Genomic DNA, 55,477 nt, shown 5'->3' with positions numbered 1-55,477 from the left:
GCCTGTTCCGGAGTCAGGGTCACGTCAAACGCGTCACCCACAGCACGCCCCTCCAGCGCAGCTTCCAGACCGGAAACCAGATAGCGGGTACCGTGCAAATAGACCAGCGGCTCTTTGCCGACGGTACTGTCGATCACCTCACCGTGCTCGTCGGTGACGGTGTATTCCAGCGTAACAACGCTCAGAGGAGCTACTTTCATGTCAGGGATCCTGCAAAGAGAAAAAACGGCACAAGCATAACCGAAATCGGCGCCCCCGCCTATGCCGTGATCATGGCCGGAAGACGCCAATCACCTCTTCGCTGTCACGGGTCGCTTTATCAACCTCATCACCGGGTCTGACCCGGGTGTCGCCACACTTGATGCAGGTCACCTTCTCGACTCCATGCTCCAGATACAGCATCATGGTGTCCATTTTGCCGCAGGCGGGGCAGACCGCGCCGGCAACGAACCGTTTTTTACGCCTGGTTTCCATTTTTGTTACCTCCCGGCAGCATCATATCAAGGTTTGCTCATGCATCACGCCATCGAATTTCACTCTCACCATGCCACGACGCTCTGCTTTGGCAAGCGCCAGCGCCAACCACAGGGACAATTGCTGCGCATTGCCGCCGGCATGGCCCTGCTGCGACTCGGTGAGCAGGAGTTGTTGCTGACCGAAGGCGATGGCTGCTGGCTGCCGGCCGACTGTCTGGCGGCCTTTACGCCGCTGCGCGACTGTCGCTGGCAGCAGGTGCTGATCTCTCGCCGTCTGATGCAGCCGGCCGTTTCCGGCTGGCTTGAGAGCACGCCACTGCTCGATGCCCTGCTCGAACAGCTCGCCAGCTGGCAGGAAGAGAAAAGCTGGCAAGGCCCGTATGGCGATCGCCTGCGGGTGCTGGCCGATGAGCTGATGCGTCAGCCCTTGCAGATGCAAGGCCGTCTGCATCCGCTGCAGCAGGAGTGGCAACAACTGCTGCGCGGTGAGGCTCCGCTGGAGGCGAGCGAGCAACTGGCACAACTGGCGCTGCAGTGGCGCTTGCTGCGTGCCGATCGCCTGCTCAAAGGGGGGCAAAAGATGGATGGAGTGCTGCGCCAGCTCGGTTATCGCGATGAGCTACAGTGGCAACAGGATCTGCAGTGGTGGCAGCGCGAATGACCCTAAATGGTGACAACAGCTGATTCTGTCATCAACTTTTCCCCATTGCTGCCGCTTAAACAGGATGATGCCTGAACCGCAGAAACTGTGCAGAGACCGGCAGTGCCGGCCGGCGAACTCGGCTATGCTGGCGATGGACCTGATATTCACATTGAACTCAACGGGATTTTGCCTATGAAAAGCAAGGCTAACCAGTCACAAGGGATGCTGCTTTTCCGACTCACCCAACAACAGCTATTTGCCATCGGAACCCTCAAGGTAAAAGAGATCGTCCCCTTTACCCCGCTGACGGCCATTCCCCACTCTCATCCGACCGTGCTCGGCGCGGTCAGCCTGCGTGGCCACACCCTGCCGGTCATCGACATGGCGCGCGCTGTGGGTTATCGCCCAATCCCGGCCGAGGAGCGCAGCCGCTGCTTTATTATCATCACTGACTGCCGCCGTACTCTGGTCGGTTTTCTGGTGCGGGGGATCGAGCGGATCAGCGAGTGTAACTGGCGTGACATCCTGCCGCCGCCGGCCAGCCTCGGTCATAACGTCTTCGTGACCGGCGTGACCCGGGTCAACGAGCAGCTGATCCAACTACTGGACGTTGAGCTGATTCTGTCGCGCATCTTCCCCGACGATCCGGAGCACCTCTATCCGCTACTCACCGACGTGCAGCGGGAAGTGCTCAAACCGATGCGGATCCTGCTGGTCGATGACTCATCGGTGGCGCGCAAGCAGCTGATGAACGCCCTCGATTACATCAACATTCCCTATCAGGTCAGTGGCAACGGTAACGACGCCTTCACCCTGCTCAAGGAAGCAGCCGAGCGCGGCCAGCCGATCGATATTCTGGTCAGCGATATCGAGATGCCGGGGCTCGATGGCTATGAGCTGGCATTCGAAGTGCAAAGCGATGCCAGGCTGGCCAAGGCCTACATCATTTTGCACACCTCGCTGTCGAGCGAGATCAGCGTGGAGCGGGCCCATCAGGTCGGTGCCCACGAGGCGCTCACCAAGTTTGAAGCCAATGAGCTGGTGCAGGCGATGCTGCGCGGTGCCGAGCACCACAAGGCACTGCAAAGCTGAGCATGATTGTCGAAAGTACCTTCCGTGCCCCTTGGTGGGCACGGCATCCCCATTTGCAGACCATCCTGCCCAAGTGGTTACACCGCCAACCGGCGCAGTTTCGGGCCGAGCGCCTCGAGCTGCCCGATGGGGATTTTGTCGATCTGGCCTGGAATCTCTCGCCCGAGCCCACCACAGCTCAACCATTGCTGGTGCTGTTTCACGGGCTGGAGGGGAGTGTGCATTCCCACTATGCCAAGGGAATGCTGACCCATCTGGCCAAGCAGGGCCAGCAAGCCGTCTTGATGCACTTTCGCGGCTGCAGCGGGGAACCCAATCGTCGGCTGGAGGCCTATCACTCCGGCGCCATTAGCGACGCGCGCTACCTGATTGCCACCTTGCAGCAGCGTTATCCCAACCGGCCCCTGCTTGCCATCGGCTGGTCGCTGGGCGGTAACATGCTGGTCAACCTGCTGGCCCGCACCCCCGACTTGCCGCTGCAGGCAGCCATGGTGATCTCGGCGCCTCTGCTGTTGGCCTCGTGCTCGGATCGGGTCAATCGCGGTTTCTCCCGCGTCTATCAGACCTATCTGCTAAAGAGCCTGCGCGGCAATCTGGAGCGCAAACGGCAACAGGTTCCCGGCGCTGACAAGCGCTGGTCGGCCGACCAGATCGCCGCCATTGGCACCCTGCGTCAGTTTGATGAGCTGGTGACCGCCCCGCTGCACGGCTTTGCCAGTGCCGATGACTACTATCAGCGCTGCTCGGGGTTGCCACTGCTTGGCGCAATTGGCATCCCGACCCTGATTATCCATGCCGCCGACGACCCCTTTATGAGTGAGGCGGTGATCCCGGCCGCGCATGCACTCTCGCCTACCGTCCGCTATGAGCTGAGCCGGTGCGGCGGCCATGTTGGTTTTATGTATGGCACCCCGTGGCGGCCCCGTTACTGGCTTGAGGAGCGGGTAAGCGCCTGGCTGAGTGACTGGCAACGCCAGGCCAGCGGCCAATGACCCTTGTTGCGGAGTTATCATGATCATCCCCTGGCAGGATCTCGAGGGCACCACCCTCGACAATCTGGTTGAATCGTTCGTACTGCGTGAAGGCACCGACTATGGCGAGCAGGAGATGTCGCTCGCCGACAAGGTCGAGCAGGTCAAAGCGCAGCTTCGTACTGGCATCGCGGTGATCGTTTATAGCGAACTGCATGAAACGGTGGACATCGTGCCCGCCGATCGCTTTCACGACGACGCTTGACCCCATCGGTCGCTCCCCCCTATAACGGTATTTCCATGGACGAGGACCCCTGAATGTCGGCCAAACATCCCATTATCGCAGTGACTGGCTCCTCCGGAGCAGGCACCTCTACCACCACGCTGGCGTTTCGCTCCATTTTCCACCAGCTGGGTTATCGCGCCGCCGTGGTCGAAGGGGACAGCTTTCACCGCTATACCCGCCCCGAGATGGACGTGGCCATTCGCCGCGCTCGTGAGCTCGGCCGCCACATCAGCTATTTTGGTCCCGAGGCCAATGACTTCGGCCAGCTCGAGCAATTTTTCCAAAACTACGGTCAGACCGGCTGCGGTCAATACCGCCGTTATCTGCACACCTTTGACGAGGCGGTGCCGTTTAATCAGATGCCGGGCACCTTTACCCCCTGGCAACCGCTGCCGGACGACACCGATCTACTGTTTTACGAAGGGCTGCATGGCGGTGTGGTCACCGATGAGCACAATGTGGCCCGCCATGTGGACTTCCTGATTGGCGTAGTGCCCATCGTCAACCTGGAGTGGATTCAAAAGCTGATCCGCGACACCGCCGAGCGCGGCCACTCCCGTGAAGCGGTCACCGACTCCATCATCCGGTCGATGGATGACTACATCCACTTCATCACACCGCAGTTCTCCCGCACTCATATCAACTTCCAGCGCGTGCCCACGGTCGATACCTCGAACCCCTTCAGCGCCAAGGTGATCCCGAGCCTTGATGAGAGCATGCTGGTGATCCGCTTTCGCGGCATCAAAAACGTCGATTTCCCCTACCTGCTCTCGATGATCGATGGCTCGTTCATGTCACGCCTCAACACCATAGTGGTGCCGGGCGGCAAGATGGGGTTTGCCATGGAGCTGATCTTGCGTCCGCTGATCCAGCAACTGCTGGAGACCGGCAAGATCACCTGATTCGGAGGTGTTATGGTCAAAGCGTTGCTCTGTGCTCTGCTGCCCCTGTGGCTGGGTGGCTGCTCTTTTTCGTCCACCCCTAAGGCGGGTGACCTAAGCGTTAGTGCCAGCGCGAGCTGGCCTTACGCCGCGCCAGTGCACTATGCCCTCGACGAGCAGTACCAGTTTGCCAGCGACGAGGTTGAAGCCTGGTTTGAGCCGGTGCTGAGCGCGGTCGGCAGTGAGTTACAGCGCAAAGGGTGGCAACCGGCGACAGTTCATGATGCCAATCTGGTGGTCGCGGTCGGGATGCTGGGCCCCAAGGATCAAGATGACGCATTGATGGCCGAGCGCCTGCATATCTCAGTGCCAAAGCGCGCAGAGGATGACGGCGTGCTGGCGTTGGTGCTGCTCGACCCGCATCTTAATCGGGTCGTGTGGCGTGCCACATTGGCGCTACAGCCGGAAGGGGAAGTAGACGATGCGACCCGCCAGCAATTAAGCCAAACCTGGATCGCCCGCATGCTGGCCACGCTGCCGCGCTAAAGCCTGAAACAACAGTGGCCTGCATCCAGCAGGCCACTGATTGCGGGCAGGCAGGCTGCCTGACGCGCTCACACGACAAAAGCCATCATTTCTGCTGACAGGTAAGCAAGGTAGCCTCTTTTTGTGCCACCTTGGCCTGCTTGTCTTGTCGCCAGAAGCTGGTGTCACCAAAGGCGTACTTGGCACCATCGCTAGCATCCACACGCAGCAACTTGTACCAGATGCCGCCCAGTTCAAATTGCACCGTATCGGCTTGCGGGTCTGACGTCACATCGAGGACCTTGTCACCACACTGGTACTGGCTGTACTCATAGTGAGTCGGCTGTGGACTGCTGCAGGCAGCCAGCAGCAACAGAGGCAAAACAACAGAAAACAGGTTTTTCATTGGCATTTCCTTCTTGTCGTGGGAATGACGACCTCAGGCGGCTACCACCTCATGGCTGTAACTGATCTCAACCGCCTTCTCCAGCATCAGGGATACCGAGCAGTATTTCTCCATCGACAGCTCTACTGCTCGCGCCACCTGCTTGTCAGCCAGATCACTGCCGGTCACGACATAGTGCAGGTGGATCTTCTTGAACACCCGTGGCGCCGTTTCAGCTCGCTCGGTCTGGATATCGACCTTGCAACCGGTCACTGCCTGGCGCCCCTTTTCGAGAATCGAAACCACGTCGATGGAGCTGCAGCCGCCAATGGCCATCAACACCATCTCCATCGGACTCGGCCCCTCACCCGGGTTGGCGCCGTCCATCACGATCTGATGACCGGAGTCACTCTGGCCCACAAACTTCATGCCATCTACCCAGGCTACTTCTGCTCTCATCGGTTTTCTCCATTCATTCATACAAGATGCCCGACCTAGGATATCACTGCTCAACACAAAGGGCTTTTGCGACAAGGAAATAGATCAAAATCAACACAGCTGGCAAGTGAAGTCCCTAGAATGGGTTTTCCAGTTAAAGCAGATGCAGCCGACTCCGGTTATGGCCTTGTCAGCACCGGCAAAGGCTCTTATGCTACTGCGACTGAATAATGACAAGGAAATGGCAGGGCTGGCAGCCTGCCCGGACCACGATGTCCTTTTAATCAACAGAGGAAGACTCATGGCTATTGGCAAACCGCAAAGCGACCCCACTCTCGAATGGTTCCTGTCGCATTGCCATATTCACAAGTATCCGGCCAAAAGCACCCTGATCCATGCAGGCGAAAAGGCTGAAACCCTCTACTATATCGTCAAAGGCACTGTCGCCGTGCTGATCAAGGATGACGAGGGCAAGGAGATGATCCTCTCCTATCTCAACCAGGGCGATTTCATCGGTGAAATGGGCCTGTTTGAGGAGAACGAGAATCCGGAGCGGACCGCTTGGGTTCGTGCCAAGGGCTCCTGTGAAGTGGCTGAAATCTCTTACAAGAAGTTCCGCCAGCTGATCCAGGTTAACCCGGAAATCCTGATGCGCCTCTCTGGCCAGATGGCCACTCGCCTGCAGCACACCAGTCAGAAGGTCGGTAACCTCGCGTTCCTCGACGTGACCGGTCGTATCGCTCAGACCCTGCTGAACCTGGCTCGTCAACCCGACGCCATGACCCACCCGGACGGCATGCAGATCAAGATCACCCGTCAGGAAATTGGTCAGATCGTCGGCTGCTCGCGGGAAACCGTAGGCCGTATCCTGAAGATGCTGGAAGAGCAGAACCTGATCTCTGCCCACGGCAAAACCATCGTGGTATTCGGCACTCGCTGATCCCGCCCGATGTCTGCAAGGCTGCCTTCCTCGGGCAGCCTTTTTGTTTATGGCTGCCAGCCAGATTATCCGGAGTACTCATGCACCTCAGTTGCCCGTTTTGCCGTCTTCCCCTGCACCGCCACGAGGCCTCCGGCGGCGCCTATTGCGATAAGAAACATCACTTTGATCGGGCGCCGGAAGGATATCTGGATCTGATCCCCGGCAAGCATCCGCCGAGCGAAGGGGAGAGCCGCGCCCTGATGCGGTCACGCCGCCACTGGCTAGAGCAAGGTGCGCTCAATCCGCTGGCCGATGCACTGGCGGCCCTGCTGCCAGCAGAACGTGGCGAATTGATTGTGCTCGGTGCCGGTGAGGGATATCTCTGCCGCGCACTGGCCGCGCGGCGCAGTGACTGGCACTACGCCGGTATCGAGCGAGCGCGCAATGCGGTGTTTGCCGCCGCCAAGGCGCAGCCCGAGGCGATGTTTGTGCTGGCTGACCCCAAGCAGGCGCCGCTGCAGGCGGGCTCTGCGATGGCGCTGCTGCGCGAAGTCGACAACAAGACCAAGTTAACAGAGCTGCCCACCCTGCTGGCGCCCGGCGGTCTGCTGATCCTGATTTCACAGGGGCCACGCCACCACTGGCAACTACGCAGCCATATCAATCCGGATGCCAAAGAGCATCCCCCGCTCTGGCCCAAGCTGGACGAGCTGGAAAATCGGGTGCAGCAGCGCTGTCACTTTGAGGTAACGCTTGATCGCAGCGAGCGCGAGTTGATGCTAGCCATCAGTCCGCTGGCCTGGCGCGCCAGCAACCAGAGCCGGCACGACTATCTGCAAGAGGGCGAGCCTCGTCTCGAGCACGACTACCTGATCTCGCTCTGGCAACGCGCCAAGGATTGAAAACAGCAGCGCCTCCCGAAGGAGGCGCTGACACATATCATGCAGTGAGCCTTAGAAGCTCATCTCACCGCCGACAAACCAGCCATCGATGTTCTGGTTGGCATCCACGCCAGCGTGGTTCAGATCCAGATTCACCTCACGCCAGCCGGCATGCACCTTGAGCGGCATGGTCGGCAGCTTGTAAGCGGCGCCGAAGCGGTAATCGTTGGTCTTGTCGCTACCCCAGCTGCTGGCATGAGCATCACCAAACACGCTCAGGCTGGTGCTCGGAATGCGCAGTTCGGCAGCGGCATAGGCCAGGACGGAGTCCTTGGTGTAGCTGCGATCGGTACCGTGATAACGGAATTCACCATCGTAACGACGACCGGCAGCACCAAGATCGATGTTGAACAGGTCGTTGTTGAAGACGCGATAGTAGAAATCCATGTTGTAGGTGAGCAGATCATTGTTGAACGAGCCACCGGAGGTATCCAGGTTAGCCAGCTCGAACTTGATGTTCGGCAGCACCAGAATGCCATGCTCCAACAGGGCGTAACCGCTCCAGTTGTAGTTGTTGTCGTAGCTCGGGTTCACACTGTTGATGTCGCCACTTCCCTGGGCATGCCACAGGTCGGAGCCAGCGGCAAAATGCCAGTCATTGGCAGCCATGGCAGCAGAGCTGCACAGAGCCAGTACGCAACCGGCCAACAGGGTCTTCTTCATCGGGTGTCACTCCATTTAATGCACTGGAAAGACCGGTATTGTACTCACCTGCAACAAATTCCTCATCGCAAAAACTCAGCGCACGACAAGAAATGTCATTTCATCTGACCCTGCATCGGCATGATCTCTTTGACCGGTAAGGTCAGCGTCAGGTTTTCCCCATCATCAAAATGCAGTGTCAGCGGCACCTGCTGCCCGGCGCTCAAACTGGCCTTAAGCCCAATAAACATCAGATGCAACCCGCCCGGTTGCAATACGACCGAGCCCTTGGCCGGCACCTCGATGGACTCCACCTGCCGCATGCGCATCACGCCGTTGTCATTGATATGGGTGTGCAGCTCGACCGTCGGCGTCAGCGCCGAGCTGGCCGCCACCAGCTTAACCGCTGTGTCGGCATTGTTATGCAGGGTCATAAAGGCCGCCGTGTTGGGTGCCCCCGGCGGCATCAGCCGCACTTGTCCCATCTCGGCAGACACCTGGGCCATGGCCGGTGCCGTGCATGCCAACAACAATACGGAGCAAAACGATCGTTTGAACATGGTTGGGATCCTTTTATGATATTGTTAACAAAAAAGGTTACCCCAAGGGGAAGCTCGGTTCAGCCAGCGGATACTAGGAGTGAGAGATGGAGCAAGTTATCGGCGCGAGTGTGAGTGAGTCGGTATTAACCCTGCGTTTTAACCGGCCGGACAAGCGTAACGCCCTCAATACTGCCATGTATCAGGCATTAACCGAGGCGCTGCAACAGGCGAAGCATGACGACGCCATTCATGTCGTGCTGCTGCAAGGGGATGAGCAATGCTTCACGGCTGGCAACGATCTGGCCGATTTTATCGGTAAAACCGCGCTTGAGCCCGATGACCCTATCTTGCTGTTCTTGCACGAGCTGGCTTCGTTTCCCAAACCGGTGATCGCCGCGGTTGCCGGCGCGGCCGTCGGCATTGGCACCACCATCCTGCTGCACTGCGATCTGGTCTGTCTGGCTGACAACGCCCGCCTCTGCCTGCCGTTTGTGGCGCTGGGACTGGTGCCGGAATTTGCCTCCAGCCTACTGCTGCCTCGTGCCATCGGCCATCTGCGCGCCAGTGAACTGTTGCTGCTATCGCGCCCCTTTAGCGCCGAGGAAGCCAAACAGATGGGCCTCGCCAACCGGGTGGTAGCAAGTGACGATCTGCTTGCAACCGCAGCCACACTGGCCGCCGAGCTAGCCGCCCAACCGCCACGCGCCGTACAGCAGAGCAAGGCCCTGCTCAAACAGGAGCTGGCGCAGGCGGTGCACTACACCATCAATCTGGAAGCGCGGGCATTTTCAGTCGCCCTGCAGGGCGAAGAGGCCCAGAGCCGCATTGCCGGCAAACTCGGCCGCCTCAGTTAAGGCGAAATCGTCCGATCAGCTCGCAGCCCTGTACCCGGTCCTGAGTCTGGATCAGACGGGCAATCTCGGGATTGGGGTGGCGCTTGAGAAAAGCGAGCAGCGCCGAGCGGCAGCACCCCAGCTCATCAATCAGCGCCTCGCAATCGCGGTGCGGGCACTGGGGTACCAGTGCCGTGACCAGCTCCGAAGCCAGCTTGAGATAGCGCAACTCGAAGTTCGGCTCCTCCATATGCCGCCAAAACCCCGCCAAGCGGTGACAGGTCACCACCTGCATGGTGGCCAGCTCGGTCACATCCAGCTCGACTTCGGCTGGCGGCACCTCCAGCAGTAATTCGAGCGCCTGCTGATAGAGGCACACGGCGCTACCAAACGCGCCCTTATCCAGCGCCTGCTCGGCGCCCAGCATATACTCCTGCCAATGACCCACATTCATCGCCTTCCCCTCCTCCTCTCGCTGCCTCCATTGATCAACAAATGAGAATTAATATCAACAACTGGATTTGTAGGGACTCTTATTTACGGCACGATTTTCCGGGGTAACCGGGCAGGGCGGATGCCTCATGACTGCAAGCCAACCGGCGTGCCCGCGATAGCATCTGCGCCAGATTGTCCCGCTGCACCGGTGCCCACGCCATCTTCTGCCCCAGCCAGTTTGCCCAGGTGAACTCGAAGAAGTAGCCAGGAGAGGGCTTATCGATATAACCCGCATCCTCCAGCATGCCGGCCAGGGAACGATAAGGATAATCCGGCAGCGCCGAGACCTCTGCAGGAAGCGCGGCAGGATCGAGCGGACGGCCCTGCTGATCCTGCAACCAGGCCCAGTGGTTGTCCTGCATCTGACGCCAGAAGCAGTGGCGATCCTTGATGCGCCCCACCAGCCGTACCCGCACCTCGGTCACCCCCAGTTGCCACAGGGCGCGGCTCAAATGATGGCGATCCACCAGCCAATACTGCTGATCCGGTGAGATCACCACGGGGATCTCCTTTTTCTTGATGATCTTGGCCAGCTGCTTGGGCGTTGCCTTGCCCAGTTTGGCCACTTCATCTTCAACCTGTAGCAGGCCAACACCGCCCTGAGTGGGCCGCAGTGCCGTGATGGGCAGATCGCAACTGTCCCCCACCTTGCTTTGCACAGAACAGGGCTCGGCTGCCCAGCCCAACGCGGGCAGCAGCAACACCCCTAACCATTGCCATCTCATGAATCACCTCATGTCGCCATCACGGCCATAGGGTTACGTGATACACCAGTTGCTGCACAATTTCCCGGCAGTAACCCGCATTCCTGCAATCTGGTCAGACAAGTTGTCGTTGGATAGGTCTAAAAAGAAAACCGCCCAGTTTTGGGCGGTTACTCAATGTCGTTTTTTAGCAAAAAAATGCTCAGATCATTTTTGGCGTCAAACTAACTTTATACCCCAACGCATTTGCCAGCTTCACAATGGTTGAGAAGCTTGGATTACCTTGGCCGGACAGCGCTTTATACACCCCATCTCGACTCATATGAGCATCCCTTGCAAGTTGGCTGATATTACGGGAACGGGCAATGTTGCCAAGTGCCACAGCGATCATGGTCGGATCACCATCTTCCAGCGCGGCCTCGAGATAAGCCTGTATATCTTGTTCATCGCGTAGATAGTCGGCTGCATCGTAGCGGCTAAACGTTACTTGTGCGTCACTCATCATTCGTCCCTCCATGCCCGAGCGAGATCTTTCGCGATCTCAATGTCTCGGGATTGATCATGCTTATCACCACCACATAACAGTACGACGATGATAGGGCCTCTTTGCATATAGGGCCTGTTGATGCTTCGGCACAAACCGCGTTGTCGCATCAAATGCGCCCAGACTAGGCGCGGGGCGAAGACAATGGAGTCCCCCTTGACAAGCCCAGCAACAACGGATGGGCGCATTTTCAGCACAACCCGCAGGGACAGGCCCGTTTTTCCGCATCTCGTCGTCACTCGGCAGCTCATTTAGCTCGCTAAACTTCGCTTCTCGTTCCTAGTTATGCGGAAAAACGGGCTATGTCGCGGCTGTGACGAAATATCAATAGGCCCTATAACATGCGATATCCTGGGCCATAATCGATGCGCAGCTCCGACAGACCTTCTCCGATCGGTTTACTATCGCCCGGATTACCAGCCTGTAAGCGGTCAAACCGCTGTATGATACGGGCCCTTGCGTGGCGGTCTCTTAAGCTACCAAGCCACTTTCTGAAAACACTGGTTTCGAAGATCTCTTTCATGTGTCTACTGTAGCAGTCAACTGTCTGTAATGTCGACTATAGCTGACAATTTGTACGCAAACATGCGAACGAAAGATCCATACAAACCCCATCAAGATAAGCATCTTTTTTTAGCTCAAATTTTCTTCAAGCCCGATATGAAAGCGGTCGCTGATCCCGTACATTACCGGCCTATGGTTGTTAATTGATCAAAATAATGCTGCGACATCTTTTCTCTCTTGCCCTGCTGGCAGCGACCAGCCAAATGTTACCGGCCAACGCCCGTGAAGCGCCTGCTCCTTGCAGCGAGGCTTTTGGCCGCTGGATGCTGGAACAACAGCAGCAGTTTTCCAACCGAAAACTGGGCAAAGTGGAGCGGCGCAAGGCTGAACGCGCCATCGATGCAGCCCGTGACGCGTGGGATAAAGACCACGATTTCTGCGCAGCATTGAAAGTGAGCAAACAGGCGGCGAGACGGGATCCCCGTTTCAACGCCCGTTTTGGCGAAGTACACGATTTTGTGTCGTCACCCGATCAACCTTCTACCTGAATTGGCCGCAGATGAATTGATTCATGCCAAGGAAAGGCGTCGGGCGACTCATCACAATCTTTGTTTCTGAATAAAAACAACAACCAATTTACTCAATTGCTTGCACAGGATGTTCACTCATGAACACAGGCACCACTTCGGGCGAAGTTCTCTATCCCGAACAGTACACGCTGATTTCGACCACGAACCCTGACAGCCATATCACCTATGCCAACCGTCACTTTTGCGAAGTGGCCGGTTATGCGCCGCAGGAGATGGAAGGCAAGCCGCACAATCTGGTGCGCCACCCTGATATGCCCAAAGCGGCCTTTGCCGACATGTGGCAATACCTGCGCAAGGGGCAAAGCTGGATGGGGCTGGTCAAGAACCGCACCAAGCAGGGCCAGCACTATTGGGTAAATGCTTACGTGACGCCAATCTTGGGTGAGCGCGGCGAAGTGCTCGAATACCAGTCGGTGCGCACCCGTCCGCCCCGTGAAGAGGTGACCCACGCCGAGCAGCTGTATCAGAAGGTGCAAGCGGGTCAGAGCCTTCCCTTTCGCGCCCGTTTCCCGCTCGAGCCCTCCCGCGTGGCAGTCGCCACCCAGGGCACATCCCTGCTGCTGATGGGCGTGGCCGCCGCCACCGCCTCTGCCATCTGGCTAGCGCCTGCCGCCCTGCTGATGTGTTTTCAGGTGGTGTATAGCAGCCGCTATCAGACCCGTATCGCCCGCATCATCGATCACTCAGGCGCCGATACCACGTCGCCCCTGTGCCGCGTTCTCTATACCGGCCGCAGCGACCAACTGGCCAAACTGGATCTGGCGTTTCGCATGAAAAGCGCCGAGCTCAAAGCCGTAGTCGGCCGCAGCGCCGACACCAACCAGCAAATCCTGCTGGCGGCCGAGGAAGATCGCGGCAATATCCAGAGCATCGACGAGCATCTGATCCAGCAAAACAGCCAGGTTGAACAACTGGCCGCCGCAGTCACCGAGATGAGCCAGTCGATTCGTGAAGTGGCCGAGCGCACCGGTCACACCGCCGGCCTGATTGCCGAAGTGCGTCACAGCTCGCGCCGTGGTGAAGAGGCACTGGAAGAGACCCGTGGCGCCATGGACAAACTGCACCACGAGTTGGGCGAAAACCACACCATTCTGGCCGAGCTGACGGCCGACAGTGAGCGCATCAGCGGCATTTTGGATGTGATCGGTCAGATTGCCGATCAGACTAACCTGCTGTCACTCAACGCCGCCATCGAAGCGGCGCGAGCCGGTGAACAGGGTCGCGGCTTTGCCGTGGTCGCTGACGAGGTGCGCGCCTTAGCGCAGAAGACCCGCAGCTCCACCGGCGAAATCAAGCAGATGATTGAGACCCTCAATCAGACGGTGGCCCGGCTGCAGGATGGGATGAGCCGCGGCGCGCAATCGTCCGAGCAGTGCCAGCGCCACGCCAACAGCACCACCGAGGCGATTCTTGATATCAACCGCCGCCTCGAAGCGCTCGACGAGACCGGCGGCCAGATCGCTCAGGCCATGTCGCAGCAGGCGACTGTCACCGATGACATCGACCGCAGCGTCTATCAGCTGCACGAGCTGACCAGCAGCACTGCGGCGCAAAGCCAGCGTGCCCGCGATGGCATTACCCTGCTGGTTGAACGCCTGCAGGATCTCTCCCGTCTGATCAACCAGTTCCGCCACCCCTGATAGCACAGCGCGCCGACCCGTTACCGAGTCGGCGCGCTGCCTTTATCCTGCCTGACTGCCTTTAGATACCGGCTTGCGGCTCTGCCTTGCTGGCCGCGGATCCCTGCTCGGTAGGCTCAGTCTGCTCGGACACCTTGGCCATCGCATCCAGCACCACCTGAATACCGGCGCCCGGCTTGGTGGCGTTTTCGCTCAAGTGGCGGCGCCAGCCACGCGCACCCGGCAGATTCTGAAACAGCCCCAACATATGGCGGGTCACATGGGACAGATAATTGCCCTTGGCCAGCTCCTGCTCAATATAGGGCAGCATGCGACGCACCACCTCATGGCGACTCAGCACCGGCATAGACTGACCAAAGATCAGGTTGTCCACCTGACTTAAGAGATAGGGATTCTGGTACGCCTCACGCCCCACCATCACCCCATCCAGCTCGGCCAGATGGGTCTGCGCTTGCTCCAGCGACGTGATGCCGCCGTTAATGGCGAGGGTGAGATGGGGGTAGTCATGTTTCAGGCGATAGACACGCGGATAGTCGAGCGGTGGAATTTCGCGGTTCTCTTTGGGGCTGAGACCACTGAGCCACGCCTTGCGGGCATGGACAATAAACGTATCACAACCGGCCGCGCTGACCTGTTCGATAAATGCCTGAAGAAACTCGTAAGAGTCCTGATCGTCGATGCCGATACGGGTCTTTACCGTCACCGGAATATCCACCACATCGCGCATCGCCTTGACGCAATCAGCCACCAGCGCCGGCTCGCCCATCAGGCAGGCACCGAAGCGGCCGTTTTGCACCCGATCTGACGGGCAACCCACGTTGAGATTCACCTCGTCATAACCCCGCTCCTGCGCAAGGCGGGCGCAGTGCGCCAGATCGGCCGGATTGCTGCCACCCAGTTGCAGCGCCAGCGGATGCTCCTCCTGGTTAAAACCGAGATAATCCCCCTTGCCGTGGATGATCGCCCCGGTGGTCACCATCTCGGTATAGAGCAGAATGTTCTTGCTCAACATCCGGTGAAAGTAACGGCAGTGACGGTCCGTCCAGTCGAGCATTGGTGCAATAGAGAAGCGTCCGCTCCAGTGGGCGGCGCCACCCGGTGCAACATAGTGGCTGGCGTGGGTCTGGTTCTGGCTCATGGGTCAGCTCGTCTCGCAGGCAGGTCAAACAGAATCGGCCGGCGGCCGACAACAGGGCGGCGAGTATAGCGGATCTGCCCTTCAAGATCAGCCAAACCGACGGCAAGCACCCGTTATGCAACATCGGTGTAAGGCTCAACACTGGATCTACCCTACGCCAGCGCTTATCCTCCCCGCCAGATAGGGTTGCAACAGGCACAGTAACATGAAGATTCTGGTCACCGGCGGCGCCGGTTTTATCGGCTCGGCGGTTATCCGCCATATCATTGGCCATACCAGCGATGAGGTGGTCAATGTGGATGCACTGACCTATGCCGGTAATTTGGCCTCGATAAAAAGCGTTGAAGATAGTCCGCGCTACTGCTTTGAGCGGGTCGATATTTGCGATCGCGCCGCGCTCGATGCGCTGTTTGCACTCCACCAGCCCGATGCAGTGATGCACCTTGCGGCCGAAAGCCATGTGGATCGCTCGATTACCGGCCCGGCAGCCTTTATCGACACCAATATCGTCGGCACCTATCAGCTGCTCGAAGCGGCCCGCCACTACTGGAGCGCGCTGGACGCTCGTCGCCAGCAGGCGTTTCGTTTTCACCATATCTCGACCGATGAGGTGTATGGCGATCTGCCCCATCCGGATGAACAGAGCGGCGCGCTGCCGCTCTTTACCGAGCAGACCCCTTATGCACCGAGCAGCCCCTATTCGGCCTCGAAGGCAGCCAGCGATCATCTGGTGCGGGCTTGGCGCCGCACCTACGGCCTGCCGACGCTGGTCACCAACTGCTCGAACAACTACGGCCCGTATCACTTTCCGGAAAAGCTGATCCCGCTGGTTATCCTAAGTGCCCTCGACGGCAAGCCGCTGCCGGTGTATGGCAAGGGCGATCAAATTCGTGACTGGCTCTATGTAGAAGATCACGCCAGAGCGCTGCACACCGTGGTGACTCATGGCGTGGTGGGCGAGACCTACAACATCGGCGGCCATAACGAGAAACGTAATCTGGAGGTGGTCGAGACCCTGTGCGACCTGCTCGATGAGATGGCGCCCAAATCCCATGGCTCTTACCGCGACCAGATCACCTTTGTGACCGACCGGCCGGGCCATGATCGCCGCTATGCCATTGATGCTGGCAAGATGGTGCGTGAGCTGGGCTGGCAGCCGCAAGAGACCTTCGCAAGCGGCCTGCGCAAAACCGTGCGCTGGTATCTGGATAACAGCGAATGGGTCGAGCAGGTCAAAAGCGGCGCTTATCGCGATTGGATCGATAGCCACTATTCAGTCGCAGGCACCCAGCAACAGGCGCCGCGCTGATGCGTATTGTGCTGCTCGGTAAAGATGGCCTGCTCGGTCATGCGCTGCAGCCTGCACTGGCGCAACTGGCCCAAGTCCGCCAAGGCGAGCTGGTGACGCTCGGTCGCCGCGATGGCGCACTGAAGGTCGATTTCACCGAGGTGCACTCATTGCGCCGCACCTTGCTCGAGCTTCGGCCCGATGTGATTGTTAACGCTGCGGCCTACACCGCCGTGGATAAGGCAGAAAGCGAGCCTGAACTGGCTATGCAGATTAACGCAGACGCCGTGGTCGTGTTGGCCGAGACCGCCAACCTGCTGGGTGCCTGGCTGGTGCACTACTCCACTGACTATGTGTTTGATGGCACTGGCCACGCCCCCTGGCAAGAGAGCGATACCCCGGCCCCGCTCAGTGCCTACGGCAGAAGCAAACTGGCAGGCGATCTGGCCGCAAGCCGCGCCATCAAGCACCTGATCTTTCGCTCAGGCTGGGGCTATGGGGCGCACGGACGCCACTTCGCCCGCACCCTTGTTGAACTGGCCATGACGCGCCCAGCGCTTAGGGTGGTCAACGATCAGATAGGTGCGCCCACCAGCGCCGAGCTGGTTGCCAGTTGCACCGCACTGGCACTTGAACGTGTGACCTGCGAGGGGAGCGAGCCACTGGCCGGGCTCTATCACCTATCAGCTCGCGGCGAGACCAGCTGGTATGACTATGCCGCGCTGATTGTGGCCAAGGCGCGTGCGGCCAAGGTGCCACTCGCGCTGCAATCGTTGCAACCGGTGGCAAGTCGTGATTACCCCACCTCTGCCCGGCGGCCACTGAATTCACGGCTCGCTTGCGAGAAATTTGAGCGCACCTTTGCCATCACACTGCCCCACTGGCAGGCACCGGCCGAAAAGATGCTGGAGTCGCTGCTCGCTGAGTTAAACCAGCGCACATAACCGGCTGACCAGAGAGGCAAACCATAGGCATCCCGGCGGTGCTGATTTACCATATCGGCCGGTTAGCCAAGGAGCGCAACATGCACTATCCACGGGTGGGTGTCGGGGTCATTTTGGAAAATGCTCAAGGACTTATCTTGCTGGGTAAACGCAAGGGGAGCCATGCGCCTTACTGGTCGATTCCGGGTGGTCATCTTGAGGTAGGCGAGCCGTTTGAAGCGTGCGCCATCCGCGAGATTGAAGAGGAGACCGGCCTGCAGATAAGCGACCCGCAGGTGGTGGCGGTGACCAACAATCTTGAGACCTGGAGCGAGTGCGGCCTGCACTACATCTCGGTGATCCTGCATACCAAAGTCGATGGCGAGCCTGAACTGCGTGAGCCGGACAAATGCGAAGGGTGGATCTGGTGCGATCCACGTATGCTGCCCACACCGCTGTTTGATGCCTGTCGGCAGGGCGTCAGCGCCTGGCTGGCAGGGCGTTGTTATCTACCGGCCGAGTCATCCTGATGTCATGGCAGCGTCCTAAGGTTATCTTCGCCAAGCACGGCTCATACGAGGGGATAGCCAAGGCTCTGAGGTGCTCATGACCGCCATTTTTCTGCGTTTTCTCTGGCTTGGTTGCCTCGGTTTTGGCGGCCCGGCTGCGCATATTGGTCTGTTTCGCCAGACCTTTGTCGAGCGGCTTGGCTGGCTGAGCCAAGAGCAATTTGGCCACCAGCTGGCGCTGTGTCAGTTTCTACCCGGGCCGGCATCAAGCCAGCTGGGATTTGCTATCGGCTATCAGCGCGCTGGCCTTGCCGGTGCACTGGCGGCGTTTATCGGCTTCACCCTGCCCTCATTAGTGCTGATGGTGGCGCTGGCATTAGTGGGCAGCCAGTTGTTGGCGCAGACGTGGTTTCCTCTGCTGCTGGCGGGGCTCAAACTGCTGGCGCTGGTCGTGGTGATGGATGCCGTGCTCGCCATGGGGCGACAATTCTGCCAGCACTGGCATCATCAGGCCATGATGGTTGCCACGGCTGCGGCGCTCTGGTTATTGCCCGGCATCATAACTCAGTTTGTCGCCCTGACGCTGTGCGCCCTGCTGGGGGCAGTGCGTGGAGGCAGCGACGATGCTTCGCATCACCCTGCCGTTCAGCTAGGCTGGCGCTGGCTCATCCTGTTTGGCTTGCTGCTGATCCTGCCACCCATGTTCGGCCTGCACCTGTTTGCCGATTTTTATCTAGCTGGCACGCTGGTGTTTGGCGGCGGCCATGTGGTGCTGCCCCTGCTGCAGCAAACCGTAGGCGGTGCGCTGGGCGAAAGTCAGTTTCTGGCCGGTTATGCACTGGCCCAGTTGGTGCCAGGACCGATGTTTACTCTGGCCAGCTATCTGGGGGCGTTGAGCTTGCCGCAGCAACCGATCGCCGGCGCCCTTATCGCCACGTTTGCCATTTTTACGCCGGGATTTTTGCTGCTGCTCGCCCTCTCCCCTGTGTGGCAAGGGTTGCTGCGGCGCCCACGCTGGCAAAGCGCAGCCGCCGCCCTTAACGCTGCCGTGGTTGGGCTGCTGCTCGCGGCGCTCTATCAGCCAGTTTTTACCAGCGCGGTGCACGGGCCGCGTGAGCTGGCACTGGCTGCCATCGGTCTGTTTGTTCTGCGCTCGCGCAAAGTGCCGGTGCTTCTGCTCGCGGTGGGCTTGGTCACGGCCTATGGATTACTCGGCACCTTGACTTAACTCCGCGTCGATCCTGTTCACACTCACGGCGCGGCAGGCTGGCATTTTGCTTTCGCGCCGCGCACAATGCCGCTCCGCAAAAGAGGAGACCCGCCATGGCCCAGCATCAAAAACCCTCGCCGCAGACTCAGCAAGAGGCGCAGCGCATCGCCCGCGCCAATCAAAAGCCCGGCCAGACCAAGGAGCAGACCCAGCTGATTGCACAGGGCATCCAAAAGGGCATCGACGAGTACAAAAAGCAGCAAAAAGCCAAGGCGCGCGATCTGTCCAAGTTTAAAAAGCAGCAGGCCAAGGCCAAGCAACGGGCCGAAACCGACGCGCCCGATGAGCCGCAGGACGAGGAAAATCTGGTGGTGATCACCCGCCAACATCCCCTGCCCTGGGTGCTGCTGGCCTTGAGCTGGCTGGGGATGCTCGGCTGGCTGTGGCACAGCGCATCGTAACGAGACAAGTATCATGACCTCGTCTCTCTATCTGCTCTGCCCACTGGTGCTGTTTTTGCTGGCCATGCTGCTGTGGCGCATCTCGCCGCTGCGCGCCGTGGCATCAGACAGCGCCCGCTGGCTGATCCTGCCCGCCTTTACCCTGTTTATGCTGCTTCTGATTGCCAACCAGCACATGGCGCCAGAACTGCGCAGCCCCTGGTTTCACTGGTTGATGCCGGGCTTTGGCTTTGCGCTGGCGCTGTTTCCGGCACTGCCGCGCGCCTTCCAGCCCAGACTGGCCCTGCGTGACGGCGTGTTTGCAGCACTGGGGTTAATGTTGATGAGCCTCGCACTGGTCCTCTGACCCACTTGCCAGATCGGGGCTGATGAAGGATCTTGAAAGGGCAGCATGGAACCTGCCCACTGCGGAGCCTTCATGAACGGACCCGACCTTCCCGCCCTCCCCGATTGCTGGGACCCCGGCCAACCGGCCGCCAGCATGGAACGCCTCACCGCCTTGTTGCCTCATGCCGAGCGCGGTGGCGATCCGGATTATCTGCTCTCCCTCGGCGCCCTGCGGGTGCGCGGCCTTCTCTTGCGCCATGACATGGCCGAGGCGGCCACCTTGCTCGATGAGGTGGAAGCCGCGCTGACCCCGCAGACACCGATGGCGCGACTGGCGATTTTGTTAGAGCGTGCCCGCTTTGATTGCCTGCGCAACGAGGCGAGCGGCACCTTGTTAGCCGAGCAGAGCTGGAAACAGGCACTGCGGCTGCGCCGTGACGATCTGGCCATTGACGCCGCCTGCCTGCTGGCAAACGGGCCGGATGAAGCGGTCCGCCAGCGCTGGCTGCCGCAAGCCGTTACCCTGGCTGAGCGCAGCGCCAGTGAAGGCGCCAGACGCTGGCTGCCGATAGTGTGGAATCAGCTGGCCTGGCTGCGTTTTGAGCAGCAAAAATTCGATGAGGCGCTGGGCTTACAGCAGCAGTGCGCTGCGTGGCACCAGCAACACAATGCGCCGACCAAGGCGGCGCTGGCGCAATGGAATCAGGGCCGCATCCTGCGCGAGCAGGGCAAGATTGAAGAGGCCTGGAGCGCGCAGCTCACCCTGAAAACCGAGATGGAAGAGGCTGGGCTACCGGCTGATGGTTATCTGTTTGAGGAGTTGGGCGAGCTGGCACTGCTGCGTCAGGACCCGGAGATCGGCGCCGAGGAGTTCTTTGCCCGCGCCTGGTTTTTACTCTCACGCGACGAGTGGCTGAAAACCCAGGCGCCCGAGCGCATCGAGCGGCTCAAACGCCTGGCCAAGTTGTAATTACAGCGCGCCAGCCTCTTCCCACGCCTGCTTTTTGCGATAGATGGTGGAGGGGCTGATCTCAAGCAGCGCCGCGGCTTTGGGGATATTGCCGTCACACTCGGAGATGGCGTGCTCGATGGCCTCTTTCTCCACAATCCACAGCGGGCGCACTTCACGGATCAGCTGCTCGGCCGGTATCGACATCGATGACGAGGCCACGCTCTGCACCGGCGTGCGCATCGGCAAGCCGAGCGGAGGCGGCAGCATCGACACCTCGACCCGCTCACCATCGTTGAGCACCACGGTATTGCGGATCACGTTCTGCAATTCGCGCACGTTGCCAGGCCAGGGGTAATCGAGCAGTACGCGGGCCGCCTCGGGCGAGAAATCGACAAAGCGCCGCCCCTCTTCTCCGGCATAACGCTGCAGCAGTTCACGCGCCAGCAGCAGAATATCCTCGCCCCGTTCGCGCAGCGGCGGCAGGGTCAGCGGAATCACGTGCAGCCGATAGTAGAGATCTTCACGAAAACGACCGGCTTTGACCTCGGCCAGCGGGTCGCGGTTGGTGGCGCAGACAAAGCGCACATCCACCGATTCGGTCTTGCCGCTGCCCACCTTCTGGAAGCTGCCGGTCTGGATAAAGCGCAGCAGCTTGCTCTGCAGATCGAGATCCATTTCGCAGATCTCGTCGAGAAACAGGGTGCCACCATCGGCCAGACTGGCAGCCCCTTTGCGATCGCTCACCGCACCGGTAAACGCCCCCTTCATATGACCGAAGATCTCGCTCTCCATCAGATCATGGGGAATGGCGGCGCAGTTGAGGGCCACAAAGGATTGGTCTTTACGCGGGCTGCACTTGTGGATCGCCTCAGCACATACTTCTTTACCGGTGCCGCTCTCGCCAGTGATAAACACGGTCGCCTTGCTCGGCGCGGCGCTTTCGATAATGCGATAAACCGCCTGCATCGGCATGGAGGCGCCGATAAAGCCGACAAACGACTGACGTTCAAAGTTTTCGCGGTATTGATCCACCAGCGAGCGCAGTTGCTGGTGCTGCAAACCGTTGTGCACCGTGGTGCACAGACGCTTGCTGTCAAAGGGCTTGGTCAGAAAGTCAAAAGCACCCAAGCGCATCGCCTCGACCGCCACATCGGCCGAGCCGTGGGCCGTGATCACCACCACGGCGCAGGGAAGTTGCTGCTCGGTCACCTGTTTGAGGATGTCCATGCCATCCATATCAGGCAGTTCAAGATCGAGCAGAATAAGGTGGACGAGCTGGGTCTGTAACACCTCCAGCGCGGTCTGCCCACACTGGGCCATCACCACCTCATAACCGGCCTGGATCAGGTATTGCTGGTACACCACCGCCAGGCTCAGGGTATCTTCCACCAGCAGGATTCGGGGACTTGCTTGCGGCACGATCGGCATCCTTGACGTTGCAATGGAGATATTGTGCGTGCAGTGCACACGCCGCTCAATCCCATTAAGGGCCATCTCTGTGCAAAATGCAAAAAAGTCAGGCAAAAGAGGGACAAACGAAGCCAGTTAGCGGGTCACTTTGCCATTTTGCATCGCAATCCCGTTATCTCGGATAGGAGCTGTCACGACTGCGGATCGATTCGTCAGAGAGGGTCGGTCGATTCGTCAGCCGCACTGTCAGTCAGCGGGCAGCGAAAACCCTCGCCGCCGTATACCGAGCAGGCCGATGAAAATTTATGGCATAAGATTGCGGTTAATAATGTGCAAAGTCTTGCGCCAGCGCATTAATTCCATTTAGCAATTATCCGAATGCACTTCTCGTGCTTATGCAGTCGCCACGAATAAGCAACAGCGCTATTTATCATTAACGGCAACACCATCTGGGCTAGCATATTTTATGGCCGTTAAAAAGCCCCCACCCTCGCGTTAAAAATATATATCTATGCATCACGCTCTGCATGTGCAGCCAAGCAATTTTCGTTTTTAACGCCTTGGTTACAGCGCCGACCTGTCGCATTTTGCTCTCTGGCAGCAGCCAAGCCCGGCAAATAGGTCAGCACAGCGCTCCGCATTTGTTAATAAGTTGGAATAATCGCTGCATTGAATAGCAGCGTGAATATATTTCAGGGCGTTGAGCCAACTCATAGAAATGCAATCGCAGTTTGCAAGGCAAAAATACCATTCATAGAATCGCTGCATCTGAACATCTCACCCGGTTTGTCACGCTCGCGCTCTGCAAGGCGCGATGGGCTTGCTACATCTTATTGATTGGTGCGCAAGGAAAGCGAAACGGGGTGGGAAAAGCAGATACAACCTCTGATCTCTACATCAATAAACACTATTACAACAAGGCAATCCCTATGAGTGGCACCATTATCAAATCAGCCAGAAATACGTCCAATGCACCGCAAAGCCTCGGTCCCTATACCCAGAGCGTGGCCTTTTCCCATTACAACAATATTGCCGCCCAACTGCCGGTTGACCCGCACACGGGCAAACTGGTGGGCGGTGATATCAAGACCCAGGCCAGACAGTGCCTTGCCAATATCAAGGCGATTGTCGAGAGCATCGGTCATGTGATGGATGACGTGGTAAAAGTCACCCTCTTTTTGCAAGACATTGCCGATTTAGAGGCAGTCAATACGGTCTATCGCGAATTTTTCCCAAGCTATGTGCCGACCCGCACCGTTCTGGCTGTCGCTGCGCTGCCAATGGGTGCAGCCATTGAGATGGACGCCATTATCTCCAACGGCGAGGGGACACTCCCGCAAGCCCCCTGCCCGCTGGTTAAACTGGCGCGCAATAGCGAACGTGCACCGCAAAGTCCGCTCTATACCCAAACCGTTGCCTTCTCGCACTACAACAACATTGCGGCGCAACTGCCGATTGATATGGCCACCGGCAAACTGGTCTCTGGCGGCATTAAAGAGCAGGCAGCTCAATGTCTGCGCCATATTAAAACCGTGCTGGAAAGCATTGATGTGCCGCTCGATGATATCGTCAAAGTGACCATCTATCTGACCAATCTGGCCGATCTCGATGCCGTCAACGAGGTCTACACCACCTTCTTCCCGGACTCGGCCATTGCCCGCGCCGCCGCCTATATGCCGGCCCGCAGCGTAATTGCCGCCTCGGCCCTGCCGCTGGGTGCGCTGGTGCAGATGGATGCCGTGGTCTCTCACGGTGACGGCACCCCGCCGCAACTGGTGGAAGATCGCCACAATCTGGTGATCCGCGCCCGCAATACCGACAAGGCGCCGCGCAGCGCACTGCATAGCCAGAGCGTCGCCTTTTCCCACTACAACCATATTGCCGGCCAACTGCCGGTTGATCTCGCCACCGGCAAGATCCTGACCGGCTGCATTAAAGAGCAGACCGCCCAGTGCCTGACTCATATCAAGTCGATTGTGGAGAGCATCGGCCATGTGATGGACGATATTGTGAAGGTGAATATTCAGCTGGCCACTATCGACGATCTGGATGCGGTCAATGCCGTTTACAGTCGCTACTTCCCGGACTATCAACCGGCCCGCACCGTGTTCGCCGTCCGTGAGCTGCCCGCTGGCGCCCTGATCCAGTTGGATGCGGTAATGTCCAACGCGGAAAGTACCCCGCCGCAGGTGTAATACATAGCTTTAACAATTAAACACACCGGCTTAAGTCGGTGTGTTTTTTAAATGGGATACTGAAATGAATCGTTCACATGAAATTTAATTTTAATAGCAATGTTTCTCGAGCCCAGTTTGGAAAAATGAGATCATGAATATTTTCCATCAATGTTGGTATTTTATAAGGGGATGAACGAGGGAATAAAAATGCGTGCTCAGTGTTGGCCTCATATACAGCAAGCCCATTAGGTGTTAGAACTATTGAAAAGTCAGAAAATTCACCTAACTGAAGGATGTCCTTAGTTCTAAATCTTCCTTTTGGATCTGTGACTTCTACTGCTAACCCCCTAATAAATTTGCTAACCTGACCTCTCACTGCACCGACCCTCACTGAAGTTGAGGCTGTCGTCAACCCCAAACCAGGCCCCATATAGACCTCATTATTTATCGTCATACATGGAGTAATACCACTTTTTCTCAGCTCATATATTTCGCTTTCTGAACACTGACTTTCACCATTAGAAAGAATGCCTTTCAATTTATATCTATCCATATAATCAGGCCAATTTAAGACTAGTGTTTCTATTAGTCCTTTATTAGAAAAACCCTCCTTTGATGGATGCAGTAATACATCAATAAAGGCCACCACATCATGGCTAATCAAGCAAAAAAGAAGGTAGTCAGCAGACTTTGAAAAATACTGTCCTTGTGGAATCGGTGCATCACTAAGATGAAAATGATGAATACCCCAGTCTGCCCAAAGCAAATCAGTTCTAGAGTCACGCTTATCACCACTAGTATCATGTCTTAACACCAGGCCTCGTCCCTGATATGGATTTATGTCGTCCCCTTCTTCAATCATTTTACAAAATTTAAGTAATGCATTTTGAGCATCGCAAGGAAGGTCTTTCTTTGGAAACTTATTAGATAACGTTATTTCTCTCGCATGAGTATCAACATAGCGAAGCCTGAAGTCCAACCAGCGCATTAGAGGATCATTTAAACCAGGAGCATCCTTCTTGAACTTCAATGAATATAATTCAATTAAACTTTCCGCAATTGAATTTATGTTTTTATAGAATTTCTTATGAAGTTCGGAAGCATCCATAACTTTACCTCAAATACGTTTAGAAAATGCATCTATAGAAAATATTTAACACATACATTGATTAACATAACACTGCTATTAAAACAACTGAGCATCCGTTTACTCATACTGAATAATCCGACAAAAATGATAAATTCCGAATCATAAAAAACGCCCCCCATCTTGCGATGGGGAGCGTTTTATCGTTCCGGCTATTGGGCCTGCACGGCCCAATAGTCAGGGATTACAGGGACTCAGCGGTCGCAACCACGTTTTCCACGGTAAAGCCAAATTCCTTGAACAGCAGTTCGGCCGGAGCAGATTCACCGAAGGAGCGCATACCGATGATCTTGCCGCCGAAACCGACGTACTTGTACCAGTAGTCAGCGATACCGGCTTCGATAGCAACGCGCTTGGTCACAGAAGACGGCAGCACGGACTCCTTGTATTCGGCGGATTGAGCGTCGAACACGTCGGTGGCCGGCAGGGAGACCACGCGCACGGCACGGCCCTTGGCGGTCAGTTGCTCATAAGCGGCAACCGCCAGCTCCACTTCAGAGCCGGTAGCGATCAGGATCAGATCCGGCGTACCGGCGCAATCCTTCAGCACATAACCGCCCTTGGCGACGTTGGCGAGTTGCTCAGCGCTGCGATCCATCTGGGCCAGGTTCTGGCGGGAGAAGATCAGGGAGGTCGGGCCATCCTTACGCTCGATGGCAAACTTCCAAGCCACGGCAGATTCAACCTGGTCACACGGACGCCAGGTACTCATGTTCGGGGTCAGACGCAGGGAAGCGATCTGCTCAACCGGCTGGTGAGTCGGGCCGTCTTCGCCCAGACCGATGGAGTCGTGGGTATAAACGAAGATGGAGCGCTGCTTCATCAGGGCGGCCATACGCAGGGCGTTACGGGCGTATTCCATAAACATCAGGAAGGTGGCGCCGTAGGGGATGAAACCACCGTGCAGGGCGATACCGTTCATGATGGCGGACATGCCGAACTCGCGCACGCCGTAGTGGATGTAGTTACCCGCAGCGCTTTCCGGAGTCAGAGACTTGGAGCCGGACCACATGGTCAGGTTGGACGGCGCCAGATCCGCAGAGCCGCCCATAAATTCCGGCAGCAGCTTGCCGAAGGCTTCCAGTGCGTTCTGGGAGGCCTTACGGGTGGCGATCTTGGCCGGGTTGGCTTGCAGATTTTCGATGATCTTGGCCGATTCGGCGGCCCAGTTCGCCGGCAGGTCACCGCTCATACGGCGCTTGAACTCGGCAGCCAGCTCGGGGTGAGCGGCAGCGTAGGCAGCGAACTTGGCATCCCACTCGGATTCCAGCTTGCCGCCCTTCTCGCGACCGTTCCACTGGGCCGCGATGTCGCTCGGGATCACGAACGGCTCGTGGTTCCAGCCCAGGAATTCACGGGCAGCCTTGATTTCGTCGTTGCCCAGCGGCGAGCCGTGGCAATCGTGGGAGCCGGACTTGTTCGGCGAACCGTAACCGATGATGGTGCGGCAGCAGATCAGGGTCGGCTTGCCGGTCTCGGCCTTGGCGGCTTCGATGGCGGCATTGATGGCGTCCGGGTTGTGACCGTCTACGCCCGGGATAACGTGCCAGCCGTAGGCTTCAAAGCGCTTCGGTGTGTCATCGGTGAACCAGCCTTCAACGTGACCGTCGATGGAGATGCCGTTGTCATCCCAGAAGGCAATCAGCTTGCCCAGACCCAGCGTACCGGCCAGGGAGCAGGCTTCGTGAGAGATACCTTCCATCAGGCAACCGTCGCCCATGAACACGTAGGTGTGGTGATCGACCACATCGTGACCGGCACGGTTGAACTGCTCGGCCATGGCCTTTTCGGCGATAGCCATACCCACGGCGTTGGTGATGCCTTGACCCAGCGGACCGGTGGTGGTTTCAACGCCCGGTGCATAACCGTATTCCGGGTGACCCGGAGTGCGAGAGTGCAGTTGGCGGAAGTTTTTCAGATCGTCGATGGAGAGGTCATAACCGGTGAGATGCAGCAAGGAGTAAAGCAGCATGGAGCCGTGACCATTAGAGAGCACGAAACGGTCACGGTCGGACCAGGTCGGGTTGCTCGGGTTGTGCTTCAGGTGACTGCGCCAGAGAACTTCGGCGATGTCAGCCATGCCCATGGGGGCACCCGGGTGACCGGAGTTGGCTTTCTGAACGGCATCCATACTCAATGCGCGAACGGCATTGGCAAGCTCTTTACGAGAAGGCATCACTATCTCTCCTGCGATTGCTTAAGATTGCCCATATTGGCGAGGCCAATATTCTCCCAGTAGGGCGAGCGCGGTGCAAACACTATCTGGGGAGACCTTTCGGCTTTGGGAAGACAATCGCTTTTCCTGAATAAAAAACGTTTATACGGGCAGGAGGTTACTACTTCATTCGGCGCACGCCCGGCTGCACCAAATGTTTGCGGGTTCCTGTGCGCCAGCCCACAAAATAGTGCTGGCAATCGCCCACCCCCAACATTAAAATAGACGTCCAGATGTAGATACCTCTACAATTAATCCCAGTTTCAACCACGGAGCGATTTTTGTTCGCTCCTGTCAACCACAGGCAAGGTAATCATGGCAAAGCTGTTTACTTCCGAGTCGGTCTCCGAAGGCCATCCCGATAAAATCGCGGACCAGATCTCCGATGCGGTGCTGGACGCCATCCTGAAGCAAGACACCCGGGCCCGCGTTGCCTGTGAAACCCTGGTCAAGACCGGCATGGTCATGGTGGCTGGCGAAGTCACCACCTCCGCCTGGGTTGATATCGAACAGATCGTGCGCGACACCGTGCGTGAGATTGGCTACACCCACTCTGACATGGGTTTTGATGCCGACTCCTGCGCCGTGCTCAACGCCATCGGCAAGCAATCCCCGGACATCAACCAGGGCGTTGACCGCTCCAACCCGCTCGAACAGGGTGCGGGTGACCAGGGTCTGATGTTCGGTTATGCCACCAACGAAACCGACGTGCTGATGCCGGCACCGATCACCTACTCCCACCTGCTGGTCAAGCGCCAGGCCGAAGTGCGCAAGAACGGCACCCTGCCGTGGCTGCGTCCGGATGCCAAGAGCCAGCTGACGTTTGCCTATGGCGATGATGGCAAGATCATCGGTGTTGATGCCGTGGTGCTCTCCACCCAGCACGCCGAATCGATCAGCCACAGCGATCTGGTGGAAGCGGTACGCGAAGAGATCATCAAGCCGGTGCTGCCGACCGAGTGGGTCAACAAGGACACCAAGTACTTCATCAACCCGACCGGTCGTTTTGTTATCGGCGGCCCGATGGGTGACTGCGGTCTGACCGGTCGCAAGATCATCGTCGACACCTACGGCGGCATGGCCCGTCACGGTGGTGGCGCGTTCTCCGGTAAGGATCCGTCCAAGGTTGACCGCTCTGCAGCCTACGCCGCCCGCTATGTAGCCAAAAACATCGTGGCTGCCGGTCTGGCCGATCGCTGCGAAATCCAGATCTCCTACGCCATCGGCGTGGCCGAGCCGACCTCCATCAGCGTGGAAACCTTCGGTACCGGCAAGGTCGCCGAAGAGCTGCTGGTCAAGCTGGTGCGTCAGCACTTCGAACTGCGCCCGTATGGCCTGATCGAGATGCTGGATCTGAAGCGCCCGATCTACCAAGCCACTGCCGCCTACGGCCACTTCGGTCGTCCGGAGTTCCCGTGGGAACAAACCAACAAGGCTGAACTGCTGCGCGACGCCGCCGGCCTGTAAGCCTGCATTGCGGACAACGCAAATTGTGGTAAAAGGGGAGCCGAGGCTCCCCTTCTGTTTTATAGCACCAGCACCATGCAGACCCTGATGACCGAGCGGGTGGATGCCTGCCTGACCCTGGCAGAGCAGAAACTCGGACGCACCTTTCCCCGCCCGCGGATCCGCTGCGATCTGCGTGGCCGCGCGGCCGGTACGGCGCGCCTGCAAAGCTGGGAGCTGCGCTTTAATCCCACCCTGTTTGCCGCCAATCAGGCCGCCTTTCTAAACGAGGTGGTGCCGCACGAGGTGGCGCACCTGCTGGTGTACGCCCTGTGGGGCAGCGGACGCGGTGCCCGTCGGGTCCTGCCGCACGGCTCGCAGTGGCAATCGGTGATGCGCGAGGTGTTTGGGCTGGCGCCCAAGGTCACGCACAACTTTAACCTGGCTCCGCTGGCCGAGCGCACCTTCCCTTATCGCTGCGCCTGCCGCGAGCATGCGCTGTCGGTGCGCCGCCATAACAAGGTGCGCCGGGGCGAGGCGCGCTACCACTGCCGGGTCTGTCGCAGCGAATTGCTCCCCTGCGTGGGTGAGAGATCCTCGGCCGAAACCCTGTGATAAGCTGCACGCCCCATTTTTATTAACGGATCGCTTCCACCATGTTTTATCGCCTTCTTATCCTGACTTGCTCGGCCCTGCTGGCCTTCGGTGCCCAGGCCGAACAGAATTTTCGTGAAGCCAAAGCGCAACTGACCAACCTCTATCGTGACCACCCGGTTACCATCTATTGCGGCTGCGCCATTAAATACAGCGGCAAGAAGATGACGCCGGACTGGGAGAGCTGTGGCTACCAGCCGCGCAAACAGCCCGAGCGTGCAGCGCGCATCGAGTGGGAGCATGTGGTACCGGCCTGGGAATTTGGCCACCAGCTGCAGTGCTGGCAAGATGGCGGGCGCAAAAATTGCGGCAAGAGCGACGAGTTCAACACCATGGAAGGGGATATGCACAACCTGTTTCCGGCCATCGGTGAAGTCAACGGCGATCGCGCCAACTACCGCTTTAGCGACTGGAACGGCAAGCCGGATCAGTATGGCCAGTGCCAGATGCTGATCGACTTCAAAGATCTTAAAGTTCAGCCCGCCAAGGGACCGGTGCGCGGTCAGATTGCCCGTGCCTATCTTTATATGAGCGACCGCTACAAGCTGCGTCTGGCCGACCAGCAGCGTAAACTGTTTGAAGCCTGGGACCGGCAATACCCGGCGGATGCCTGGGAGTGCCAACGCAACCAGCGTATCAAGCAGATCCAGGGCAATAGCAACCCCTTCATCGACAGACAGAAGTGCCAATAAGCGATGCGTATTCCACGAATTTATGAACCGGCCCCGCTCAGTGCGGGGCAGATCCTGAGCCTTGGCGAAGATGGTGCCAACCATGTCGGCCGCGTCCTGCGTATGCAGCCGGGCCAGGAGCTGGTGCTGTTTAACGGCGGTGACCACGACTATCCAGCCGTGATCCGCGCCGTGACCAAAAAAGGGGTCGAGGTCGAAGTGACCGCCATGACCGCCAATCCGGTCGAATCGCCCCTCGCCATCCATCTCGGGCAGGTCATCAGTCGTGGCGAAAAGATGGATTTCACCATTCAAAAATCGGTCGAGCTGGGCGTAACAGTGATCACCCCGCTCTTCTCCGAGCGCTGCGGGGTGAAACTGCCAGCGGATCGGCTCGAGAAGAAACGCGAGCAGTGGCAGAAGATTGTTATCAGCGCCTGTGAACAGTGCGGCCGCAGCCACGTGCCCGAAGTGCGTATGCCGATGGAGCTGGCCGATTGGATGAGTGAGCCAACCGATGAGCTCAAACTCAACCTGCACCCCCGCGCCGAATACAGCATTCAGACCTTACCGGTGCCAGAGCACGGGGTTCGCCTGCTGATTGGCCCCGAGGGGGGGCTGTCGGAACAGGAGATCGATGATACCGTTAAGCACGGCTTCAAGGAGATGTTGCTCGGGCCACGGGTGCTGCGCACCGAAACCGCTGCCCTGACTGCCATCACCGCCTTGCAGTGTCGCTTTGGCGATCTTGCATGACACCCGGAGCCTGCCACAGCAGGCTCATCGACTGAAGGAAACCCGGATGACCATCAAATTGGGTATCGTGATGGACCCTATTTCGTCCATCAACATCAAGAAAGACTCCAGCTTCGCCATGCTCGAAGAGGCGCAAAAGCGCGGCTATGAGCTCTTCTATCTGGAGATGAAGGATCTCTATATGCAAGCGGGCCGCGCCTTTGGCACCATGCGCCCGCTGCGCGTGCAGTATGACTATGCCAACTGGTTTGAACTTGGCGAGGTGGTTGATCAACCGCTCTCCAGCCTCGATGTCATCTTGATGCGCAAGGATCCCCCATTTGATACCGAGTTCATCTACGCCACCTATATGCTGGAGCGCGCCGAGGATGAGGGCAGCCTTATCGTCAATAAGCCGCAGAGCCTGCGTGATGCCAACGAGAAGCTGTTTACCGCCTGGTTTGCCGAGCACACCCCGACTACGCTGGTCACCCGCCGTGCCGACAAGCTGCGCGCGTTTCACCTAGAGCACCACGACGTCATTCTCAAGCCGCTCGATGGCATGGGCGGCGCCTCGATTTTTCGCATGAAGCAGGACGATCCGAACGTGGGCGTCATCATCGAGACCCTGACCGAGCACGGCAGCCGTTACTGCATGGCGCAGACCTATCTGCCGGCCATCAAGGATGGCGACAAGCGAGTATTGGTCGTGGATGGCGAGCCGGTGCCCTACTGCCTGGCCCGCATTCCGGCTCAGGGCGAAACCCGCGGCAACCTGGCCGCTGGCGGCCGGGGTGAAGCGCGGCCTCTGACCGACGCCGACTGGGCAATTGCCCGCGCCGTGGGCCCGACCCTCAAGGCCAAGGGACTGATCTTCGTGGGTCTGGACATCATCGGCGATCGACTGACCGAGATTAACGTCACCAGCCCGACCTGCATCCGTGAAATCGAGGCCACCTTCCCGGTCTGCATTACCGGCATGCTGATGGATGCCATCGAGCGTCGTCTGGGCGTATCCTGATCGTTACGCCGCCAACGCAACCACAGAGCCTGATTCAAGAACAAGAAGATGCATACACTGCAAAACCACTTCCTGCTGGCCATGCCCAGCCTGCAAGACCCCTACTTCGAGCGTTCGCTGGTCTATATCTGCGAACACAATGACGAAGGGGCAATGGGGCTGGTCACCAACATCCCGCTGTCGATGCCGGTCAGCGAGGTGTTAAACCAGGTCAAGATCGAGCCCCCCTTCGAGGCGCTGCTCGAGCAACCCGTGATCCAGGGCGGCCCGGTGGCCCACGACCGCGGCTTTGTGCTGCACAGCCCGCGCCCCGGCTTTAGCTCGAGCATGAAAGTCAGTGACGAGCTGATGATCACCACCTCGCGCGACATTCTGGAAACCCTCGGCACTGACGCCGCGCCCGCTCACTGGCTGCTCACGCTCGGCTACGCCGGGTGGAGTGCCGGCCAGCTTGAGCAGGAGCTGACCGACGGCTCCTGGCTGGTTGTGCCGGTCGATACCAGCTTGCTGTTTGCCACGCCGCTGCACGAGCGCTGGCAACGGGCGGCCGCCAGTATCGGCATCAACACCTTGCATCTCTCCAGCCAGATTGGCCACGCCTGAGGATTTTTCATGACTGCACGCAGCCTGATGGGCTTTGATTACGGCACCAAGAGCATTGGCGTGGCGGTTGGCCAGCAGCTGACCGGCTCGGCGTCACCGCTCTGCTCGCTCAAGGCCAATGACGGCATTCCCAATTGGGATGAGATCGACAAGCTGATCAAAGAGTGGCAACCGGATCTGCTTATTGTCGGCCTGCCGCTCAACATGGATGGCACCGAGCAGGAGATCACGGTGCGCGCCCGCAAATTTGGCAACCGCCTGCATGGCCGCTTCGGCAAGCAGGTCGAGTTCAAAGATGAGCGGCTCACCACCACCGATGCCCGCGCCCGCCTGTTTGAGCGCGGCGGTTATCGGGCTCTCGACAAGGGTTCAGTAGACGCCGTGTCGGCCCAGCTGATCCTCGAATCGTGGATGGAAGAGCAATACTGACCGAACCGGGAGCCTAGGCTCCCGGTTTTTCATGCAGGAAACCCGACTTAGCCATCTGCAATTCTGCCAACGGTATCGCGGTTTGTTGACTCCCCTACGCTTAATATGGTTAATACCATAAAACAGCGTTTCTAATTTTCAGGTTTATCAGGTTATGAATCGTTTTGTCCTGGCTGATGCCAGCCGCTGCATTGGCTGTCGCGCCTGTGAAGTCGCCTGCGTGATGGCACACAATGATGATCAGCACGTCGCGACCGCCGCCGACTTTCAGCCGCGTGTTCAGGTAATCCGCCATGAGGCGCTGCGCACGGCCGCACTCTGCCGCCACTGTGAAGAGGCCCCTTGCGCCAAGTCCTGCCCCACCGGGGCCATTGTCGAACGCAATGGCAGTGTGCAGGTGCTCACCGAGCGCTGCATCGGCTGCAAGAGCTGTGTGCTCGCCTGCCCGTTTGGTGCCATGCAGATGGCGCCACAAGCGGGCAACCAAAGCCATGTGGCCCACAAGTGCGATCTGTGTGAAGGGCGCGAAGAGGGTCCGGCTTGCGTGGCCGCCTGCCCCAGTGACGCGCTGCAGGTGATGAGTGACGAGACGCTGGCTCGTCTGCGCCAGCAGCGCCAACAGCGCAGTGCCATCGGTCAGACAGCGCGCCACGTGGCCGTCAAACGCCAGCAGATGGAGCAAACGCCGAAGCGCTGCGATCCCGCCAAGATCCCGCTGAACCTGCGCCGCAGCACCTTTACCGAGCTCTACCCCACCTACTCGACCGAGCAGGCCAGAGCCCAGGGCGATCGCTGCCTTGGCTGCGGTCATCACAGCGTCTGCGAGTGGACCTGTCCGCTGCACAATCACATCCCGCACTGGATCACTCTGGCCCGTGAAGGCCGCATTCTGGAAGCGGTCGAGCTCTCTCACCAGACCAACAGCCTGCCGGAGATCACTGGTCGCATCTGTCCGCAGGATCGCCTGTGTGAAGGGGCTTGTACTCTGAAAGAGGAATCCGGCTCGATGGCGGTCGGCAATCTGGAGCGCTACATCACCGAGCAAGCCTTCGCGCTTGGCTGGCGACCTGATCTTTCCTATGTGCAACCGACTGGTAAACGGGTCGCCGTTATCGGCGCCGGCCCGGCCGGACTTGGCTGTGCCGACATTCTGGTGCGAAACGGCATCCAGCCGGTGGTGTTTGACCGCCATCTTGAAATCGGCGGCCTGCTCACCTTTGGCATTCCGGCATTCAAGCTCGACAAACAGGTCATGATCCGCCGCCGCGAGCTATTTACCGCCATGGGCATCGAGTTTCGCCTCGGTGTAGATGTCGGCCACGACATCCAGCTTGAGGCATTACTCGAGGAGTTTGATGCGGTCTTTGTCGGCGTGGGCACCTACCGCTCCATGACCGGCGATTTGCCCAACGAGGATGCACCGGGCGTCTATGCAGCCCTGCCCTATCTGATGGCCAGTACCCGTCATCTGATAGGCTTGCCACAACCCGAGAGCGAGCCCTACCTCAATCTGGCCGGCCAGCAGGTCGTGGTCCTCGGCGGGGGGGATACCGCGATGGATTGCGTGCGCACAGCTCTGCGCCAGGGGGCAACGACCGTAACCTGCGCCTACCGCCGGGATGAGGCCAACATGCCGGGATCGCGCAAAGAGGTGAAAAACGCCCGCGAAGAGGGGGCCGATTTTGAGTTCAATGTGTTGCCCGTGGCCATCGAGCTCAACGAGCAAGGCGCAGTCAGCGGCATTCGCATGCAGCGCACCCGCATGGGTGAACCCGATGCAGCCGGGCGCCGTCGTCCGGTGGTCATTGAAGGCTCGGAGTTTGTGATGCCAGCCGATGCGGTGCTGGTCGCCTTTGGCTTTAATCCACACCCGCTACCCTGGCTTGAAGCGCAGGGAGTGCGTCTCGATCGCTGGGGACGGATTGCGACGTCTCACGCCAAGCAGTTTGCCTTCCAGACCAGCAACCCGCAGATCTTCGCCGGTGGCGATGCCGTGCGCGGCGCAGACCTGGTGGTGACCGCCATGGCAGAAGGGCGCCAGGCGGCGACCGGTATCATGGCCTATCTCGACGTGGCAGCGCAGCGACCTGTCGTTTCTGCGCCCCGGATCACACGCGAAGCCCAACCCGCGCTGTGAGATTAAGTTTGTCTTAAGGATTGGCTTCTAGCGTATGGCTATCTTGTTTCATACGCTGGAAGCCTCCTGATGACACCCGCCTTTTTCCCCAAGGCAGCGGCCTGGCGACCCATCGCCCTCGCTGCACTGTTTTGCTGCTACTTTGCCTCTGTCGTGCAGATAGCCCTGATGCTCAAGAGCTACAGCGGTTTTGTCGGGCTGCGCAGCACCCTGCTCTACAGCCTGTTGTGGCTGATCCCGCTGCTCATGACCCAACGCATCAAGCTGGCCGGCGCGCTGATTGGTCTGCTGCTGTGGGCCAGTTCCTTGGCCGGGTTGGGCTATTTCCTCATCTATGGCCAGGAGTTTTCCCAAAGCGTTCTGTTTGTGATGCTCGAAAGCAACCCGGGAGAGATGGGCGAGTATGCCGGGCAATACCTCAGCGTCTCGTTTGTGCTCTATCTGCTGCTTTATACCTTGGTGGGGGTGTGGCTATGGAGCAGACTGCAACCAGTCACACTGCCGCTGCGCTGGCGCGCCCTGCTGATCGCCGGACTGGCTTATGGCCTGCTGCTCCACCCTTTTGTCAAAACGCACTGGGACAATCCGACAAATCTGGCTCGCACCCAAAAGCAGTTGCTTGGGAAAATGGAGCCCGCGGCGCCCTGGCAACTGGTCATCGGCTATGCCCAATATCGCCAGCAGTTGGCTCATATGTCGCAACTGCTGGAGAAAAACAGTGCCCTGCCACCGCTGCAAGCGCTGAAGGATAACAGCGGTGATGCACCGCGCACGCTGGTGCTGGTTATCGGTGAATCGACGCAGCGTGGGCATATGGGGCTGTATGGTTATCCGCGTGACACGACTCCGCGCTTGACAGCCATGGCCCATCAGGACCCCAATCTGACTGTGTTCAACGACGTGGTAACCCCGCGCCCTTACACCATTGAGACGCTGGAGCAGGTGCTGACCTTTGCTAACGAGAAACATCCGGATCGCTATCTGACCCAGCCCACCCTGATGAATCTGATGAAGCAGGCTGGCTACAAAACCTTCTGGATCACTAACCAGATGACGCTGACAGCCCGCAACACGCTGCTCACCGTCTTTTCACGCCAAACCGATCGCCAGTTCTACATGAATCAGCAGCGCTCACAAAACACCCGTCAATATGACGAAAGCGTGCTTGGCCCCTTTGTCGAGGTGTTGGCCGATCCTGCCCCACGCAAGTTTATCGTGGTCCATCTGCTCGGGACGCATATCCGCTATGAGAACCGTTATCCGCAGCCGTTCGAGCAATTTGAAAAGAGCGCCCCTTTGCTCAGCACCCTCGGCCAGCAGGAACAACAGACATTTGATCAGTACGATAATGCCAACCTGTACAACGACTTTGTGGTCAGCTCCCTGTTCGATACCTATCGTCACAGCGGTAAGCAGGGATTCATGCTCTATCTCTCCGATCACGGTGAAGAGGTCTACGACACCCCGCCCCACCAGCGCCAAGGCCGTGACGAGCTGGCACCGACCCGCAACATGTATACCGTGCCGTTCCTGCTATGGACCTCACCACAGTGGGCCAACGCGCATCCACGGGATCTGGCTGCCACGGTCAACCGCAAGTACAGCTCAGCCGAGTTTATTCACACCTGGTCCGATTTGGCCGGCCTGAGCTATCAGGGCTGGCAACCGCAGCTCAGTCTGGTCAATCCACAGTTTGTCGAGCAGCCGCGCTGGATTGGCAATCCGGATCATCCGCATCAGTTGCGTACCTTCGACTCGTTGCCAAACGGCTGATATGAAAAGAGAAGGGGAGCCAGCGGCTCCCCTTGTCACATGATTAACCCTGTTTCTCAGGTTGATCCCAGATACCCGGTTCAAGCTGGCTGCGCAGCTCCGGGTATTTGTTGGCATCAAAGGTTGGCACCTTGCCGAGCATCAGCTGGTCGTTGTAATCCTTGGCCAGCTTGATGGCCACCCCAGAGAGCAGCAGGATAGCGACCAGGTTGACGATAGCCATCAGAGCCATCGACACGTCCGCCATGGCCCAGACAGTCGGCAGCTCGCCCACCGAACCAAACATCACCATTGCCAACACCACCAGACGGAACAGCAGAATACCGGCCTTATGGTTGTGCTCGAGGAACACCAGATTGGTCTCGGCGTAGGAGTAGTTGGCCACGATGGAGGTAAAGGCGAAGAAGAAGATCGCTGCCGCGATAAAGCTGTTACCCCAGCTGCCCACTTGGGACGAGAGAGCACGTTGAGTCAACTCGACACCGGTAATGCCACTGCCCGGCTCAAACTGGCCGGAGAGCAGGATGATGGCGGCGGTACAGGTACAGATGACGATGGTATCAACAAACACCCCCAGCATCTGTACATAGCCCTGAGAGGCCGGATGCGGCGGATAAGGTGTGGCCGTAGCGGCGGCGTTGGGAGCCGAGCCCATCCCCGCTTCGTTGGAGAAGAGACCACGCTTGATACCGTTGATCATGGCCTGAGAAACGGCATAACCGAGAGCGCCAGAGCCAGCCTGTTCAATCCCGAAGGCAGACTTGATGATCAGAGAGAAAACCGCCGGCAGGTCGCTGATGTGGCTAACCACAATAAACAGGGCCATGGCGATATAGGCGAGCGCCATAAACGGCACAACCAGCTCGGCAAAACGGGCAACGCCGCGGATCCCGCCGAAGATGATCAGGGCAGTCAGCAGCACCAGCGCCACGCCGCTCATCCAGTCCGGTACACCGAATGCCACCTTCATCGCCACGCTGATGGAGTTGGCTTGGACTGCGTTGAACACCAGACCAAACGCGAGCAGCAGGCAGAGGGAGAACAACACCCCCATCCAGCGCATGCCCAGCCCCTTTTCCATGTAGTAGGCAGGACCACCGCGATAGTTACCCTCGACGTCCTTGACCTTGTAAAGCTGCGCCAGCGCACTCTCGACGAAGGCAGTGGACATGCCGATAAAGGCAATCAGCCACATCCAGAAGATAGCGCCCGGGCCACCCAGGTAAATGGCCACCGCCACCCCGGCCAGATTACCGGTTCCGACCCGTGCCGCCAGACTGGTGCACAGCGCCTGGAACGAAGAGATACCGGCACTGTCGGCATTACGGCTGCTTTTTAGCACCGAAAACATATGACCGAAGTGGCGGATCTGAATAAATCCGGTCCGGATGGTGAAGAAGATGCCAACGCCTATCAGCAAATAAATAAGGATGGCGCCCCAGAGCAGGTCGTTGAGCAGCGCGATCAGTGTGTCCATAACTCTCTCGTTGTTATTGGGCCGGAATTGATCCCGGTCAGGTGTGTGTTGTGTGGTTTAAACGCTGGAATTTAGCACAGCGCCACTAGGGCTCCTAGCATTTGCAGTGACAAACTTACACATAATGTAGTTTTTTTATCCATAAAATTGATAAAAACTACTGTTTTTGACATCAATATCCCCTTCCTAACAATCGTAACCCTGTGTTTAGCAAGGTGCTGCCTGTAACGGGATCGGAGCGATTTCAGCAAAACGTTTACCTGTAAGAAAATTTCAAGTGGCCATTATTACTATTTTGGTGACCATAATCACAAAACTTATTTCTCATCAAAAAATAACACGCATACAACAGTGTTCAGATGCTCTGTTTTCATGTCATAAACTCTTTGTTTTTCATTACGTTGTGTCACTTATTCCGCTCTGCCACCAACAGCCGGACAAAGTGTGAGCAGTTTCACCTCTTGCGAGGTGACGGCCAGAGGTATTAAGTAGGCGGACATCTTTGCCAGTCTGAACTGGCCTGTCCCGCCGGGGTCCATTGCCGCGGAAACTGTAACCGGCTTTCATAAATCAGGCGGACCATCCGGCAGGTTAACCCTGCGACCCAAGAGAATGATACAACCATGGCCGATAAATTAACCCAGCTCAAAGCCCTGACCACCGTGGTTGCCGATACCGGCGACATCGAAGCCATCAAGCGTTACCAGCCGATTGATGCCACCACCAACCCCTCTTTGGTACTCAAGGCCTCCGAAATTCCGGAGTACGCTGCCCTGATTGCCGATGCCATCGCCTGGGCCAAGGCGCAAAGCCATGATAAGGCACAGCAAATCATCGATGCCGGTGACAAGCTGGCGGTCAATATCGGCCTGGAAATCCTCAAAATCGTCCCGGGTCGCATCTCCACTGAAGTGGATGCCCGCCTCTCGTTTGATACCGATGCCAGCATCGCCAAGGCTCGCAAGCTGATGCGCCTGTATAACGAAGCCGGCATCAGCAACGACCGCATTCTGATCAAACTGGCTTCGACGTGGGAAGGGATCCGCGCCGCCGAGGTGCTGGAGAAAGAGGGTATCCAGTGCAACCTGACACTGCTGTTCTCCTTCGCTCAGGCCCGTGCCTGCGCCGAAGCCGGTGTGTTCCTTATCTCCCCGTTTGTTGGCCGCATCCTTGACTGGTACAAAGCCAAGAACAACCGTGACTACGTCGCTACCGAAGATCCGGGCGTGGTCTCGGTCACCAGCATCTACAACTACTACAAGCAGCACGACTATCACACCGTGGTGATGGGCGCGAGCTTCCGCAACACCGGCGAAATTATCGAACTGGCCGGTTGCGATCGCCTGACCATCGGCCCGGCGCTGCTGGAGGAGCTCAGCAAGAGCGAAGGCGCCGTGGTGCGCAAGCTGGATTACACCGGTACTCAGCTGCCCAAGCCGGCCCCGCTCAGTGAAGCCCAATTCCGCTGGGAACTGAACCAAGATGCCATGGCTGTTGAAAAATTAGCCGAAGGTATTCGCCTGTTTGCTGTGGACCAAGGCAAGCTGGAAGCCATGCTGGCCAGCAAGCTCTGAGCCTATTTCAAATGACACCAAGGGCGGTCTGAGACCGCCCTTTTATTTTGTCATCACAACGTCACGAAAACGTTTCAAATTAAAACCTGCTGTGATATATCGGTGTTGAAAACTACAAAAAACCCGGGAGGGGACCATGGAAAGGTTCGACTTCGATTTTGAAGATGTAGTTGAGCTCGGTTCACGTAGCCGCAGCACGGGAAAAAAACGTAAATGGAGGGAAATCGAGGCTCTGAAGGATAAGCACCGTTTGCAAAAGGAGCTGCAATCGATCGATATCGCCTATGATGGCGGTCACGATGAGCTGGATTTCTAACCGACAACTGGAAATAAAAAACCCCGCTGCATTGGCGGGGTTTTTTATGATGCGAGTTAATGGGGCTGCAAGGAGAGGCGGCTCGCCAAGTCTCTGAAATGCTGGGCAACCTGCGGACCGAACAGGGGATCGGCACTGGAGTGGATCAGCCAATTTTGCTCCAGATGACGCCAATCATCCTCGGTCAACGATTCACGCAATCGCGGGAAAATCACGTTCTCTTCATAATTCATATGCCGCTCTTGCGCTTCCACAAACAGCTCTAGCTTGGCCATGAACTGATCCAGCGGAATGACGGCATCCATCAAAATCATGTCCACCATTTCCATCAGCTCAATACCCGCTTCCACCAGCTTGTTGTGCTCTTCACGCAAGCGATGACTGACCTCACCATCGACTACGCGATATTTGAGGTAGTAGTCATAGATCATGTCTTCCTGCGGGTGATGGCGCTTGTCGGACACTTCGCGCAAATATTCGACGACATCGTGGATCAGCTGATAACTGACCTTTTCTTCATGACGCAGTGTATTGAGCTCGTGTTTTAGCAGCCCCAGTAGTTTGGCGATATTGAGGTGTTCCTGATGCAGATTCGCTAGCATAACAGCACTCCTTTGCGCTTGATTATAAAGAGCTATCTGTTCCGTATTATATGCTCAATAAGTGTACTAACCTTGAACCCTGTCAATCTATTCGCAGACACTGTGCCAGTTGATCGGTGTGCGTCCCTGCCCGGTAAGCAGGCGATTGGCTTCGGAGAAGTGTCCGCATCCGATAAAGCCTCGGTGCGCCGACAGGGGGCTGGGGTGCGGAGCCATCAGCACGTGATGACGCTGCCGGTCGATGATGCGCCCCTTCTTCTGGGCATGAGAGCCCCACAGCAAAAACACCACCCCTTCACAGTTTTCATTGATGACTTCAATCACCTTGTCCGTAAAGGTTTCCCACCCCAGATGAGCATGGGAGTGCGCCATACCGGCCTGAACGGTCAGCACGGTATTGAGCAGAAGCACTCCCTGATGGGCCCAGCTTTCCAAAAAACCGTGGTTGGGCGTGCAAAAGCCGGGCAGATCCCGCGCCATCTCCTTGTAGATGTTGACCAGTGACGGCGGAGTACGTACGCCCGGCAGCACCGAAAAACAGAGACCGTGCGCCTGGTTCGGTCCGTGATAGGGATCTTGCCCCAGGATCACCACTTTCACATCGGCAAGTTCGGTAAACTTGAAGGCATTGAAGACATCTGCAGCCGGTGGGTAGATGACATGGCCCGCATCACGCTCCGCCTTGACGGTTGCCAGAGTCTGCTGAAAATAGGGCTGCTGCTTTTCTGCCCCCAGAACATCACGCCACGTCTGCACGCTCACTCTCTCCACGTTGAACTCTCTATGATCCTGCCAGCATAAGGTGTGCTGGTTGCCCGGTGCAACCAAGGGCTCGGATAATTGGCCATACCAAACGGTGAATTCGGCTAACTTTTACAATGACAACGCTAATGATGTGGTAAATTTACAACTTATAATATGATTTGATATACTTTTAATACACCTTAGATTATTGAAATAAACCCTGTTTTATTGATTAATCTCAATGATTTAAGGTGTAACCACCTGAGCTTTACGCAATTTTATTGATCTGCGTCAATTTATGTAGACTTACAACCATGATATATATGCGGGCATCAAATCGATAAGGTGTAAGGCAAGCACCCTTTTTTAGAAAAGTGTGTGGGTAACTTCCTTACAATCATCCGCTCTCAACAGGAGACGTATCATGATCAAGGGCATTCAAATCACCCAGGCCGACAACGCTGCACTGCTCAACTCTTTCTGGCTGCTGGATGACGCCAATCAGGAAGCCCGCTGCATCTGCGTAAAAGAAGATGTGTTTGCCACAGACGAACTGGTCAAACTGTCCGATATGGGCCGCTTCGAATATCGTGAAGTGCCGGTTCAAGCCGCGCCGAAGGTAGAAGGTGGTCAACACCTGAATGTTAACGTACTGAGCCGCGAAACCTTGGAAGATGCTATCGAGCATCCGGAAAACTATCCGCAGCTGACCATTCGCGTATCCGGCTATGCCGTTCGCTTCAACTCCCTGACCCCGGAGCAGCAACGCGACGTCATCACCCGTACCTTTACCAACAGCCTCTAATCCGCTTTGGGTACGATGACGAGCCACCTTCGGGTGGCTCGTTTTTTTGTGCCCGGTGAAAAAGAAAACGGCCCACAAGGGGCCGTTGTCACAGGCAAAGAGAGAGTTACTCTTCGTCGCAGATCGGGGTGGCAAATTCCAGCGCCATGTCCCACGGTTGCTCAATCCAAGTGTCCTGCGGGATAGCGACTTCAAAATCATCCAGCAGTGCTTCGCCCATCGGCTTGGCGAAGATGGCGATGAACTTGGCCTTGGGGTAGAGCTCGCGAATCGCCTTGGCGGTAGTACCGGTGTCTACCAGATCTTCCACAACCAACCATCCTTCGCCGTCGCCGGCGGTCGTTGCGGCCTTGACGACGACCAGCTCGCGCTGATGGCTGTGGTCATAGCTGGAGATGCACAGTGTCTCGACATTACGGATACCCAGCTCACGAGCCATCAGGGCTGCCGGAACCAGACCACCGCGACTAACGGCGATGATACCCTTCCATTGGTTGGCAGGCATTTGGCGGCGGGCAAGACGGCGTGCTTCACGCTGCAGGTTATCCCACGACACATAAAACTTCTTCGGCATGATGACCTCGGGAGAGCGGGCTGGCGCTCGGGGCGCAGAAAAACAAAATCCTGCAGGTGCGACAAAAGGCCGGCTCAGGTATCCAGGCTGGCGCTGCTGTGGACGTGCAGGGGTAATTAAGTTGCCGCGGATTATAAAGAGACGACAATCGTTTTTCCAGCGGCTCCCCCAAAACAGTGGCCACTTTGCGTCAGCTGTTATCCATTCAGCTCCGCTGAGGTGCGCTGCGCGCAGCTAATAGGCCGTGAATGAGGTACGCCAGTATTTTTGACTGGATAAAAAGCCAACAACCATGATGTCTGAAAGGTTTTTTGACCCGCCTGGCATTTATGACCTTTTTATTGGAGTGCCGACTCACCTTTTTGGCTCATTGACTGTATTATCTTTTGCACCTTGCATCCTTTCCTGCCATAAGGAGTCATCACATGGCACAGCTGAGTTCTCTCTCCCCTTCTCTGGTATGGCACTTCTTCGAGAAGATCTGCTCTATTCCCCACCCCTCCAAGCATGAACAGGCGCTGTCCAACTGGATCATCGACTGGGCCAAATCCGAAGGACTGGCCATCAAGCAGGACAAGGTTGGCAACCTCTTTATCAAAAAGCCGGCCAGCGCAGGGATGGAAAATCGCAAACCGGTCGTACTGCAAGCCCACATCGATATGGTGCCGCAGGCTAATGCCGACACCCCGCACGACTTCACCAAAGATCCCATCGATGCGTATGTAGATGGTGAATGGGTCACAGCTCGTGGGACCACGCTGGGTGCCGACAATGGTATCGGTATGGCCGCCTGCCTGGCCGTACTGGCCGACAAGAGCCTCAAGCACGGCCCGCTGGAAGTGCTGCTGACCAGCGACGAAGAGACCGGCATGACCGGTGCCTTTGGTCTGGAAGCCGGCTGGCTGGAAGGCGAAATCCTCATTAATACCGACTCCGAAGAAGACGGTGAAGTGTATATGGGCTGCGCCGGTGGCGTGGATGCCAATGTTCGCTTCCCGCTTGAGCGCGTGGCAACCCAAAGCGGTGAAGCCTTCGAGCTGCAGGTTAAGGGTCTGGTGGGGGGTCACTCCGGTGGTGATATCCACCGCGGTCGCGGCAACGCCAACAAACTGCTGGTGCGCCTGCTCAAAGCGGCGGCCCATCTTGACGTTGCACTGGCCCACATTCAGGGCGGCACCCTGCGTAACGCCATCCCGCGTGAAGCCAGTGCCATTCTGGTGGTACCGGCCGGCCACGTGACCGAATTCAAGGCGCTGGTTGATCGCTTCACCGGCATCTATCAGACCGAGCTGGCGGCGACCGAGCCGAACCTGACGGTGCTGCTCAACGCTACTGCGGCCCCGGCCCAGGTGATGTCGGCATCCCTGCGCGATCGCCTGCTCGACGCGCTGATGGCCTGCCCGAACGGCGTAATGCGTATGAGCGATAGCATCACCGGCGTGGTAGAAACATCTACCAACCTTGGCGTTATCAAGACCCTCGATAACGAGGTCTATGTGCAGTGCCTGATCCGCTCGCTGATCGACTCCGGCCGTGACCAGATTGAGCAGATGACTCGCTCTCTGTTCACCCTGGCTGGCGCCAGCTGTGAGTTTACCGGTGCCTATCCGGGTTGGGCGCCCAACGTCAACTCGCCGGTGATGGAGCTGGTTCGCGACGCCTATCAGCAACTGTTTGGCAGCCGTCCGAACATCATGGTGATCCACGCCGGTCTCGAGTGCGGTCTGTTCAAGAGCGCCTATCCCGAGTGGGACATGGTCTCGTTCGGCCCGACCATTCGCGGCGCCCACTCCCCTGACGAGAAGGTGCACATCGTGGCAGTCGAGCGCTTCTGGCAGCTGCTGACCCATGTGCTGGAGCAGATCCCCGCCAAGTAAGGGATCGCCGAATAAAAAACCGGGCCACGTAGCCCGGTTTTTTTATGCCAGCTCGTCTTCGAGCCGAAAGCGATGGATGATCTGGTTACTGCTGCCGCGCCACACCAATCCGGGGTCGGCCAACGCCTTTTCAAAGCGGCCATCCACCAGCGCATCGATCAGACTGACCACTTCGCGCTGCGCTTCGGTCAGCGCTTCCAACCGATAACCGGTCCAGCACCAGATATCCTTACCGGGACACTCGGCACGCACCCGTTGCACCAGCGCCAGCACATCTGGCACGTTGGCAGGATGCAACGGATCGCCGCCCGAAAGTGACAGGCCACGGCGTTTGATTCGAGTGTCATTGAGATCGGCGATGATCCGATCGCTCATTGCCTGATCAAACGGATGCCCGCCATCGAGTCGCCAGGTGGACTGGTTATAACATCCGGGGCACTGGTGCTCACAGCCCGAGACAAACAGAGTGGCGCGGGTGCCGGGGCCGTTAATCACATCGACCGGGTAATACTTGTGATAGTGCATCCTCACTCTCCTGTCTTGCCGCCGTGAACCGGCACCATGAAAAAGGCCCCTGCTGACAGGGGCCAGTCACACGTTCAGTGGTTACATGTGTTTGACGCGGCGCTTGACCTCTTCCTGCTTGCCGGCGTTGAAGGGGCGCGCATCCGGGCTACCGAGATAACCGCAGACACGGCGGGTCACCGAGACCTTGGCCGGATCGTGGTTACCGCAGCGTGGGCAGGTAAAGCCCTTGGAGGTGCACTCGAACTCACCGGTAAATCCGCAATCGTAGCACTCGTCAATCGGTGTGTTGGTGCCGTAGTAGGGCACATGCTGATAGCTGTAGTCCCACACGTTTTCCAACGCTTCCAGGTTGTGCTGGATATTGGGGTATTCGCCATAGCAGATAAAGCCGCCGGTGGAGATGGGCGGATAGGCCGCCTCGAAGTCCAGCTTGTCGTACGGGTTGACCTGCTTCTCCACATCGAGGTGGAAGCTGTTGGTGTAATAACCCTTGTCGGTGACACCGTCCACCAGACCGAACTCCTTGGTATCGATACGGCAGAAGCGCGAACAGAGGTTTTCGCTCGGGGTGGCATAGAGGCTAAAACCGTAACCGGTCTCGTTTTTCCACTCCTCAACCGCGTCACGCAGGCGCTGCACCACGGCAATGGCTTTCTGGCGCAGGGTTTCGCTGTCAAACACATGGGTACCGTTGCCATAGAGCGCGTTCACGGTCTCATGCACACCGATGTAGCCCAGAGAAATCGAGGCGCGGCCGTTTTTGAAGATCTCGCTGATGTTATCGTCGGCCTTCAGACGAACACCGCAGGCACCTTCCATATAGAGGATCGGAGCAACCCGTGCCTTGACCCCATTGAGACGCTCGATGCGGTACATGAGCGCCTTCTTGGCGGTGCGCAGCAAGGCGTCGAGGCGATCATAGAAATCGGCCTCATCGCGGGACTGCAGGGCCAGACGCGGCAGGTTGAGGCTGACTACACCGAGGTTGTTGCGCCCTTCGTGTACCTGTTCGCCATTCTCCTCGTACACGCCGAGGAAAGAGCGGCAACCCATCGGGGTCTTGAACGAGCCGGTCACCTTGACCACCTGGTCGTAGTTCAGAATGTCCGGGTACATACGCTTGGAGGCACATTCAAGCGCCAACTGCTTGATGTCGTAGTTGGCGTCGCCAGCCTTGTGGTTGAGCCCGTCCTTGATAGCAAACACCAGCTTCGGGAACACCGCCGTCTTGTGGTTCTTGCCAAGACCCGCGATGCGGTTTTGCAGGATGGAGCGCTGGATCATGCGCGATTCCCAGCTCTCACCCAAGCCAAACCCGAAGGTCACAAACGGCGTCTGCCCGTTGGCGGTGTGCAGGGTGTTTACCTCATATTCGAGGGACTGGAATGCGTCGTAGCACTCTTTCTCGGTGCGGGCCATGGCGTAGCCATCCACATCAGGAATACCCCACTCTTGAGCCACTTTACGGTGCTTCTCCCAGCTGATAGTCACATACGGAGCCAGCACTTCATCGATGCGGTTGATGGTGGTGCCGCCATAGATGTGGCTAGCCACCTGGGCGATGATCTGGGCCGTGACGGCGGTGGCGGTGCTGATCGATTTGGGAGTATCAATCTCGGCGTTGCCCATCTTGAAGCCGTGGGTCAGCATCCCCTTCAGATCGATCAACATGCAGTTGAACATCGGGAAGAAAGGCGAGTAGTCGAGATCATGGAAGTGCAGGGCACCACTGTCGTGGGCCTGAACCACATCACGGGGCAACATGTAGGTGGTGGCATAGTGCTTGGCCACAATCCCCGCCAGCAGGTCACGCTGGGTCGGGATCACCTTGGAATCTTTGTTGGCGTTTTCGTTGAGCAGGGCAGCGTTAGTCTGCTCGACCAGACCGCGAATTTCACGAGCCAGATTGCCACGGGTTTCGCGTTCGCGATCCCGGTCGTGACGGTATTCGATGTAGACGCGGGCAATTTCTTTGTGATCAGACGACATCAGGTGATCTTCCACCCGGGTCTGGATCTCGTGAATGTCCACGTCAGTGCGACCATCGAGCTCGCGACTCACCTGCTCAGCAATACGCTCCGCCAGCGCTCGCTGGGGCTGACCTACCGCTTCGGCAGCGCGTGATACGGCCTCGGTAATCAGATTGGCATTGAACTGTGCGCGGCAACCATCGCGCTTGATCACAACCGGTTTCATGGTTCATTCCCCGTAAATGGCCGAACGTGTGTCGGCATCACCTTTGATTGGTCCTTCGCCATCCGCTCCTAGACGTAGCAAACCATGCCCGGTCAGGTGGAACTCCGGGCACGGCGAGGGCGAAGACTGATTTATGCACAGCTTATAAACACAACATATAGGTGAAAAATCTAAATGCGCAACTATATGTTGTGGCCATTAAGCACCAAAGGACGGGGGGAAATATTGATCCAGGTCAGCTTTTTGAAATCCTGCGCAATGCGCAATCAGCCTCAATTAAGACCCAATGGCGGGCAGGCTAGAGTTGGCAAGGGCTGGGGGAAATGCAAGATGTTGGAAAAAAAATAGCTGAGTCAGAAGACGACACAGCGAGGGCTTCAGTAGCAAAAAAGGTGGCACGACACCTCGTGCCACCCTCACCATTATGCTGGCAAACCCAGCGCGGCTTGCAGTTCGCTCTCACTCCAGATGGTGATACCGAGCTCCTGCGCCTTGGCCAGCTTGGAGCCCGCTGCTTCACCCGCCACCAGCACATCGGTCTTGGCCGATACCGAACCCGCCACCTTGGCGCCCAGCGCCTGCAGCGCAGCTTTGGCATCGTTACGCGACAACACCGTCAACGTGCCGGTCAGCACAAAGGTCTTGCCTGCCAGCGGCTGCTCGGTCGCCTCTTTCTTTTCGATGGCCGGCCAGTGAATACCGGCAGCCAGCAGCGCCTCGAGGACTTCGATGTTGTGTGCCTGGCGCAGGAAGAACCACGCATGCTTGGCCACCACGTCGCCCACATCCGCCACCTCGAGCAGTTGCTCGACCGAGGCCGCGCGCAGTGCATCCAGCGTCAGGAAGTGATTGGCCAGATTCAGTGCCGTGGCTTCGCCAACTTCACGGATACCGAGCGCAAACAAAAAGCGTGGCAGCGTAGTCGAGCGCGCCTTGTCGATCGCCTCCACCAGATTTTGGGCCGATTTGGGCCCCATCCGTTCTAGACCGGCCAGCATTTTGGCATCGAGTCGGAACAGATCGGCCGGGGTGGCCACCAGATCTTTTTCCACCAGCTGATCGATGATCTTGTCGCCCAGCCCTTCGATGTCCATGGCGCGGCGCGCTGCAAAGTGCTTAAGCGCCGCCGCCCGCTGGGCGCCGCAAAACAGGCCACCAGAGCAGCGGGCAACCGCTTCGCCTTCAATACGCTCGACTGCCGAGCCACACACCGGGCAGGCATCCGGGAACAGGATCGCACGCGCATCGGCAGGACGGCGCGCCTCCACCACCGAGACGATCTGCGGAATCACATCCCCGGCGCGGCGCACAATCACAGTGTCACCCACCATGACCCCCAACCGTTCAATCTCGTCGGCGTTGTGCAAGGTGGCGTTAGAGACAGTCACACCACCGACAAACACCGGCTTGAGCTTGGCCACCGGGGTAATGGCGCCAGTACGACCGACCTGAAATTCGACGTTCTCAAGCTCGGTCATCTCTTCCTGGGCCGGGAATTTGTGCGCCGTTGCCCAGCGCGGCGCGCGGGCCACAAACCCCAACTCCTGCTGCAGGGCGATGTCGTCAACCTTGTAAACCACCCCGTCGATTTCGTAGGGCAGCGCATCGCGCCGGCTCAGGATATCGTCGTGAAATGCCTGACACCCCGCAGCCCCTTGCGCCAGCTTTACCTCCGGGCAGATAGGCAAGCCCCACTGTCCGAGCCGTGACAGCCGGCCGTGGTGGGAATCACCCAGTTCATCACCCCCAATCCCGACCCCATAGGCGTAAAACGCCAGCGGGCGAGTCGCCGTGATGCGTGAATCGAGTTGACGCAGACTACCGGCCGCCGCATTGCGCGGGTTGGCAAATACCTTGTCGCCACTGGCGCGAGCACGCTCATTAAGCGCATCAAAACCGGCCTTGGGCATAAAGACTTCACCGCGCACCTCCAGGCGCGCCGGCCAACCGTCGCCCTTGAGGCGCAGCGGAATCACCTGAATGGTCCGTACATTCTCGGTGATCTCTTCCCCGGTGCTGCCATCACCCCGGGTCGCCGCACGAACCAGCACACCCGCCTCATAGAGCAAGCTGACCGCCAGACCGTCGAGTTTGGGCTCGCAGCAGAAGGTGAACGTTTGTGGTCGCTTGAGCCGGTCCTGCATGCGCTGATCGAAAGCGAGCAATTCGTCGTCACTAAAGACGTTGTCGAGGCTCAGCATCGGGATCTCGTGACTGACCTCGGCAAAGGCAGTCAGCGCAGCGCCCCCCACCCGCTGGCTCGGCGAGGCCGCCGTTCTCAGCTCAGGATGGGCCGCTTCCAGCTCGAGCAGCTCGCGCATCAGGCGATCATATTCGGCATCGGGCACAGTGGGGGTATCCAGCACATAGTACTGGTAACCGTATTCGGTCAGCTGCTCACACAGAGTCTGATGACGGGCGTGCAGTTCATTCATGATGTGGTTTCCGGGTTTCAGAAATGACGATGCGGTACCAGGTACCGCATCGTGTGTTCAACGTTCTTGGCGGCCGACTCAGGCTCGGCTGGCCTCGTAGGCAGCCAGTTCGCGGCGATAACGATCCACACTGTCATCACCCAGGGGGCTACGCGATGAATCGGTCAGCATGGCATCAAGATCGCTGGCCAGTTGATCAGCGGTGCGCAGCATCTCTTCAAATGCCAGCGCAGCGTTGTTACGCAGCGGCAGTTGCATAAAGAGGGAGACGCCCGGCGTGCTGAACTGCTCCATCCGATACGGATTGAAGGTACCGGGTTTGACCATGTTGATGATCGAAAAGAGGATCTCGCCGTGGCCATCACGCGACTCGTGACGGTGGAAGATATCCATTTCGCCAAACTTGAAGCCGGTTGCCATCAGGGATGCCAGCAGCGATGCGCCATCGAGTTCGCGGCCCGGGCGGGCCATCAGGTTGATGACATACACATCCTGCCAGATCTTCTCGACCGGCGCTCTGGCGATCACCGGCTCAGGGGCGGCCGGCTCTTCCTGATAGGCAGCGGCATAGCTCTCGGCGAGCTGAACGCTCTCCTCTTCCAATACCGGCGCCCCCATCACCGGCTCACGCTGTGGACGGGAGCGCGGCTGCACCGGATTGCGACGAATAACGGCGGATGTCTTGCGGGTCGGGACCTGCTCGAGTTGCTCTTCCTCTTCGCGCAGCTGGGGCGCAGGCTCGGCAGCACGCGGCTGGCCATAGACCGGAATATCAATCTGACGAGGCGCGACGGGCTCGGGCTGACGGGCAACCGGCGCCGGCTCGCGCTGGGCGGCAGCATAATCGGAAGCACGCGGCAGCGGCTCCTGACGGGCGGCAGCATAATCGGAGGCACGCGGGAGATCGCCCTGACGCGGCTGGGCATAGGCAGGCTCGGCACGGGGCGCACGGCTGACCGGCTCGGCCGGCTCTACGTCGTGGCGCAGCGGCGGCAGATCGTCGAGCTCGTCGTCCTCTTCTTCCTCACGGCGATAGATCGGAGGCGCACGACGAGCCGGCTTGGGCTCTTCCGGCTGGATTTTGGGTTCGGCGCGACGGTTGCTGACCACACGCACCTGACCGACACCCTCGTCATCGAAGCTGTCATCACCGCGCGAACGGGACTCTACCCGACCGAGCGGCTTCTCCTTGATGGGAACCTTGCGGTTTTTTCGGTTGGTCCAAAGACCGTGAATAAGCAATGCCGCGATGGCAATCCCGCCCAAGGCAACCAAGATGTAACGCAATTCCTGCATTAGCTGCTTCTCTTTCTAGTTTTGTTCAGCCAGAGCGACGGCTTCACCAATATCAACCGAGACGATGCGCGAAACCCCGGGCTCTTGCATCGTCACGCCGACCAGCTGCTCAGCCATCTCCATGGAGACCTTATTATGACTGATGTAGACGAACTGTACTGTGCTTGACATCTCTTTGACAAGAGAACAGAAGCGACCGACGTTCACTTCATCAAGCGGTGCATCCACCTCATCCAGCATACAAAAAGGTGCCGGATTGAGTCTAAAGATTGCGAAGACCAGTGCCAAGGCAGTCAAGGCCTTCTCACCCCCAGACAGCAGGGCGATGGTAGCATTCTTTTTGCCGGGAGGTCTCGCCATGATGGTGACTCCCGCCTCCAGCAGATCATCGGAGGTGAGCTCGAGCCAAGCACTGCCACCGCCAAAAACCTTTGGAAACAACGATTTTAAATCTTCATTGACCTTATCGAAAGTGTCTCGGAAGCGGATTTGTGTCTCCCGATCGATTCGGCGGATGGCCTGCTCCAGTGTTTCCAGTGCTGCTTCCAGATCCTGACACTGGTTTTCCAGATAATCGGCGCGCGTTCGCGCCTCTTCATACTCCTGCAAAGCAGCCAGATTAATGGCACCCAGCGCCCCTACCTGCTCTTCCAGCGCCTGGATCTCCTGGCGCAATTTGCTGCGATCGGCCTGTAACAGCAGCGCCGGATCGAGGTCGACAAAGCGAATGCCCAACTCTTCAAGCTGCTCATGCAGCGCCTGACGGCGCGTCAGCAAGCGTTCACGCTCCAGCCGCAGCTGGGCCAGTGTTTCTTGCAAGGTCACCAGCGTCTTGTGATCCTGCTGGCGCTGGGCATCGAGTGCCTGCCAGCGAGTATCGAGCTCGGCCAGCGCCTGATGGGTACGCAGTTGGGCTGCATCAAGCTCGCGCTGGGCGGCGAGCAGCGGCGCCAGATCGACCGGGGCGTCGCTTTGCGGCGCGGCGAGCTCAAGGCTCTCCTGCTCAAGACGAGCCAGCTCGCCTTGATGCAGCGCCACCATTTTGCTGCGGTTTTCCAGCTCCAGAGTCAAGCGTTGCAGCAGTGCCTGGCGCTCTTCACGCTGCTGGCGAGCACGCGCCAACTGGCTATCGAGCTCGGCCAGACGCGCTCTGGTTTGCTCTTGTGCCTGCTGCCACTGCTCACCCTGCTCTTGCCACTCTTCCAGCCGCGCCTGCGCCAGCTGCAGTTGCTCCTGCCCTTCCTGCTCGGCCGCCAGCTCCTCTTCCAGCTGAGCGGTGAGCGCTTCCCGTTCAGTGACGATCTGCTGCTGACGCAGCGTTCGTTCAGTCAGGCGCCCCTCTTGTTGTAACCAGAGTTGGCGCGCCTGCTGCCACGTCGCATCAGCCTGAGCAAACTCGGTCTGCGCCTGCGACAGGGTTGCTTGATGATCCTGCAGAGCTAATTGCAGTTGCTGCAATGCGGCGTCCTGCCTCGCTAGCTGCGCGCTCTGCTCGGTGCTCTCTTGCGCGAGGCGGTCACGCTCGGCCAGCATGGCCAGCGTCCCGAGTCGCTGCTCACCGCCGGCATCGATCCAGTTGCTGCCAATCCAGATCCCTTCTGGCGTGATGATGGACTCACCGGGTGACAGGTCCGTGACACGGGACTGCGCCTCGGCGCGGCTCTCGGCGGTATAGATGGCGTTGAGAAAATCGGGCAGAAAGGTCCCTTTGACCCAGCAGGCCAGCGTGCCGGGGCGAGCCGATGGCGCCTGACCAATCCAGCGCCCCTGGCTCGCGTCGAACCAGCTATCACCCACCGTGGCGGTCAGCCAGTGGCCAAGCACCTTATCCAGCGCCGGCGCCCAGCGCTCATCGAGGATCAGTTGCTGCACCAGCCCTTCAGCAGAGCGTTCACCCAGCAGGGCATCGAGGGTCTGTAACCGGGCTAACGCTTCGCGATGCCGACTCTCTGCTGCATGCCATGACTCTTTGTGTTGCTGGCGCAGCTCAACCAGCTCATCGCGTTTGGCTTCCAGCTCCTGCAGCCGGGCCTTGGCGTCGCTACGCAGCTGCTCAAGGGGCGCCGGGTCGGCGGCCGTCGGCTCATCACCGTGCTGAGCCAACTCTTCTTCCAGTCGAAATCGGGCCAGGCGGGTGCGCGCCTGCATCTCTTGTCCATGGGCCAGACGCGAGCGCAGCGCCGACACCTCGCGCTGCAGCTCGCCATATTGTTGCTGCCAGCTATCTCGCTGGCGGCGCGCCTCTTCTTGCTGCGCCGCCCCCTCTTGCTGGCGTAGCTGGGCTTCATCCTGCTGCGCCTGAGCCAGCTCAAGCTCGCCGCTGGCACGCTCCTGACCCTGCTCAGCCTGCTCATGGGCGGCCAGCTCTTCGGCCAGCTTGGCCTGCAGCTCGGTTTTGCGCTCAGCCAATGAGCCCTGACGACTCTGCCACTGACGCTGCTGCTCGCTATGGTGCAACGATTGTTGCTCCAGTCGGGCAATCGCCTGCCCGCCCAGAAAGATCTGTTGTTGCCGCTCGGCCTGCTCGGCTTGCAACTCCTGACGGCGGGTTGCCATGATCAGCGCCTGCGCTTCATCGTGGGTGCGCCGCGCATCCAGCTCGGCCAGCTGCCGCTCCTGCTCACTGGTCTGCCCCTTGATCTCGCCAAGGCGCTGTTCGATACCCCACAGCTCGGCCCCCATCAGATGGGAGCGCGCCTCACGACTGCGCGCCTTTAACCGACCATAGTGTTCGGCCGTCTCAGCCTGCGCCTTAAGATGCTGCAACCGCTCGCCGAGCTCACTGCGAATATCACCAAGCCGCTCGAGGTTTTCGCGGGTGTGGCGGATACGCTGCTCGGTTTCACGGCGCCGCTCCTTGTAGCGCGAAACGCCGGCCGCCTCTTCCAGAAACAGCTTGAGATCGGCCGGACGCGACTCCACCAGTCGGCTGACAGTGCCCTGTTCGATGATGGCGTAGCTGCGCGGGCCGAGCCCCGTCCCGAGAAACAGGTCAGTGACGTCTTTACGGCGACACTTCTGACCATTGATGAGGTAGTGGTTGGTGCCGTCACGATAGACCTCGCGCCGCACCGCAATTTCAGTGAAGCGGCCAAACTCGCCGGGCACCCGCTGATGGGGATTGTCGAACACCAGCTCAACCGAGGCGCGCGAGTGAACCGGGCGGTTGGTCGAGCCGTTGAAGATGACATCGGTCATGTTCTCGCCGCGCAGATGACGCGCCGAACTTTCGCCCAGCACCCAGCGCACCGCATCGATGACATTGGATTTGCCGCAACCATTGGGACCAACGACCGCCGTCATGTCGGCAGCCAGATGCAGGGTGGTCGGCTCCACAAACGACTTGAAACCGGCAAGCTTGATCAATTTCAGACGCATGCAGTCGCGACAAACAGGAAGGAATTGGCTGGCAACTTTACCAAATCAAGGGCTTGTTTGTAATATGCGAAGACTTTCAGCCATAAATGGATACTCACATGACGCAATCCCCGCTGCATCAACCGGTTGGCGGCGCCGCCTATTTTCTGCGCGGTTTCTCGCTTATCAACCGTCCCGGTATTCGCGCCTTTGTGTTGATCCCGTTGCTGGTCAACATGGTGCTGTTTGCCGGCGCTTTTTATGCCCTGCTGCTGCAGTTGGACAAATTGTTTACCTGGCTACATGGGCTGGTTCCAGATTGGCTCTCCTGGCTCAATTACCTGCTCTGGCCGCTGGCACTACTGAGCATACTGATTATCTTCTCGTTTCTGTTCAGCTCGGTGGCCAACTGGATT

The 55,477-nt window shown here is 58.3% G+C and carries 56 protein-coding genes (2 of these 56 only partly in view); 33 read left to right on the top strand and 23 right to left on the bottom strand.

All coding sequences use genetic code 11. The features are described from left to right. Positions 1-200, bottom strand: the 5' portion of a protein-coding gene (gene slyD, locus BW958_RS07940; protein WP_076575200.1) for a peptidylprolyl isomerase. 469 nt of this gene lie to the left of the window's left edge; the window shows 200 of its 669 coding nt (coding positions 1-200); its start codon is at positions 198-200; the stop codon falls past the left edge of the window. 70 nt (positions 201-270) lie between these two features. Next, positions 271-474, bottom strand: coding sequence for a YheV family putative zinc ribbon protein (locus tag BW958_RS07935; RefSeq protein WP_076575199.1), 204 nt, complete (start codon positions 472-474; stop codon positions 271-273). Between the two features lie 39 nt (positions 475-513). Between BW958_RS07935 and BW958_RS07930 the strand changes: the two genes are divergently transcribed. From BW958_RS07930 to BW958_RS07905, 6 genes are all read left to right on the top strand, one after another. After that, the gene (locus tag BW958_RS07930) at positions 514-1,137 is read left to right on the top strand and encodes an AraC family ligand binding domain-containing protein (RefSeq protein WP_076575198.1); all 624 of its coding nucleotides are present in this window, start codon (positions 514-516) and stop codon (positions 1,135-1,137) included. Positions 1,138-1,311: 174 nt separating this feature from the next. Continuing rightward, a complete protein-coding gene (locus BW958_RS07925) occupies positions 1,312-2,211 on the top strand; it encodes a chemotaxis protein (protein ID WP_076575367.1) in 900 nt (299 codons plus the stop codon). Between the two features lie 2 nt (positions 2,212-2,213). Beyond that, positions 2,214-3,203 carry a hydrolase gene (locus tag BW958_RS07920; protein WP_076575197.1) on the top strand — a complete coding sequence of 330 codons (990 nt, stop codon included), beginning with the start codon at positions 2,214-2,216 and terminating at the stop codon, positions 3,201-3,203. Between the two features lie 19 nt (positions 3,204-3,222). After that, positions 3,223-3,447: a YheU family protein gene (locus BW958_RS07915; protein ID WP_076575196.1), complete on the top strand. Its 225-nt coding sequence runs from the start codon at positions 3,223-3,225 to the stop codon at positions 3,445-3,447. A 53-nt stretch (positions 3,448-3,500) separates the two neighbouring features. Beyond that, positions 3,501-4,370, top strand: coding sequence for a phosphoribulokinase (locus BW958_RS07910; protein WP_076575195.1), 870 nt, complete (start codon positions 3,501-3,503; stop codon positions 4,368-4,370). Positions 4,371-4,382: 12 nt separating this feature from the next. After that, positions 4,383-4,895, top strand: a complete 513-nt coding sequence (locus BW958_RS07905; RefSeq protein WP_076575194.1) for a DUF4136 domain-containing protein — start codon at positions 4,383-4,385, stop codon at positions 4,893-4,895. Positions 4,896-4,980: 85 nt separating this feature from the next. Here the strand turns inward: BW958_RS07905 and BW958_RS07900 are convergent, their stop codons facing one another. Next, entirely contained in the window at positions 4,981-5,280 is a 300-nt protein-coding gene (locus BW958_RS07900; RefSeq protein ID WP_076575193.1) for an MliC family protein, read from the bottom strand. Positions 5,281-5,313: 33 nt separating this feature from the next. After that, positions 5,314-5,718, bottom strand: a complete 405-nt coding sequence (locus BW958_RS07895) for an OsmC family protein (RefSeq protein ID WP_076575192.1) — start codon at positions 5,716-5,718, stop codon at positions 5,314-5,316. A gap of 280 nt (positions 5,719-5,998) precedes the next feature. Here BW958_RS07895 and crp point away from each other — a divergent pair, with 280 nt between their 5' ends. Together crp and BW958_RS07885 are read left to right on the top strand one after the other, a co-directional pair. Then, positions 5,999-6,637, top strand: a complete 639-nt coding sequence (gene crp / locus BW958_RS07890) for a cAMP-activated global transcriptional regulator CRP (protein ID WP_076575191.1) — start codon at positions 5,999-6,001, stop codon at positions 6,635-6,637. Positions 6,638-6,717: 80 nt separating this feature from the next. Then, the gene (locus BW958_RS07885) at positions 6,718-7,521 is read left to right on the top strand and encodes a putative RNA methyltransferase (protein ID WP_076575190.1); all 804 of its coding nucleotides are present in this window, start codon (positions 6,718-6,720) and stop codon (positions 7,519-7,521) included. A 51-nt stretch (positions 7,522-7,572) separates the two neighbouring features. On the opposite strand, the gene BW958_RS07880 is transcribed toward BW958_RS07885, so the two are convergent. Together BW958_RS07880 and BW958_RS07875 are read right to left on the bottom strand one after the other, a co-directional pair. Further along, the gene (locus tag BW958_RS07880; RefSeq protein ID WP_076575189.1) at positions 7,573-8,223 is read right to left on the bottom strand and encodes a TIGR04219 family outer membrane beta-barrel protein; all 651 of its coding nucleotides are present in this window, start codon (positions 8,221-8,223) and stop codon (positions 7,573-7,575) included. Between the two features lie 95 nt (positions 8,224-8,318). Continuing rightward, a complete protein-coding gene (locus BW958_RS07875; RefSeq protein ID WP_076575188.1) occupies positions 8,319-8,762 on the bottom strand; it encodes a copper chaperone PCu(A)C in 444 nt (147 codons plus the stop codon). 86 nt (positions 8,763-8,848) lie between these two features. Between BW958_RS07875 and BW958_RS07870 the strand changes: the two genes are divergently transcribed. Beyond that, the gene (locus BW958_RS07870; RefSeq protein ID WP_076575187.1) at positions 8,849-9,598 is read left to right on the top strand and encodes an enoyl-CoA hydratase-related protein; all 750 of its coding nucleotides are present in this window, start codon (positions 8,849-8,851) and stop codon (positions 9,596-9,598) included. On the opposite strand, the gene BW958_RS07865 is transcribed toward BW958_RS07870, so the two are convergent. The 4 genes from BW958_RS07865 to BW958_RS20780 form a co-directional block, all read right to left on the bottom strand. Further along, positions 9,591-10,031 carry a DUF2753 family protein gene (locus tag BW958_RS07865; protein WP_076575186.1) on the bottom strand — a complete coding sequence of 147 codons (441 nt, stop codon included), beginning with the start codon at positions 10,029-10,031 and terminating at the stop codon, positions 9,591-9,593. The two genes, BW958_RS07870 and BW958_RS07865, sit on opposite strands and share 8 nt — an antisense overlap. Positions 10,032-10,110: 79 nt before the next feature. After that, on the bottom strand, positions 10,111-10,797 hold the full coding sequence (locus BW958_RS07860; RefSeq protein WP_076575185.1) for a ParB-like protein: 687 nt from the start codon (positions 10,795-10,797) through the stop codon (positions 10,111-10,113). A 181-nt stretch (positions 10,798-10,978) separates the two neighbouring features. Continuing rightward, positions 10,979-11,281: an addiction module antidote protein gene (locus BW958_RS07855; protein WP_076575184.1), complete on the bottom strand. Its 303-nt coding sequence runs from the start codon at positions 11,279-11,281 to the stop codon at positions 10,979-10,981. 373 nt (positions 11,282-11,654) lie between these two features. Further along, a complete protein-coding gene (locus BW958_RS20780) occupies positions 11,655-11,843 on the bottom strand; it encodes a type II toxin-antitoxin system RelE/ParE family toxin (RefSeq protein ID WP_076575182.1) in 189 nt (62 codons plus the stop codon). A gap of 196 nt (positions 11,844-12,039) precedes the next feature. On the opposite strand from BW958_RS20780, the gene BW958_RS07840 reads away from it, so the two are divergent. Both BW958_RS07840 and BW958_RS07835 read left to right on the top strand, forming a co-directional pair. After that, the gene (locus tag BW958_RS07840; protein WP_306169660.1) at positions 12,040-12,372 is read left to right on the top strand and encodes a hypothetical protein; all 333 of its coding nucleotides are present in this window, start codon (positions 12,040-12,042) and stop codon (positions 12,370-12,372) included. A gap of 119 nt (positions 12,373-12,491) precedes the next feature. Continuing rightward, positions 12,492-14,054, top strand: coding sequence for a methyl-accepting chemotaxis protein (locus tag BW958_RS07835; protein ID WP_076575181.1), 1,563 nt, complete (start codon positions 12,492-12,494; stop codon positions 14,052-14,054). 61 nt (positions 14,055-14,115) lie between these two features. Here the strand turns inward: BW958_RS07835 and dusA are convergent, their stop codons facing one another. Beyond that, the gene (dusA, locus tag BW958_RS07830) at positions 14,116-15,192 is read right to left on the bottom strand and encodes a tRNA dihydrouridine(20/20a) synthase DusA (protein WP_076575180.1); all 1,077 of its coding nucleotides are present in this window, start codon (positions 15,190-15,192) and stop codon (positions 14,116-14,118) included. A 205-nt stretch (positions 15,193-15,397) separates the two neighbouring features. On the opposite strand from dusA, the gene rfbB reads away from it, so the two are divergent. The 7 genes from rfbB to BW958_RS07795 all read left to right on the top strand — a co-directional run bounded on the left by rfbB (position 15,398) and on the right by BW958_RS07795 (position 20,880). Beyond that, positions 15,398-16,501 (top strand): dTDP-glucose 4,6-dehydratase, encoded by a 1,104-nt coding sequence (rfbB, locus tag BW958_RS07825; protein WP_076575179.1) that lies wholly within the window; start codon positions 15,398-15,400, stop codon positions 16,499-16,501. Beyond that, a complete protein-coding gene (rfbD, locus tag BW958_RS07820) occupies positions 16,501-17,424 on the top strand; it encodes a dTDP-4-dehydrorhamnose reductase (RefSeq protein WP_076575178.1) in 924 nt (307 codons plus the stop codon). Before rfbB ends, rfbD begins: the two co-directional genes overlap by 1 nt. A gap of 80 nt (positions 17,425-17,504) precedes the next feature. Continuing rightward, positions 17,505-17,933, top strand: coding sequence for a nucleotide triphosphate diphosphatase NUDT15 (locus tag BW958_RS07815; protein ID WP_076575177.1), 429 nt, complete (start codon positions 17,505-17,507; stop codon positions 17,931-17,933). Between the two features lie 76 nt (positions 17,934-18,009). Continuing rightward, positions 18,010-19,140, top strand: a complete 1,131-nt coding sequence (gene chrA / locus BW958_RS07810; protein WP_076575176.1) for a chromate efflux transporter — start codon at positions 18,010-18,012, stop codon at positions 19,138-19,140. A 95-nt stretch (positions 19,141-19,235) separates the two neighbouring features. After that, entirely contained in the window at positions 19,236-19,583 is a 348-nt protein-coding gene (locus BW958_RS07805; RefSeq protein WP_076575175.1) for a DUF2956 domain-containing protein, read from the top strand. 13 nt (positions 19,584-19,596) lie between these two features. After that, on the top strand, positions 19,597-19,929 hold the full coding sequence (locus BW958_RS07800) for a hypothetical protein (RefSeq protein WP_076575174.1): 333 nt from the start codon (positions 19,597-19,599) through the stop codon (positions 19,927-19,929). A 72-nt stretch (positions 19,930-20,001) separates the two neighbouring features. Beyond that, on the top strand, positions 20,002-20,880 hold the full coding sequence (locus tag BW958_RS07795) for a tetratricopeptide repeat protein (RefSeq protein ID WP_076575173.1): 879 nt from the start codon (positions 20,002-20,004) through the stop codon (positions 20,878-20,880). On the opposite strand, the gene BW958_RS07790 is transcribed toward BW958_RS07795, so the two are convergent. After that, positions 20,881-22,281 (bottom strand): sigma-54-dependent transcriptional regulator, encoded by a 1,401-nt coding sequence (locus BW958_RS07790; RefSeq protein ID WP_076575172.1) that lies wholly within the window; start codon positions 22,279-22,281, stop codon positions 20,881-20,883. Between the two features lie 920 nt (positions 22,282-23,201). On the opposite strand from BW958_RS07790, the gene BW958_RS07785 reads away from it, so the two are divergent. Continuing rightward, on the top strand, positions 23,202-24,467 hold the full coding sequence (locus tag BW958_RS07785) for a RidA family protein (protein WP_076575171.1): 1,266 nt from the start codon (positions 23,202-23,204) through the stop codon (positions 24,465-24,467). A gap of 73 nt (positions 24,468-24,540) precedes the next feature. On the opposite strand, the gene BW958_RS20290 is transcribed toward BW958_RS07785, so the two are convergent. Both BW958_RS20290 and tkt read right to left on the bottom strand, forming a co-directional pair. Continuing rightward, complete coding sequence (locus tag BW958_RS20290) at positions 24,541-25,557, bottom strand: hypothetical protein (protein WP_076575170.1); 1,017 nt, start codon at positions 25,555-25,557, stop codon at positions 24,541-24,543. Positions 25,558-25,780: 223 nt separating this feature from the next. Beyond that, the gene (gene tkt / locus BW958_RS07775; protein WP_076575169.1) at positions 25,781-27,772 is read right to left on the bottom strand and encodes a transketolase; all 1,992 of its coding nucleotides are present in this window, start codon (positions 27,770-27,772) and stop codon (positions 25,781-25,783) included. A 354-nt stretch (positions 27,773-28,126) separates the two neighbouring features. Here tkt and metK point away from each other — a divergent pair, with 354 nt between their 5' ends. From metK to cptA, 9 genes are all read left to right on the top strand, one after another. Next, positions 28,127-29,278 carry a methionine adenosyltransferase gene (gene metK, locus BW958_RS07770; RefSeq protein WP_076575168.1) on the top strand — a complete coding sequence of 384 codons (1,152 nt, stop codon included), beginning with the start codon at positions 28,127-28,129 and terminating at the stop codon, positions 29,276-29,278. A 75-nt stretch (positions 29,279-29,353) separates the two neighbouring features. Then, positions 29,354-29,872 (top strand): SprT family zinc-dependent metalloprotease, encoded by a 519-nt coding sequence (locus tag BW958_RS07765; RefSeq protein ID WP_076575167.1) that lies wholly within the window; start codon positions 29,354-29,356, stop codon positions 29,870-29,872. A gap of 41 nt (positions 29,873-29,913) precedes the next feature. Next, the gene (locus tag BW958_RS07760; protein ID WP_076575166.1) at positions 29,914-30,603 is read left to right on the top strand and encodes an endonuclease; all 690 of its coding nucleotides are present in this window, start codon (positions 29,914-29,916) and stop codon (positions 30,601-30,603) included. A gap of 3 nt (positions 30,604-30,606) precedes the next feature. Continuing rightward, positions 30,607-31,338, top strand: a complete 732-nt coding sequence (gene rsmE / locus BW958_RS07755) for a 16S rRNA (uracil(1498)-N(3))-methyltransferase (RefSeq protein WP_076575165.1) — start codon at positions 30,607-30,609, stop codon at positions 31,336-31,338. Positions 31,339-31,384: 46 nt separating this feature from the next. Further along, positions 31,385-32,338: a glutathione synthase gene (gene gshB, locus BW958_RS07750; protein WP_076575164.1), complete on the top strand. Its 954-nt coding sequence runs from the start codon at positions 31,385-31,387 to the stop codon at positions 32,336-32,338. Positions 32,339-32,386: 48 nt separating this feature from the next. Next, positions 32,387-32,941, top strand: a complete 555-nt coding sequence (locus BW958_RS07745; RefSeq protein ID WP_076575163.1) for a YqgE/AlgH family protein — start codon at positions 32,387-32,389, stop codon at positions 32,939-32,941. A gap of 9 nt (positions 32,942-32,950) precedes the next feature. Continuing rightward, positions 32,951-33,370 (top strand): Holliday junction resolvase RuvX, encoded by a 420-nt coding sequence (ruvX, locus tag BW958_RS07740; RefSeq protein WP_076575162.1) that lies wholly within the window; start codon positions 32,951-32,953, stop codon positions 33,368-33,370. Between the two features lie 154 nt (positions 33,371-33,524). Next, the gene (gene aegA / locus BW958_RS07735) at positions 33,525-35,507 is read left to right on the top strand and encodes a formate-dependent uric acid utilization protein AegA (protein WP_076575161.1); all 1,983 of its coding nucleotides are present in this window, start codon (positions 33,525-33,527) and stop codon (positions 35,505-35,507) included. A gap of 69 nt (positions 35,508-35,576) precedes the next feature. Continuing rightward, entirely contained in the window at positions 35,577-37,280 is a 1,704-nt protein-coding gene (gene cptA, locus BW958_RS07730) for a phosphoethanolamine transferase CptA (RefSeq protein WP_076575160.1), read from the top strand. A gap of 43 nt (positions 37,281-37,323) precedes the next feature. Here the strand turns inward: cptA and BW958_RS07725 are convergent, their stop codons facing one another. Then, a complete protein-coding gene (locus BW958_RS07725; protein ID WP_076575159.1) occupies positions 37,324-38,757 on the bottom strand; it encodes an alanine/glycine:cation symporter family protein in 1,434 nt (477 codons plus the stop codon). 623 nt (positions 38,758-39,380) lie between these two features. On the opposite strand from BW958_RS07725, the gene tal reads away from it, so the two are divergent. Together tal and BW958_RS07715 are read left to right on the top strand one after the other, a co-directional pair. Next, positions 39,381-40,331 (top strand): transaldolase, encoded by a 951-nt coding sequence (gene tal, locus BW958_RS07720; RefSeq protein WP_076575158.1) that lies wholly within the window; start codon positions 39,381-39,383, stop codon positions 40,329-40,331. Positions 40,332-40,467: 136 nt separating this feature from the next. Continuing rightward, complete coding sequence (locus tag BW958_RS07715) at positions 40,468-40,647, top strand: DUF3545 family protein (protein ID WP_076575157.1); 180 nt, start codon at positions 40,468-40,470, stop codon at positions 40,645-40,647. A gap of 56 nt (positions 40,648-40,703) precedes the next feature. On the opposite strand, the gene BW958_RS07710 is transcribed toward BW958_RS07715, so the two are convergent. Together BW958_RS07710 and ung are read right to left on the bottom strand one after the other, a co-directional pair. Next, entirely contained in the window at positions 40,704-41,249 is a 546-nt protein-coding gene (locus BW958_RS07710) for a hemerythrin domain-containing protein (RefSeq protein ID WP_076575156.1), read from the bottom strand. Between the two features lie 87 nt (positions 41,250-41,336). After that, positions 41,337-42,005, bottom strand: coding sequence for a uracil-DNA glycosylase (gene ung, locus BW958_RS07705; protein WP_076575365.1), 669 nt, complete (start codon positions 42,003-42,005; stop codon positions 41,337-41,339). Positions 42,006-42,417: 412 nt separating this feature from the next. Here ung and grcA point away from each other — a divergent pair, with 412 nt between their 5' ends. Further along, entirely contained in the window at positions 42,418-42,798 is a 381-nt protein-coding gene (gene grcA, locus BW958_RS07700; RefSeq protein WP_076575155.1) for an autonomous glycyl radical cofactor GrcA, read from the top strand. Positions 42,799-42,904: 106 nt separating this feature from the next. Here grcA and gpt read toward each other — a convergent pair whose 3' ends face one another. Next, positions 42,905-43,372, bottom strand: coding sequence for a xanthine phosphoribosyltransferase (gpt, locus tag BW958_RS07695; protein WP_076575154.1), 468 nt, complete (start codon positions 43,370-43,372; stop codon positions 42,905-42,907). A 425-nt stretch (positions 43,373-43,797) separates the two neighbouring features. On the opposite strand from gpt, the gene BW958_RS07690 reads away from it, so the two are divergent. Beyond that, positions 43,798-45,249 (top strand): aminoacyl-histidine dipeptidase, encoded by a 1,452-nt coding sequence (locus BW958_RS07690; RefSeq protein WP_076575153.1) that lies wholly within the window; start codon positions 43,798-43,800, stop codon positions 45,247-45,249. Between the two features lie 42 nt (positions 45,250-45,291). On the opposite strand, the gene nrdG is transcribed toward BW958_RS07690, so the two are convergent. From nrdG to BW958_RS07665, 5 genes are all read right to left on the bottom strand, one after another. Further along, positions 45,292-45,774 carry an anaerobic ribonucleoside-triphosphate reductase-activating protein gene (nrdG, locus tag BW958_RS07685; RefSeq protein ID WP_076575152.1) on the bottom strand — a complete coding sequence of 161 codons (483 nt, stop codon included), beginning with the start codon at positions 45,772-45,774 and terminating at the stop codon, positions 45,292-45,294. A gap of 81 nt (positions 45,775-45,855) precedes the next feature. Beyond that, positions 45,856-47,973: an anaerobic ribonucleoside-triphosphate reductase gene (gene nrdD, locus BW958_RS07680; RefSeq protein ID WP_076575151.1), complete on the bottom strand. Its 2,118-nt coding sequence runs from the start codon at positions 47,971-47,973 to the stop codon at positions 45,856-45,858. Between the two features lie 422 nt (positions 47,974-48,395). Beyond that, positions 48,396-50,408, bottom strand: a complete 2,013-nt coding sequence (gene ligA, locus BW958_RS07675; RefSeq protein ID WP_076575150.1) for an NAD-dependent DNA ligase LigA — start codon at positions 50,406-50,408, stop codon at positions 48,396-48,398. A gap of 78 nt (positions 50,409-50,486) precedes the next feature. Further along, complete coding sequence (zipA, locus tag BW958_RS07670) at positions 50,487-51,704, bottom strand: cell division protein ZipA (RefSeq protein ID WP_076575149.1); 1,218 nt, start codon at positions 51,702-51,704, stop codon at positions 50,487-50,489. 15 nt (positions 51,705-51,719) lie between these two features. Further along, positions 51,720-55,082: an AAA family ATPase gene (locus BW958_RS07665; protein WP_076575148.1), complete on the bottom strand. Its 3,363-nt coding sequence runs from the start codon at positions 55,080-55,082 to the stop codon at positions 51,720-51,722. A gap of 98 nt (positions 55,083-55,180) precedes the next feature. Here BW958_RS07665 and cysZ point away from each other — a divergent pair, with 98 nt between their 5' ends. Then, on the top strand, positions 55,181-55,477 hold the 5' portion of the coding sequence (cysZ, locus tag BW958_RS07660) for a sulfate transporter CysZ (RefSeq protein ID WP_076575147.1). 456 nt of this gene lie beyond the right edge of the window; the window shows 297 of its 753 coding nt (coding positions 1-297); the start codon lies at positions 55,181-55,183; its stop codon lies off the right edge, out of view.

Origin of the sequence: Aeromonas sp. RU39B (assembly GCF_900156095.1) — a bacterium.
GTDB lineage: Bacteria > Pseudomonadota > Gammaproteobacteria > Enterobacterales > Aeromonadaceae > Aeromonas.
The sequence above is the reverse complement of the archived record's forward strand: the minus strand, read 5'-3'. Positions and strand labels throughout refer to the sequence as shown.

What these genes read in the sequence shown, in the direction of transcription:
- BW958_RS07935 (WP_076575199.1), bottom strand. Translation starts at nt 474, where the DNA reads ATGGAAACCAGGCGTAAAAAACGGTTCGTTGCCGGCGCGGTCTGCCCC.
- BW958_RS07930 (WP_076575198.1), top strand. Translation starts at nt 514, where the DNA reads ATGCATCACGCCATCGAATTTCACTCTCACCATGCCACGACGCTCTGC.
- BW958_RS07925 (WP_076575367.1), top strand. Translation starts at nt 1,312, where the DNA reads ATGAAAAGCAAGGCTAACCAGTCACAAGGGATGCTGCTTTTCCGACTC.
- BW958_RS07920 (WP_076575197.1), top strand. Translation starts at nt 2,214, where the DNA reads ATGATTGTCGAAAGTACCTTCCGTGCCCCTTGGTGGGCACGGCATCCC.
- BW958_RS07915 (WP_076575196.1), top strand. Translation starts at nt 3,223, where the DNA reads ATGATCATCCCCTGGCAGGATCTCGAGGGCACCACCCTCGACAATCTG.
- BW958_RS07910 (WP_076575195.1), top strand. Translation starts at nt 3,501, where the DNA reads ATGTCGGCCAAACATCCCATTATCGCAGTGACTGGCTCCTCCGGAGCA.
- BW958_RS07905 (WP_076575194.1), top strand. Translation starts at nt 4,383, where the DNA reads ATGGTCAAAGCGTTGCTCTGTGCTCTGCTGCCCCTGTGGCTGGGTGGC.
- BW958_RS07900 (WP_076575193.1), bottom strand. Translation starts at nt 5,280, where the DNA reads ATGAAAAACCTGTTTTCTGTTGTTTTGCCTCTGTTGCTGCTGGCTGCC.
- BW958_RS07895 (WP_076575192.1), bottom strand. Translation starts at nt 5,718, where the DNA reads ATGAGAGCAGAAGTAGCCTGGGTAGATGGCATGAAGTTTGTGGGCCAG.
- crp (WP_076575191.1), top strand. Translation starts at nt 5,999, where the DNA reads ATGGCTATTGGCAAACCGCAAAGCGACCCCACTCTCGAATGGTTCCTG.
- BW958_RS07885 (WP_076575190.1), top strand. Translation starts at nt 6,718, where the DNA reads ATGCACCTCAGTTGCCCGTTTTGCCGTCTTCCCCTGCACCGCCACGAG.
- BW958_RS07880 (WP_076575189.1), bottom strand. Translation starts at nt 8,223, where the DNA reads ATGAAGAAGACCCTGTTGGCCGGTTGCGTACTGGCTCTGTGCAGCTCT.
- BW958_RS07875 (WP_076575188.1), bottom strand. Translation starts at nt 8,762, where the DNA reads ATGTTCAAACGATCGTTTTGCTCCGTATTGTTGTTGGCATGCACGGCA.
- BW958_RS07870 (WP_076575187.1), top strand. Translation starts at nt 8,849, where the DNA reads ATGGAGCAAGTTATCGGCGCGAGTGTGAGTGAGTCGGTATTAACCCTG.
- BW958_RS07865 (WP_076575186.1), bottom strand. Translation starts at nt 10,031, where the DNA reads ATGAATGTGGGTCATTGGCAGGAGTATATGCTGGGCGCCGAGCAGGCG.
- BW958_RS07860 (WP_076575185.1), bottom strand. Translation starts at nt 10,797, where the DNA reads ATGAGATGGCAATGGTTAGGGGTGTTGCTGCTGCCCGCGTTGGGCTGG.
- BW958_RS07855 (WP_076575184.1), bottom strand. Translation starts at nt 11,281, where the DNA reads ATGATGAGTGACGCACAAGTAACGTTTAGCCGCTACGATGCAGCCGAC.
- BW958_RS20780 (WP_076575182.1), bottom strand. Translation starts at nt 11,843, where the DNA reads ATGAAAGAGATCTTCGAAACCAGTGTTTTCAGAAAGTGGCTTGGTAGC.
- BW958_RS07840 (WP_306169660.1), top strand. Translation starts at nt 12,040, where the DNA reads ATGCTGCGACATCTTTTCTCTCTTGCCCTGCTGGCAGCGACCAGCCAA.
- BW958_RS07835 (WP_076575181.1), top strand. Translation starts at nt 12,492, where the DNA reads ATGAACACAGGCACCACTTCGGGCGAAGTTCTCTATCCCGAACAGTAC.
- dusA (WP_076575180.1), bottom strand. Translation starts at nt 15,192, where the DNA reads ATGAGCCAGAACCAGACCCACGCCAGCCACTATGTTGCACCGGGTGGC.
- rfbB (WP_076575179.1), top strand. Translation starts at nt 15,398, where the DNA reads ATGAAGATTCTGGTCACCGGCGGCGCCGGTTTTATCGGCTCGGCGGTT.
- rfbD (WP_076575178.1), top strand. Translation starts at nt 16,501, where the DNA reads ATGCGTATTGTGCTGCTCGGTAAAGATGGCCTGCTCGGTCATGCGCTG.
- BW958_RS07815 (WP_076575177.1), top strand. Translation starts at nt 17,505, where the DNA reads ATGCACTATCCACGGGTGGGTGTCGGGGTCATTTTGGAAAATGCTCAA.
- chrA (WP_076575176.1), top strand. Translation starts at nt 18,010, where the DNA reads ATGACCGCCATTTTTCTGCGTTTTCTCTGGCTTGGTTGCCTCGGTTTT.
- BW958_RS07805 (WP_076575175.1), top strand. Translation starts at nt 19,236, where the DNA reads ATGGCCCAGCATCAAAAACCCTCGCCGCAGACTCAGCAAGAGGCGCAG.
- BW958_RS07800 (WP_076575174.1), top strand. Translation starts at nt 19,597, where the DNA reads ATGACCTCGTCTCTCTATCTGCTCTGCCCACTGGTGCTGTTTTTGCTG.
- BW958_RS07795 (WP_076575173.1), top strand. Translation starts at nt 20,002, where the DNA reads ATGAACGGACCCGACCTTCCCGCCCTCCCCGATTGCTGGGACCCCGGC.
- BW958_RS07785 (WP_076575171.1), top strand. Translation starts at nt 23,202, where the DNA reads ATGAGTGGCACCATTATCAAATCAGCCAGAAATACGTCCAATGCACCG.
- BW958_RS20290 (WP_076575170.1), bottom strand. Translation starts at nt 25,557, where the DNA reads ATGGATGCTTCCGAACTTCATAAGAAATTCTATAAAAACATAAATTCA.
- tkt (WP_076575169.1), bottom strand. Translation starts at nt 27,772, where the DNA reads ATGCCTTCTCGTAAAGAGCTTGCCAATGCCGTTCGCGCATTGAGTATG.
- metK (WP_076575168.1), top strand. Translation starts at nt 28,127, where the DNA reads ATGGCAAAGCTGTTTACTTCCGAGTCGGTCTCCGAAGGCCATCCCGAT.
- BW958_RS07765 (WP_076575167.1), top strand. Translation starts at nt 29,354, where the DNA reads ATGCAGACCCTGATGACCGAGCGGGTGGATGCCTGCCTGACCCTGGCA.
- BW958_RS07760 (WP_076575166.1), top strand. Translation starts at nt 29,914, where the DNA reads ATGTTTTATCGCCTTCTTATCCTGACTTGCTCGGCCCTGCTGGCCTTC.
- rsmE (WP_076575165.1), top strand. Translation starts at nt 30,607, where the DNA reads ATGCGTATTCCACGAATTTATGAACCGGCCCCGCTCAGTGCGGGGCAG.
- gshB (WP_076575164.1), top strand. Translation starts at nt 31,385, where the DNA reads ATGACCATCAAATTGGGTATCGTGATGGACCCTATTTCGTCCATCAAC.
- BW958_RS07745 (WP_076575163.1), top strand. Translation starts at nt 32,387, where the DNA reads ATGCATACACTGCAAAACCACTTCCTGCTGGCCATGCCCAGCCTGCAA.
- ruvX (WP_076575162.1), top strand. Translation starts at nt 32,951, where the DNA reads ATGACTGCACGCAGCCTGATGGGCTTTGATTACGGCACCAAGAGCATT.
- aegA (WP_076575161.1), top strand. Translation starts at nt 33,525, where the DNA reads ATGAATCGTTTTGTCCTGGCTGATGCCAGCCGCTGCATTGGCTGTCGC.
- cptA (WP_076575160.1), top strand. Translation starts at nt 35,577, where the DNA reads ATGACACCCGCCTTTTTCCCCAAGGCAGCGGCCTGGCGACCCATCGCC.
- BW958_RS07725 (WP_076575159.1), bottom strand. Translation starts at nt 38,757, where the DNA reads ATGGACACACTGATCGCGCTGCTCAACGACCTGCTCTGGGGCGCCATC.
- tal (WP_076575158.1), top strand. Translation starts at nt 39,381, where the DNA reads ATGGCCGATAAATTAACCCAGCTCAAAGCCCTGACCACCGTGGTTGCC.
- BW958_RS07715 (WP_076575157.1), top strand. Translation starts at nt 40,468, where the DNA reads ATGGAAAGGTTCGACTTCGATTTTGAAGATGTAGTTGAGCTCGGTTCA.
- BW958_RS07710 (WP_076575156.1), bottom strand. Translation starts at nt 41,249, where the DNA reads ATGCTAGCGAATCTGCATCAGGAACACCTCAATATCGCCAAACTACTG.
- grcA (WP_076575155.1), top strand. Translation starts at nt 42,418, where the DNA reads ATGATCAAGGGCATTCAAATCACCCAGGCCGACAACGCTGCACTGCTC.
- gpt (WP_076575154.1), bottom strand. Translation starts at nt 43,372, where the DNA reads ATGCCGAAGAAGTTTTATGTGTCGTGGGATAACCTGCAGCGTGAAGCA.
- BW958_RS07690 (WP_076575153.1), top strand. Translation starts at nt 43,798, where the DNA reads ATGGCACAGCTGAGTTCTCTCTCCCCTTCTCTGGTATGGCACTTCTTC.
- nrdG (WP_076575152.1), bottom strand. Translation starts at nt 45,774, where the DNA reads ATGCACTATCACAAGTATTACCCGGTCGATGTGATTAACGGCCCCGGC.
- nrdD (WP_076575151.1), bottom strand. Translation starts at nt 47,973, where the DNA reads ATGAAACCGGTTGTGATCAAGCGCGATGGTTGCCGCGCACAGTTCAAT.
- ligA (WP_076575150.1), bottom strand. Translation starts at nt 50,408, where the DNA reads ATGAATGAACTGCACGCCCGTCATCAGACTCTGTGTGAGCAGCTGACC.
- zipA (WP_076575149.1), bottom strand. Translation starts at nt 51,704, where the DNA reads ATGCAGGAATTGCGTTACATCTTGGTTGCCTTGGGCGGGATTGCCATC.
- BW958_RS07665 (WP_076575148.1), bottom strand. Translation starts at nt 55,082, where the DNA reads ATGCGTCTGAAATTGATCAAGCTTGCCGGTTTCAAGTCGTTTGTGGAG.